The organism is Candidatus Pelagibacter communis (genome assembly GCF_001179985.1).
GTDB classification, from domain to species: domain Bacteria; phylum Pseudomonadota; class Alphaproteobacteria; order Pelagibacterales; family Pelagibacteraceae; genus Pelagibacter; species Pelagibacter ubique_J.
Genome location: NZ_CVSI01000028.1, coordinates 1 through 57,113, shown reverse-complemented (window position 1 = coordinate 57,113; position 57,113 = coordinate 1). Strand labels below are relative to the sequence as shown.

The following is a 57,113-nucleotide window of genomic DNA, read 5'->3' as shown; positions in this document are numbered from 1 at the left end:
TTCCATTTTTTGGTACACGGGGACAGATTCGAACTGTCGACCTTCGGTTCCACAAACCGCTGCTCTAACCAACTGAGCTACCCGTGCTCCTATCTTTGTTTTATACTAATTGTGGATATTTTTAAATTTATATAATGATTAAATAGCTAGCGTGCAGCCAGCATGAAAATGGTGTCTGTGAGATAATGCTAAATTTTTAATAATCTTAATCATTGAGATTTAATTAACAGTTTAATCAAAAAAATCAACATTTGATTGTATAGGAACAATATAAGCTTTTAAGCTTGCTTATCCCTATACAATTATTTTGATGAATTAGAATTAAGAGGTTTTTTGCAGTTTTACTGCGGCAGGACCTTTTTCTCCGTCTTCAACTTCAAATGTAAGCTCGTCACCTTCGTTTAAGAACCTTAAACCTGCTTCTCTTACAGCTGAAGCATGTACGAATACATCTTTTTCTTTATCTTCACGCTCAATGAAACCGTAACCCTTTTTTCCATTGAACCATTTTACTTTGCCTTTTAGACTCATTTTACTCTTTCGTTAGTTATTATACTTAAGCTTATTAAGCTTTAACGGGTTGTTATTAGATTTCTAAATTTAATGCAAGCAATTTAAATTGACTTAATGTCACTTTGGTGGTGGCCTTGGTAAGAATCGCACTTACGACACATACCTTTTCAGGGTACTGCTCTACTACTGAGCTACAAGGCCATTAAAATCTAAATATGATACGCCCTTTTGTTAAATCATAGGGGGTAACCTCTACTGTAACGTTATCTCCTTGCAAAACCCTAATTCTATTTTTTCTTAGCTTTCCTGCAGTATGTGCAGTTACAATATGATTGTTTTCCAGCTTTACTCTAAACATTGCATTAGGTAAAAGATCAATAACTTTTCCTTTAAATTCTAAAGAGTCTTGCTTTGACAAATTTTATTCTCCCATTCTCAATTTAACTGATCTAGCATGTCCATCTAAACCTTCATAAGTTGCAAGATTTATAACTTTTTCACCAATAGTTTCAATACCCTTTTTTGATATATTTATGTAAGAAATTCTTTTAAAAAAATCAAAAACAGAGAGTCCGCTGAAAAATTTTGCGGAGGAGTGAGTTGGTAAAGTGTGGTTACTGCCCGCACAATAATCAGTTACCGCCATTGCTGAATATTTTCCTGTGCAAATCGACCCCGCATTTTTTACATTTTTTAAAATAGATTGATATTTATCAACACTAAGCTCTAAATGTTCTGGTGCTATAATGTTTATAATATCAGAAATTTTTTTATCCGAATTTGCGAAAATAAATAAACCATTTTTTTTTAAGCTTCCTAATGCAATTTTTTTACGTGGTAAATTTTTTAACTGTATTTCTAATTCTTTTTGAACTTTGTCAATCAATTTTTTATTCTTTGAGATAAGTATACATTGAGCATTAATATCGTGTTCTGCTTGACCAATTAAATCTGCTGCAACCCACTTTGCATTTGAACTTTTGTCCGCAACGACTGTTATTTCTGATGGGCCGGCGATCATATCAATACCCACTTCACCAAAAACTATTTTTTTTGCTGCTGCAACGTAAATATTTCCAGGTCCGACTATTTTATCTACTCGTTTGATTGTTTTTGTTCCATAAGCTAGGGCAGCTATTGCTTGTGCACCACCCACCCTATAAATTTCTTTTACACCACATTTTTTAGCTGCGTATAAAACAGCAGCACTTTGATCTTTGTTTCTTACAGGATTTACAATAACAATTCTCTTGACACCTGCCAGCATGGCAGGAATTGCATTCATTAAAACAGTAGATGGAAAACTTGCATTTCCACCAGGTATATAAATCCCAACTGAATTCAATGGTTTGTACTTGTAATCAATTTTGTTATTTAATCTATCTGAAAATTTAATATCTTTTGACTTTTGGTTTTTATGAAATGATAAAATTCTTTGGAATGCAAAATCTATAGATTTTTTTACTTTAGAATTTAATTTTTTGATATTTTTAATTGTATTTTTATAGTTTGTTTTAAGCTTATCATTTTTATTAAATTTTTTTTCATACTTAAGTACTGCTTTATCCCCATTTTCTTTTACATCAAAAACAATTTTTTTTGCGACATTATAATCCTTGTAAGAAAAGACTGACCTTTTATTTACTTTTTTTATTAGATCTTTTTGAAAATTTTTACTATTGGCATCTAATCTATAAGTCATTTTTAATTTCCTTTAAGTCTTCAAGTGTAACTTCTATAATTTCTGAGGATAAAGTTATAAAGGCATTATTAGAAAATAACAAATTAAATTCGAAGCCATTTTTTGTTTTAATAGTATCAATAGCAAGAAGTGACAAATTTTTTTCTGATAAATATTGATTTATATTTTTTGACCTAGCTTTATCAATAAATTCAAATTTACATATGCTTAATACTTTATTTTTATTTTTGGCTTTAATTGAGTTTCTCTTTAAAGATAATAGAAAAATCTTATTTTTTTTTAGAAATTTAATATCTGAGATTTTTAAAATTGATTTGTGACAATATAAAGAAATCATATTTAACCCATTCAAATCTCTTGCTAAAATTTTAGCTAAATATTTTTTGGACATTATTTTTTTAATTTAATTTTAATACCTAATTTTTTGAGCTTGATTTGTAGGTTTTCATAGCCTCTTAAACCATGATAAATTCTAGATATTGTAGAAGATCCCTCAGCCGATATTGCTCCTAAGATTATTGAAAATGTAGTTCTTAAATCTGATGAAATACAATCTGCGGCATTTAATTTTTTTTGTCCAATAATAAATGCCTTATTTTTTTTTATTGATATTTTTGCACCCATTCTTTTTAATTCTGGTACTGCCATAAATCTATTGGAGAAAATTTTTTCTTCAATTACACTTTTTCCAGACACCTTTGTTAAAACTGCTAAAATGATTGGCATATTGTCGGTGGCAAATTGCGGCCAAGGACCAGTTTTAATTGATGTAGGTTTTGTTTTTTTTCCTGGTGAAACCATTATTGAATTCGCATTTGTTTCTATTTTGTATCCGATTTTTTTTAATATTCTTAATTCTGCATTTAAGTATTTGGGATCAATTTTTTTTACTTTGATTCTTCCATTTGTTATCGCAGCTACACATAAGTAACTAAAAGCTTCAATCCTATCACCAATAATAGTATGATCGCCATTTATAAATTCTTTAACACCTTGAATTTTTATAGATCTTTTTCCTATAAACTTTATTTGTGCCCCAGAATTATTTAAAAATTTAATCAAATCTTTTACTTCAGGTTCTATTGAAATATTTTTGATTATGTGTTCTCCTTTTATAAGCACTGATGCCATAATCAAATTTGAACTTCCCGTAACAGTAACTTTTGGAAATTTAAAAACATTCCCTTTTAAACCATTTTTTGAGTAAATATTAACATAACCTCTTTTAAGAGTATTATCTGCACCAAGACTTTTAAATCCTGAAAGATGCCAAGAAGTGTCTCTAATACCTAAAGCACAACCTCCGCCTAAAGCGACTCTAATTTTACTTTTTGGATATCTGGCTAATAAAGGTCCCATTGTTAAAACGCCCGCTCTCATAGTAGAAACCAAATTGTATGGAACAATCAATTTATGTTTTTTGTTATTTGTTATTTTAATAATTTTTTTTTCTTTTATTAGCTCAACTTTTGAACCTAAAGATATAAGTAAATCTTTCATGGTCAAAACATCCTTCACAAAAGGTACATTTCTCAAAATAACCTTTTTCTTAAACAAAATTGAAGCTGCCATTAGAGGCAAACAAGAATTTTTAGCACCACTTACATTAACTTCACCCTTAACACCTTTATTAGGGCCATTTATTAAAAATCTTTTCATTTATTTTGATTTTGCTAAAGTAATTCCAACTTGGCCTTGATACTTACCTTTTCTATCTGAGTAAGAAACCTCCGGTTGATCTCCTTTAAAAAATAGTATTTGCGCAGCGCCACTATCGGCATAAAGTTTAATAGAATTACTTGTGTGATTAGAAAACTCTAAAACTAAATTTCCATGCCATCCTGCTTCTAAAACTGTTGGAGGAGTGCCTAGTCCGCATCTTGCATAAGTAGATTTAGCTGTAACAAGTCCTGTGACATTTCTTGGCATTTTAAAATATTCTAAACTACTTGCTAGTGCAAACGAATTTGGAGGTATTAATATGAACTCTTTACCTTTAACTGTCACAAAATTATCCTCGCTGAAATTTTTTGGGTCGGCTGTAGCACCTTTTATATTTGTAAATATTTTAAATTCTGAGCCACATCTTAAATCATAACCAAAAGAGTTGAGTCCATGACTTATACCTTTTGATATACTTTCTGAGACGAAAGGTGTTATCATTTCTTCTTCTTCTGATAACTTTTTTATTTGTTTATCATTTAGTATCATTTTTTTTTTTTGGTTTTTTAAAAATTTTTCTTTTTCTTAAGTTTTGACGTAAAGCCCTTTCAAGATCAAGCTTTGAGGGCTTTCTTTTATTATTCATTCTTGTTATTTTTTTTCAGGATTTGTTAAGTGTTCTAATGTGACTACTTGATCGATTGGGAACGTTTCTTCCTCTTTTTTATTTAAGCCAGCCTTAAGCTGTTTTTTTGCTCTTTTCTCGGCAAGCTTTTTCTCTCTCTTAGCTTGCTTTTCCATAGCCTTTGCCCCTCGTGTGGATTTATAATCGTAATGAATTCCCATAAAATTTTTTTAAAAATAATACTTATATTAAAAAAAAAAAATAAGGCAATAATTTGAAAAAATTAATTTTATACAGTAAATTTATTGATTGTTAGAAGCCCCTTTAACTCAGGTAGTAGAGTATTTCCATGGTAAGGAAAAAGTCGTCCGTGCAAGTCGGGCAAGGGGCACCGAATATTTTACTTATATAATTTCTTTTTTAAAAAAACACTAATTATTACTATGAGCAAGAAGGCTATAAGAGGTAAATATATATCTTTAGATAAAATTATTTCAAAAAATGAAGGTGGAGTAGTATTTGCATCAATAATCTTTTCAAGACCACTTCCAATTGAAACCATAATAAACAATTGTGGAATCATCCCAATTAAAGTTCCTAAAAAATAATTTTTTAATTTAACATTAAATATAACAGGAAGTGTATTAGCTATAAAAAAAGGTACTCCACCTACAAATCTATAAATTAAAAAATACAAAAATTCATTTTTATTAAATAATTCTTTTAAAAAAATCATTCGATTACCAAGTTTTTGGTGAACTAAATCTTTGAAGAAGAAAATAGTAATTATATAAAGTAATAAAGAGCCAATTGACAGAGATATCGCAATTAAGATTGTCCCAATCCATTTTCCAAATATAAAACCTGATGCTAAAGCGACTGGTGATCCAAAACCTAGTAACAAAACCCAGATAACTACAAAGAGAAAAAAAATTACTATTAATGTAAAATAATTCTTACTTTTTAGATTAGAAAAATAGTCTACATTGTTTTTTATAAAATCGTAACTTGAGAGCTCTTGCAAAGAAAATTTACTGAAAAAATAATATAAGAATGTGGATATCAAAATTACATACGAAATACCTAAATAAATTTTTAATTTTTTTGTATTTTCCATATGTTGAAGTATTATAAAAATTTTCTGTACTTATACATATATATTTTCTATAACTACCGAAAATTTTAATATTACCTATGAAAAGAACATATCAACCAAGCAGACTTGTTAGAAAAAGACGTCACGGTTTCAGATCTAAAATGAAAACAAAAGGTGGGAGAAAACTGCTATCACGGAGAAGAAAAAAAGGTAGAAGAAAACTGACCGTATAATGGGTATTAAAATTTTAAGTCTTTCAAAAAATGAAGATTTCCAAAAAATTTTATCTGGCAAGAAAATAAATAATTATTATTCTACAATTTTTTTTAAGAAGTTATTATATAAAAACAATAATACACTAAATATAAGTATTATTGCGAAAAGAAAACTTGGAAAAGCAGTCCAAAGAAATAAAATTAAAAGAAGATTGAAAAATATAATTAACTGTATTTTAAAATCTATCAAGATTAATTTAAAATATTCATACTTAATTATTGCTAAAAAAAATGTTTTAGATAGTAAGTACAGTGATATTAAAGAAACAATGCTTTTAGATTTTAAAAAAATTTTATGATAAAATTTATTAATATAATACTAATAAAAATTATTAAATTTTATCAATATCTAATTTCACCTTTGTTAGGGAGTAACTGTAGATATTTTCCATCTTGTTCGGATTACTTTATTGATTGTTTAAAAACTTATGGACCTTTTAAAGGATCTTTTAAAGGCATTCTAAGATTAATAACTTGTCATCCAATTAAATTTTTAGGTGGAGGGGAAGGTTACAGACCTTTAAAAAATAAAAAATAATTATGGACACAAAAAATATTATAGCCGCTATATCTCTCAGTCTTGCTATCATAGTAATATGGAGCTTGTTTTTTCAACCTTCACCGGAAGAAATAAAAAAGAGAAAAGAAAAAGAAAAAATTGTTAACAGTAGTGATGCTCCAAGTATAGATACTAACGAAAAAATTACCAATCTTTCTAGAAAAGAAGCTTTAAAGTTAGATGGCAGATTTTATTTTGAAAATGAAAGTATTAAGGGCTCAATTTCATTAAATGGTGCAACTATAGATGATTTAATTTTTAAAAAATATAAAACTCAACTCGATTCTGATCAATCTGTAACTTTATTAAATCCCAAAGCAACATCAAATGGTTATTATATTGAGTCTGGCTGGGTATCTAACAATAAAAATATAGATATTCCTAATAACAAATCAATTTGGAAAATTGAAGGTAATTCAAAACTAACCCCAAATAATGATGTAACTCTTATTTGGAAAAATAGTCAGGGATTAACTTTTGAGAAGATTATAAAAATTGACAATCAATATTTATTCACCATAGAGCAAAAAATAAAAAATGATTCAGACAAAATTTACAGTTTTTATCCATACGCACAGATTATTAGAACTAAAATTCCAGAGATTATAGACTTCTTTATTTTACATGAGGGGCCTCTTGGAGTTTTAGATGATCAACTAATTGAAAAAGATTACAAAGACATCTTAGAAAAAAAATATTCAAAAAATGCTGATAGTGGTTTTTTAGGTATAACTGATAAATATTGGTTAACAAGTATAATTCCACAAAAAAACAAAAAGTTTAGAGCAGATTTTGAATATAATGAAAAATTCAAAGTAAACTACATAGAAACAGACTCCTATGACTCTAAACCAAATGCCCAAATTAGTAATATTGTTAATGTGGTTGTTGCAGCAAAAGAAGTAAATGTTATCGATGGTTATAATGAAAGTTTAGGTCTTAAAAAGTTTGATCTTGTTATTGATTGGGGTTGGTTTTATTGGATAGTAAAACCTCTATTTTTTTTAAATGATTATTTCTTTAAACTCGCAGGTAATTATGGAATTGCAATAATACTAATAACTGTCTGTTTAAGATTAGCATTTTTTCCATTAAATAATTATGCTTTTAAATCAATGAGCCGTATGAAGTTAGTTCAACCCGAGATGGCTCGACTTAAAGAAATTCACAAAGATGATAAAATGAAATTACAACAGGCAATGATGCAACTATATAAGAAAGAAGGTATCAACCCAGTATCAGGCTGTTTGCCAATTTTAATTTCTATACCTTTTTTCTTTGCAATTTATAAAATGTTATTTGTAACAATTGAAATGAGACATCAGCCATTTTTTGGATGGATAAAAGATTTGTCTGAAAAGGACCCAACCTCAATTTTTAATTTATTTGGTTTAATTCCATGGGATCCACCATCTTTCATGATTATTGGGGCCCTTCCAGTGATGATGGGATTTACAATGTGGCTACAGCAGAAACTAAATCCAGCCCCTCAGGATGAAATTCAAAAAAAAATTTTTATGTTCTTTCCATTATTTTTAACAATAATTTTAGCTCCTTTTCCATCAGGACTTGTGCTGTATTGGACCGCAAACAATATTCTTACTATGGCCCAACAGTATGTAATTATGAAAAGAACTACTGTTAAAACCGCTTCTTAAATGGAACTAGAAAAAATTTTACCTAATGATGGTCCTCCTATCGAGGAAGTTCAAAAATACGTTAACAAATATAAAAATGAATTAATAGTAATAAAATATGGCGGTAACGTATTCATTGACAGAGAAATTTTCAATAATTTTATATCTGATTTAAATATATTAAACGAGTTAGGGCTTTCTGTTATTGTAGTACATGGTGGAGGCCCTAGGATAAAAAGAGAATTAGATAAATCAAACATCAAATCAAAATTTATAAGAGGTTTAAGGGTAACTGACAAAAAAATCATAAATATAGTAGAAAATGTTCTTATAGATTTTAACAATGATATCGTTAAATCATTAGAAGAAAAAGGGACAAAAGGTGTTCCAATTAATACAAAAAGTAACAATGTTATTCATGTTGATCCAGAGTCAAGTGAATTGGGTTTTGTAGGTGTGCCTAAAAAAATTGAGGTTGATGTTATTAATAAAATATTAAATGAAAACCTTATTCCTATCATTTCTCCTTTAGGATTAGGAAAAGATCTACAAACTTATAATATAAACGGAGACACTGCTGCAGGTGCAATAGCTAAATCGCTCAAATCAAGAAGATTGCTTTTAATGACTAATGTAGAAGGAGTTTTAGACAAAAATAAAAAGCTAATACAAGAAGTTTCCTCTTCCAAAATTTTAGAGATGATAAAAGATGAAACAATAACTGAGGGAATGATACCAAAGATTAATACATGTTTAGACGCTATTAACAATGGAGTAACCGCTGTTGCAATAATTGATGGAAGAAAAAAACATTCAATATTATTTGAAATTTTTTCAGATAAAGGATCAGGAACTTTAATCAGAAAATGAAAGATTTAAAAAAAATGAAATATCTATTATTAGATCTTGATGGAGTATGTTACGGGAAACATAACAATTATTCATTAGAAAAAGTATTTGGCCAAGTATCCAATCGTATGACGCAATTTATTTCTGAAAGACTTAAAATAAATCGAGATGAAGCTAAAAAATTACAAACTGATTATTTTTATAAGTATAACACAAGTTTAAATGGGCTGATGATACATCATGACATACCACCTCAAGAATTTTTGAAATATGTACATACAATCGATCTCTCTTTTATGAAAGAAGATAAAATTATGAGAGATGAATTGATTAATTTAGATATGGAGAAGTTTATTTTCACTAACGGTAGTGCTGAACACGCTGAAAACATATTATCACACCTTGGAGTTTATGATCTTTTTGGAAGAGATAAAGTGTTCGATATTCAAGATGCTGGATATGTCCCAAAACCTGAGGCAAAGACTTTTGATCTAATGCTTAATAAATTTAAGATAGATCCAAAAGAAACGATCTATATTGAAGATATTGCAAAAAATTTAGGTATTGGTCATGAAAGAGGATGCTATACAGTTTGGCTAATTAATGATGATCATTTTGGCAAGATAGACTCTAATAAAGATTATATTTCTCAAAAAATAGAAAATCTATCTTTATTTCTAAAAGAAATAAGGCTATTAAAAAACAAGTAAATTATGTCTTTAGAAAAAATTATTAATGATGCCTGGGAAATTAAGGATCAAATTAGTCCTAGCTCAGATCAAAAGATTAAAGGTGCAATTAATCAAATAATTGCGGACTTGGATAGCGGAAAAGTTAGAGCCGCTGAAAAAATAAATGGTCAATGGATTGCTCACCAACACATTAAGAAAGCAATAATGCTTAGTTTTAGAATATATCCAATGGAAAATTTAAATGGTCCTTATAGTAGTTGGTATGATAAAGCTCATTTGTTAAAAGGTAAAACTGCTGGTTGGTCAAAAGAGGATCATGAAAAAGCTGGCTTTAGAATGGTTCCTAATTCTCCAGTTAGAAAAGGATCTTTCGTCGGTAAAAATGCTGTGTTGATGCCCTGCTATGTAAACATAGGCGCATACATTGATGAGGGCACGATGATAGACACCTTCGCGAGAGCTGGCAGTTGTTGTCAAATTGGAAAAAATTGTCATATATCAGCAGGGTCTGGAGTTGGTGGAGTTTTGGAACCGGCTCAAGCATTGCCTACAATTATTGAAGATAACGTTTTTTTAGGTGCAATGTCTGAAGTAGTTGAAGGAGTGATCGTTGGTGAAGGATCGGTTTTGAGCATGGGAATGTACATTGGTCAATCAACTAAAATTGTAGATCGGAAGTCAGGAAAAATATCTTATGGTAAAATACCTCCTTACTCAGTTGTTGTACCAGGAACCTTACCAGATAAAAATAATTCATCAGCTGCATCGCTATACTGCGCAGTAATAATTAAACAAGTTGATGAAAAAACAAGATCTAAAACTTCGGTAAACGATCTTTTAAGAGAATAAAAATGCAAAAAATAAATGAGCTTGAGTTAGCTAAAGAGCTAATTAGATTTCCATCTATTACACCTATAGACGCAGGGGTGATGAGTTTTATTGAAAAAAAATTAACAAAATTAGGTTTCAAAACTAAGATAATTACCTTTAAAGATAAAACACATAAACCCGTAAAAAATTTGTATGCAAGATTAGGAAATAAAGGTCCAAATTTTTGTTATGCTGGACATTTGGATGTTGTACCTCCAGGTAATTTAAATGACTGGACTGTAAACCCATTTAAACCAAAAGTTAAAAATGGTCATCTAATTGGAAGGGGCGCTAACGATATGAAAAGTTCAATTGCAGCTTTTGTATCTGCTGTAAGTATTTTTTTGACAAAAAATAAAAATTTAAAAGGTTCAATAAGCTTTTTGATTACAGGGGATGAAGAAGGCGATGCGGTTAATGGAACAAAAAAGCTAGTAGATTATTTAAAAAAGAAAAAAGAAAAAATAAATTTTTGTTTAGTTGGGGAACCAACCAATCCTAATAAATTGGGTGAAATGGTTAAAATTGGTAGAAGGGGGAGTTTAACTGGAAAGTTAGTTATTAATGGTGTTCAAGGGCATGTTGCATATCCACACCGAGCCAATAATCCATCTACAACTATAGTAGAAATTTTAAAGAAATTAAAAGATATAAAATTTGATAGTGGTACAAAGAATTTTCAGCCAACTAATCTAGAAGTTACAAGTATAAATATAAATAACAATATAGATAATATTATTCCAGGTTCTGCGGGGGCCACTTTTAATATACGATTTAACAATAAACATACATCAAAATCTTTAAAGAAAAAATTAAATACTATTTTTTCAGAGATATGTGGAAAGAAAAAATCTAGATATGAAATTGAATATAAAGTATCTGGAGAGGCGTTTTTATGTGAACCGAGTAGTTTTGTTTATAAAATTCAGAATATTATTAAAAAGACTACAAAAATTAAACCGAAACTATCAACATCGGGTGGTACATCTGATGCAAGATTTATAAGAAAAATATCACCTTGCCTTGAGTTTGGTTTAGTTGGCAAAACTATGCATAAGATAGATGAGGCAGTATCCTTAAAAGATTTAAAAAATTTAACTAAAATTTATGCAGAAATATTAGAAGAATACTTTAAGTGAGTACTGCAATAATAACATCCGATACATCAGAGGATCACATTACTGGTGATGGTCATCCAGAACAACCAAAAAGAGTTTTTGCAGTTGTAAAAAGATTAAAAAAGAGGAAAAATCTATTATGGGTTAAGTCAGAAAAGTTTGACCTAAAAATATTAAAAAAAGTTCATGGGTCTGATTATGTTGATAGCATAAAAAATTCATTTCCGTCTAGCGGTTTAAGATTTTTAGATGGAGACACAATTATATCTCCCGGAAGTAAGAAGGCAACATACGACGCGGTAGGTTCTATAATTAAAGCAATAGATGGTGTGGAGAGAAAAAAATTTAATAATGTATTTTGTGCTGTAAGGCCTCCTGGGCATCATTCTGAAAAAAATAAAGCTATGGGTTTTTGTATTTTTAATAATGCAGCAATAGGGGCCCAATATTTAATTGAAAAATATAATTACAATAAAGTATGTATCATAGATTTTGATGTTCATCATGGTAATGGCACCCAAGACATTTTTTACGATAATAAAAAAGTTTTATATATATCAACTCATCAGTATCCTTTTTATCCTGGAACCGGATCTGAGAATGAGAAGGGCAAGTTTAATAACATATTCAATATACCTTTGCCAGCTGGCACATCTTCTGAAAATTACTTTGATGCATATAATCATGTGTTAAAAAAGTTAGATGAATTTAAACCTGAGTTTTTAATTTTTTCGGCAGGTTTCGATGCACACCAGGATGACCCTCTTGCACAATTTAAACTAAAATCGAAAGATTTTTATGAAATTACAAGAAGAACACTTCTTGCAACAAATAAATATAATAATAGAAAAGTAGTTTCGATCTTAGAAGGTGGTTATGATTTAAATGCTCTAGCAGAAAGTGCTGACGAGCATGTTAAAGCATTACAGCAAAATAAATAAGAAATTACATATTGAAAATTTTAAAATAGTTACCATATAACTTTAAGTGTTGCCTAATGGGACACTAAATAACCTTGCTAACAAAGGAGGAAAAATGACAAGTAAGGATCTATCAATCTTTAATTCATTAAGACCATTTTCTGTTGGTTTTGATGATATGTTTGAACAATTTGAAAACATGTTAGGAAATGGAAGTTTGACAACTCAGTCAAATTATCCACCGTATAACATTAGAAAAACTGGTAAAGACAGATACTCAATTGAGGTAGCTCTTGCGGGATTTAACAAAAAAGATGTCGAAGTAGAATATGAAGACAATCTTTTAACTGTAAGAACTAAGCAAGTTGAAAAATCTGATAACACTGTCGAAAATGGAGAGATTATACACAAAGGAATATCTCAAAGACAATTTACTAGATCATTTAAAATTGCTGAAGACGTAAAAGTTGGTGAAGCTAATTTGAAAGACGGGCTTTTAACTATTGAATGTGAAAGAATAGTTCCAGACTTTAAGAAAAAGAAGTTAATTCAAATTAAATAACCTAAACCTTGCTTGTGGGGTAAAGCCCCACAAGTTAAAAACATCCTTTTGAAGAATAACCTACAACAAAATCACTTTCATCAATTTCAAAACTTCTTTGACATTTAATCCCGTATTTTTTTGAAATATATATAATTTTTCCTGAACCAGGTGGTTCTCCATCATTTGGCATTGTTAAATCTGGGTATCCAAATTCTGCAATCAACAAATTTTTTTTTTTGTTTAGAAATTTCATTAAATACTTATCTTCTTTTTGAATAACTTCATCAGCTTTATTCTGTACCGTTTTACAGGACGATAAAGAAACAAATGACAAAATCAAAAATATATTAATTATTTTTTTCATTAGGTCGAATATTAGCATAGGAGAAATTATTAAAAATAAACTTATAGTTGAATATTGTGAATAAAGAATATTTTATTAAGGAATTATTTTATTAATCTGATAATTTTTTAATGGGAGGATTTATGCTAGACAAATATTTCGAATATAAAAAACATAAAACAGATTTTAGAACTGAGGTTATTGCGGGTGTTACTACATTTCTAACAATGGCCTATATAATGTTCCTAAACCCTTTTATTTTATCGGGGGAATTCGCTGGACCTGAAAAAGGTTTTTTCGATTTTGGTGCAGTATTTACTGCCACAATTTTAGCAACCGCTCTTGCTTGTTTCATAATGGCTTTTTACGGAAAAACTTGGCCAATAGGACTTGCCCCAGGTATGGGAATAAATGCTTTTGTGGCTTTTGGTGTAGTTGCGGGTATGGGTTACACTCCACAAGCTGCTTTAGGTGCAGTTTTAGTAGCTGGAATATTATTTTTAATTATTTCTCTTACACCTTTAAGAGCATGGTTAATAAACTCAATTCCAAAAAGTTTAAAATTAGGAATTGGAGCAGGTATAGGATTGTTTTTAGCCATAATAGGTTTGGAAATTATGGGAGTTGTTGGAGATCATCCGGTTACTTTAGTAACGCTCGGTGATTTAAAAAATCCTTTAGTGCTATTAGGGTGCTTAGCTTTTGTTGCAATGGTCGTTCTTGAAAAACTTAAAATTAAAGGAAATATTATAATTGGAATCATTGCTTTTAGTATAATTGCATGGGTAACAGGTCTAGCAAAATTTAATGGGGTAGTAAGCTCGCCTCCGCCAATGACATATTTATTTGATTTTGATTTAAAAGCGGCATTATCAGCAAGTATGTCAACTGTGGTCTTTACATTATTATTTATCGATTTTTTTGATACAGCAGGGACATTAACTTCTGTGGCTAATGTGGCTGGAAAAGTAGATAGTAAAGGTAGAGTTACGGATATAAATAAAGCCATGATGTCTGACAGTGTTGCTACAGTTGCAGGCGCTATGATGGGTACTACAACTGTAACAAGTTATGTAGAATCAGGCGCTGGTGTCAAAGCAGGTGGACGAACAGGTATGACCTCTTTAGTAATTGGAATTCTGTTCTTATCATGCTTATTCTTTTCTCCTCTTGCAACAAGTTTGCCAAAGGAAATTGATGGAGCTGCACTTTTGTATGTTGCTGTTCTTTTTGTAAGAAACATTACTGATATAGAATGGAACGATATAGCAGAGTCTGCACCCTCAATCGTGGCTATGATTACAATGCCACTCACTTATAGTATAAGTAACGGGATTGCTCTAGCATTTATATCTTATGCTTTAATAAAAATTTTTACTGGAAAAATATCTAAGACTTCTCCTGCAATTTGGTTAATAGCTATTTTAAGTGTAGTAAGTTTTTTAGTTGCTTAAAATTATAAAAGATGGGCTGGTAAATAAACCAGCCCACTTACTTTAATTCTTTTTTTAAATCCTCTATTGAAACTAATTCCCTTAACTCATAAGGAAAAACAATCCATGGATTATAATTTAAATTATGTACTATATAATCTGACTTAAAATTAGATTTTTCTTTTTTATAAAGCACAGCCGATTTAAAATTAATTTTTTTATCTTTGAAATCTTCGTAACTTTTTAACCAACTTAGAGTTTTTTCGAGGGTAACACCTGTGTCTATTAAATCATCTGTTATTAGTATATTTTCTCCATAATCTCTTGAAGTAGTTGAAAGATCTCTTGCAAAAGTTAATTCATTTTGTTTGTTAGCAATTTGATTATCTTTTTCAGCTGAATAGCTTTCAACACCTAAATATCCACACTTTACATTAAAAATTCTACTTAAAATATCTCCTACCCTCAAACCACCTCTGGCTATACAGATTATAAAAGAAGGTTTAAAACCACTTTCACTTATTTGAATTGCTAATCGATCTATTGATCTATTATATTCATTCCAGTCAATTATTAGTTTTTGTGTCATCTAAAAATATTAAATTTTTAGATTTATATATCAAGATATATAAGTTAGAAATCATTTTATGCGAATCTTTGACTGTTTCATGTTTTATGACGAAAATGTTGTATTAGATATTAGGTTAAATTCTCTAAGAAATTTTGTTGATTATTTCGTAATTGTTGAAAGTAAGTTCTATCATAATGGAAAAAAAAGGGATCTAAAATTTGACATTAATAGATACTCAGAATTCAAAAATAAAATAATCTATATTGTTCAAGACGAAGAACTGCAAAACTTAGAAAAAATTAATGAAAATGACGATGAGGGAATGATTTCATCTAAGCTTATATCTAATGCTCATAAGAGAGAGAATTTTCAAAGAAATCTAATTATCAATGGTTTAAACAAAGCTAATGAAGATGATTTAATAATTATTTCAGATGTTGATGAAATACCAAATTTAAAAGATCTAAATATTGCAATAGTAAAAAATAAAATAGTTATTTTTGAACAAAATATTTTTTACTATAAATTGAATAGATATCTCGAGGGCTTTGTATGGTATGGAAGTAAGGCTTGTAAAAAAAAAAATTTAAAGTCGCCCCAGTGGCTTAGAAATATCAAAAATAAAAAATTTAATTTTTGGCGGCTTGATACTCTTTTTTCTGGAAAAAAATATATTAATAAAGTTTATATAAAAGATGGAGGCTGGCATTTTTCAAATTTAAAGAAACCAATTGACATAGAGGTCAAATTAAAATCTTATTTGCACCACCGAGACTTTGAAGTCGAAAATATTGATTTAAAAGAAATATCGAGATTGATGAAAAATAATGAGACTATTTATGACATGTTTGCAGATAAAAAAGAGAAAAAATTTTCTGAAAAAAAGAAAAAGTTAGCTCTTTATCCAAAAAAAAATCTTCCATCTTATATTCTTGAAAATGAAAATAAATTTAAAGATTGGTTAGACTAAATTAATATTGTATTGGTTCATCATCTATTGATCTCCATAAATACCATGTAGCTACAGTACAATAAGGAGTAAATTTTTTATTCAGCTTTTTTATAAAATTTTCTGGAGGATGATATTTTTTTTTATAGTTGTTTGAAATAGCTCTCAATAAACCAATATCTTGAGTTGGCCAGATGTTTGACCTATTTAAATTAAAGATTAGTATCATTTCTGCAGACCATCTCCCAATTTGACGTAAATCTGAGAGGTATTCGATTGCTTCCTCATCACTCATATATTTAATTTTTCTTGTATTGAAAGTTTTATTGTTAATTTTCTTTGCGAGTTCTTGAATGCCTTTTATCTTTTGTCTACTTAAACCACACTTTTTAAGTTTCAATTTATTTAATTCAGCTACCTTACTAGGCTTTATTTTACCTTTGCATGCTTTTGAAAATTTTTTAAAAACTGAGTTAGCAGCTGCAACACTTATTTGTTGACCAATAATACTTTTACATAAAGAATAAAACAAATCTTTACGGGTTGTTAAAGTTTTATCTTGATATTTTTGGATTAAGCCCTTCATAATCTTATCTTTTTTAGACAAAACTTTTATCGCTTTATTCCAATAATGCGGTTTTTTAGTCATGTCTTTGTATTGTTGGTGCTTTTTTAATTATTATTTCACGTCTAAAAATTATAATTGAAGACAAGATTACTAATAATCCGCCGATTAATGATTTTAAAGATGGAACTTCACCCCATATTAAATAACCAAAAAAAATAGCAAATACTAATCCTAAATATTTTAATGGAGTAACTAAAGATACCTCAGAAAATTTATAAGATTGGCTTAGCCAGAGGTTTGCGACACCACCAAACAAACCAACTAGAGATAAAACAAAAAAATCAAAAAAGGATGGTAATTTCCAACCATAAGGTAAAGTACATAATCCAGCAATTGTGATGGCAATTGAAAAATTTAATGAAATTAACCAAACTGGTTCAGTTGAAGAAAGCTGTCTTATTGCAATTGCAACATATGAAAGACCAATACAAAAAATTATTGGGAAGATATAATAAATATTTAAACTTTCAAAGCCTGGCTCTGTAATAATTAAAATTCCTACAAATCCAATTATTACAGCGAGCCACCTATAAATACCAACCCTCTCACTTAAAAAAAATATTGAAAAAATAGTTGTAAATATAGGTGCAGCAAATGATATGCTAACTACTGTAGCTAAAGGTAAGTTTCTTAGTGCAATAAATATTGCCACCATTGCTATAAGACCTACAAAGCATCTTAAAAAATGTAAAAATGCTCTTTTTGTTTGATAAAAATTATTTATTCTATTTTTAGGTATTACAAAAAAATAAAATACTATACCAAAAAAACCCCTAAAAAAAACAACTTGACCAAGTGGATAATCTGCAGTCCATTTTATTATTAAATCCATTAGTGAGAAAGCGCACACTGATAGAAACATGTACAAAAAACCTAATTGATTTTTACTGAGCATATGATTAACTCAATATACTTTTAGATACTTTAATTTAATAATCAATGGAAATAGCAATCTTAGGTTTGGGATGTTTTTGGGGACCAGAAAGAAAATTTGGTTATATAGACGGTGTAACTAATACTGAAGTTGGATACTGTGGCGGAAAAAATAAAGATACAAATTATCAAGAAGTTTGTACTGGTACTACTGGACATGCTGAAGTAGTAAAAATTGAGTTTGATGAAAATATCATTTCATATGAAAAAATAATAAATCTATTTTTTGACTTTCATGATCCAACCACTCTTGACCGACAAGGTCCAGATATAGGAACTCAGTATAGAAGTGAAATTTTCTATTTAAACGAAATACAAAAAAAAGTAGCTGGAAAAGTTTTAAATGAGAGAAATTTAGATTTCAAAGGTAAGATTGTTACAAAAATAACTGAGGTTTTGAATTATTGTAAAGCTGAGGATTATCATCAAAAATATCTTATGAAAAATTTATGAGTCTAATTTCAACTGACTTTGCAGAAAAAAATTTAAAAGAATTTAAAATAATTGATGCCTCATGGCATTTACCAACTGAAAATAGGGATCCTTATTTAGAATATAAAGAGCGTCATATTCCAAACTCCGTTTTTTTTGACCTAGACAATACATCTGAAAAAAATACTGATCTTCCTCACATGTTACCCTCTGAGGGTCAATGGAGCAAAAGTATTTCTAAGTTGGGCATTTCGAATAATGACAAAATTCTTATATACGATAACTCAAGATTATATTCAGCTTGTAGATGTTGGTTTTCTTTATTGTATTTTGGCCATGATATTGAAAAATTATATATTTTAAACGGAGGATTGAAAAAATGGAAACAAGAGAATAAAGCTTTGACCAATGAGAAAACCAATATTGTAACTTCAAATTATAAAGCAATTAAAAAAGAAAATTATGTTTTTAATATGAACCAAATAAATGAAAATATTGATTCAAATAATTTTGTAGTAGTTGATGCGAGAAGTCTTAAGAGATTTAATGGGGAAATAGATGAACCTAGAAAAGGATTAAGAAGAGGGAGTATCAAAAATTCTTTATGTTTGCCTTTTGGAGAATGTATAAATCAAAGTACAAACGAATTTAAAACTAAAGACGAACTTAAATTAATTTTTAAAAAAATAATAAAAACGAAGAACAATAATAAATTTGTTTTTTCTTGTGGATCAGGAGTCACTGCTTCAGTATTAGCATATGCTTATAAGTTGATAAATAATGACTACCAGCCAATTATTTATGATGGATCTTGGAGTGAATATGGTAAGTATTCACCATGATTAAATCGAAAAAAATTCAATTTTTTTTAATAATTTTATTAATTATTATAATTTCAGTAATAATAGGTAGGCATTTTGTTACTAAACACTTTGTAAAGAAATTTTCCAAGATGCCACCACCAGGTGTGATAGTTAACGCTGTAAGCAAGTCCACATTTTATGAAAGTATAGAAACTTTTGGAACCGCATTATCTCTTAAAAATAAAAATTATAGAATAAAAAAAAGTGAAATATTAAACGAAAATATAATTATAGGTAAGGTTGTTGAAGAAGGAGAGGTTATTTTTGAAACCTCAGATAAAAAAATTGTTGCTCCTTTTAAAGGTATTTTGGGAAAAAGAGAGATAGCACAAGGAGTTTTGGGAACTGAGTCTTTTATATTAACTTTGGATGATACAACATCAATATTACTAAATATTAAAGTTCCTGAAATATATTTAAACATATTAAAACCTGGGCTTTCAGCTGAAGTTAAATCAGACTCGTATGAAAAAAAATTTTATGGTACTATAGAGTCTGTAAGTTCTAGAGTAGACCCCAGTACAAGATCTGTACTTGCAAGCATAATTGTTGAAAATAAAGACTTAAAGTTAATTCCAGGTATGCTTTTAGATATAAAAATAATTTACGATAAGAAAGAACAATTAGGAATTCCTGAAAATTCACTTTTAATTCAAGGTGAAACTGCTTTTGTCTACAAAGTTCTTGAAGATAATATGGTTATTAAAACCAAAGTGAAAATTGGAAAGAGAAACTTCGGTAAAGTTTCGATAATTGATGGATTGTCTTTAGGAGACAAAATAGTTACCGAAGGAATATCAAAGGTAAGAGACAAAATTAAAATAAAAATTTTAAATTAAAATGTTTCTAACTGATTTATCTATTAAAAGACCTGTCATTGCTTCAGTGATGAGTTTAGTATTAGTAATATTTGGTAGTCTAGTTTTTTTTGAGATCCCTACAAATGAAATTCCAGATATTGATAGACCAGTAGTATCGATACAAACAGATTATAAAGGTGCGTCTGCAAATGTTGTTGATAAACAAATTACTCAAAAAATTGAGGACTTTGTTGGAGGTACTGCCGGGTTAGTTTCTATAGAGTCAATGAGTGAAGATGAAAGGTCAAGAATTGATCTAACATTCAAAGATAATCTTGATATTGATGATGTGGCAAATGACGTAAGAAGTTCGATTGCAAGAGTATTAGATAATTTACCTACTGAGTCAGATGCGCCTGAAATATTCAAACAATCAGCTGGTTTTAGAACAACCATGTGGTTAAGTTTTAGTTCTGACTTTATGTCTGATCTTGAATTGACAGATTATGCGGATAGGTATTTGACAGACTATTTTTCAACAGTTGAAGGTGTTGGAAGAGTACGGTTAGGTGGAGAGAGGGAACTTTCTCTTAGAGTCTGGTTAGATCCACTGTCGTTAGCAGCTAGAGATCTTACAACTCAAGATATAGAAAATGTCCTTAGGCAGGAAAATGTAGAATTTCCTGCTGGAAAAATAGAATCAAAAGATATTGATTTAACAATTAAACTGGAGAATGCATATGAATCACTTGAATCTTTTAAAAAATTGCCATTAAAAAAATCGATAGACGGATCTATTACCAAACTTGAAGATGTTGCTAGAATCGAATTCGGTCCAGTGTCAACAAGAACATTATTTAAAGGAAATGGAAGACAAGTAGTGGGTATAGGTATTTATCAAAACTCAGATGCAAACACAATTTCAGTAGCAAACAGAATTAAGAAAAAAATAAAACAAATTGAACCCAGTCTACCAGATGGAACAAAATTAGAAGTTTCTTTTGATAGGAGTAATTATATTTCAAGTGCAATTAAAGAGGTTTATAAAACACTTTTTGTAGCCTTAATACTTGTATCATTTATAATTTACTCTTTTTTAGGTAATTTTAGGTCATTAATAGTACCCCTTGTTGCTTTGCCCGTTTCACTAATTTCTACATTTCTAGCGATATATTTTTTCGATTTTTCAATAAATCTTTTCACGTTAATGGCACTAGTACTTGCTATTGGAGTTGTAGTAGATGACGCCATAGTAATGTTAGAGAATATTGTAAGAAGAATTGAACTTGGAGAGTCACCGTTAGTTGCAGCTTACAAAGGTTCAAAACAAGTTTCATTTGCAATTATTGCAACAACATTAGTTCTTGTAGCTGTTTTTATTCCTCTAATTTTTGTTAAGGGATTATCAAGTGTTCTTTATATGGAAACTGCTGTTACCTTAAGCTTTGCAGTGATAATTTCTAGTTTTGTAGCTTTATCCTTAAGCCCAATGTTAGCAAGTAAGGTCCTAGGACAAAATGATAAAAAAAATAAATTAACTCACAGTTTCGAAAAAAAATTCAAAGACTTTAAAATATTTTATAAGAACTCACTTTCATATTGGATCGATAAGAAAAAAACAGTTATATTTTTTTTGTTTTTTGTCTTAATATTAACAATAGCAGCATTTCTCTATGCCCCCAAACAACTAATACCAAAAGAAGATAGAGGAGCTTTTTTTGTAATTGTAAAAGCACCACAAAGTTCTGGCTTTGATTTTACATCAAACAAAGCTCAAGAAATTGAAGGATTTCTCCTCCCTAAAATTGGCAAAGGTGAGTACAGAAGAGTAATATTAAGAGTACCTGGGTTTGGAAAAAGTAGTAAACAAGTAAACTCTGCATTCATAATCGCTTTACTAGAGAGTTGGGAAAAAAGAGATAGAAGTGGTCAAAAAATCATGATGGAGTCTTTTAAAGAAATTTCTAAAGTGCCTGGAGTTTTAGCTTTTCCAATAATGCCACAAGGGATTAGAACTGGTGGTGTAGAAAAACCTATTCAATTTGTAATACAAGGAAATACTTATGAAGAATTAATAAGATGGAAAGAAATAATAAAATTGGAGGCAAGAAAAAATAAAAATCTTACTAATATCGAGGATGATTTTGAATTAAATAAACCAATTTTAAATGTTAAGATTGATCAAAAAAAAACTTCTGACTTAGGTATCTCGACTGTAGAGATAGGAAAAACTATTGAAACAATTTTTGGCTCAAAAAATGTTACTAACTTTACTAAAGACGGAAAAGAATATTCTATAATATTACAGGGTGATATATCTAATAGAAATCAGCCATCAAGCTTAAATAAAGTTTATGTGAGATCAAAAAATACTAATAAGCTTATTTCTCTTTCTAACTTAGTTACAATTGACGAGGAAGGAACTGCTCCATTTTTATCAAGATATAATAGACAAAAAGCTGTGACAATATCTGCGAATATTATTGGTGATTACACATTAGTGTCAGCACTTAATTTTTTGGAAGATGTTGTAAAGGAGAATACCCCAGAGGCCAGAGTTGAATTCAAGGGTGAAAGTGAGCAAATAAAGGAGGTTAGTTATCAAATATATTTAATATTTGTTTTAGCACTAATAACTGCTTATTTAGTGATGGCTGCCCAGTTTGAAAGTTTCAAACATCCGTTAACCATCATGTTAACAGTTCCACTAGCTATTTTAGGTGGTTTGGTCGGTTTGTTATTAGTAGGAAGTTCAATAAATGTTTATAGTCAAATAGCATTAATTATTCTTATAGGTCTAGCCACAAAAAATGGGATATTGATTGTTGAATTTGCAAATCAATTAAGAGCCGAAGGAAAGAATATTAAAACAGCTGTTATGGAGTCAGCTAGCATTAGATTAAGGCCAATATTAATGACATCTTCCTCTACTATATTTGGAGTTTTACCATTAATAATTAGCAGTGGTCCTGGCGAGGCAAGTAGATTAACTGTTGGTATAACGATATTTGCAGGTATGTTTTTTTCAACATTTTTTACCTTGTATGTGATACCAATAATTTATTTGATAATTGGAAAAAATACTAAAAGTATTAATTATATTGAGGACAAATTGAATAAAGAGTTAAGTTAATAAATTATAAATTTCTTTCGACTTAATTTTTTTTTACACTTCGTTAATTGTTTTTTATATATTTCAGAATAACCTTTTACTTTTTTAGCTAAATTAATAACCTTTTTATTTCTTTTATAGTGTTTATAGTTGCCCCACCCTTCGTGGTAAGCAATGTATTGTCTAAAAGGATCTTCTTTCGAAATTTTTAATATTTTCGAGGATTTGCTTGTATACCATCCAATAAAATCTACACTATCTTTAAACCTGTTTCTAATTGCTAGCGGATTGTTTGTTTCTTTTTTGTATTGTTTCCAGGTACCCTTGACTGCTTGAGAATACCCAAAAGAGGATGAAGGTCTTTTATAAGGAATTATTTTAAAAATCTTATTTCTCTCGGGTTTAGCAAGCCAATCGAAATCGGACTCCATTTTAATTATTGCTAATTGTAAATAAATTGGTGTGCCCCATTTTTGCTCCGTTTTTTTTGAATGCTTGTACCATAAATATCTTTCAGAAAATATTGAACAGCCATCGGATGTATTTTTTGGTATCGATGAGCAACTTATTAAAAAAAAGAAAAGAATTATCGAAGTTTTTTTAATATGAATCACTTCAGAATTATAATTTATTTATTTTTTTTTCTCCATTCCCATGGTTTATCAAATTGACCTTTCCATAAACCTAATTTTTCTCTTTTAGCTTGTATTTCAGAACTAATGTATTTTTTCGAATACTTAGTGTAATTTAATGCTAACCCATTTTTAACCATCCAATTGTTTAAATCTATTTTTTTTTTATAACAAATTGCAATTAATCTTTTATAGCGATCATGCTTTTCACCTTTGCACTTTATTTTATTTTTTGAAATAATTTTATCTAATCTTTCTTTTGCTACTAAACCGCATTTGTATTTTTTATTTAAAGTAATAAAATTAAATTGTATCCAAGGTTTTTTACAGAATTGGTCAATTTCAGGTGCATCTATTCCTAATAATCGGATTCTTTTTTTATTTATAATTATTGTGTCACCATCAATAACTTTTGCAAATCCCTCCACCTCTAATGAATAAACAGGTTTTGAGAATAAAAAAAAAAAAATAAGCAAACTATAGAAAATCTTTTTTTGCAGTTTGAAGTAGTTCATCTAATTTTTCTCTAACATCATTTTCTGAAATATTTTTGTCTTTTAAATCTTGGTATAATTTTTTAATTATATCTTCATCGCCAGGTTCGCTAAAATCAGATTTTATTACTTCTAATATATATTGTTCTTTTTCTTGATCTTTTTTACCCAAAATTCCTGCAGCCCATTCACCTAAATATTTGTTTCTTTTTGAATTTACTTTAAATTTAAGCTCTTCATCATGAGCAAACTTATTTTCAAAATTTTTTTTTCTATCTTCGAACGAACTCATAAAATTTCATTAATATATAAGAAATTATAACACCTGTTATGTTACCAATCAAATCCTCAAATTGAAAACTTCTATTTGGAATTACAATGTGTGCTAGTTCTAGGGTTATTGAAATAAAAAATAAATATAAAAAAATGTAGTTAAGTTTTTTTGAGTCATTTGAATAACTTAAAACAGCAATAAACGATAAACTTAAAAAAGTATAAAAGTGGTTAGATGATAAAGATAAGAAATCTTCTGTTAACTGAGGTTGTGATTTTAAATTTCCATGTACTATCCACCCAAGAATACTCCCTGGATATAAATATAGAATTATTATAGTAAAATTAGAAATTTTGAAAAATAAGTCTAAATATTTTCTAATTTTTCTCATTATAAACATTTATTTAATTGTAATTTTAAGTTATCAAATATGTATAAATGGTGCACCTTGTATTAATAAGACATGGACAGAGCGAATGGAATAGTCAAAATAAGTTCACTGGATGGGTTGATATAGATTTATCTGATAAAGGTAAAGATGAGGCAAAAACTGCTGGTGAATTAATTATTAAAGAAAATCTTAAATTCGATTACTATTTTTCCTCATTTCAAAAAAGAGCTATCAATACTTTAAAGTTAATCCAAGAAACTATAGGAATTAAAAATCTAGAGTTTGAAGAGGCTTGGCAACTGAATGAAAGACATTATGGAGCTTTAACTGGCTTAAATAAAGAGGAAATGAAAAAAAAATTTGGAGAAAAAAAAATACATGAGTTTAGAAGATCATGGAGTTTAAAGCCTGAAAATTTAGATAAAAATAATTTATATCATCCGTTAAATATAGAAAAATACAAAAACATTCCAAAAAAAAATATTCCTGACTCCGAATCTTTAGAAGACACATATAATCGAGTTATCCCATATTTTGAAAGTAAAATATTAAATCTATTAAAATTGAAAAAAAAAATATTAGTTACTGCACATGGAAATTCTATTAGAGCTTTATGTAAATATTTGTTTAAAATAAGTAATGAAAATATCTCAAATTTAGAAATACCTACTGGTAATCCCTTGGTTATAAATTTTGATAAAAATTTAAAGGTTATTAATGCAAGGTATCTTGATAAATCAAGAGCTAAAAAATTATTATTTACTAATTAACTTTTTATAAATTTTAATATCAGTTATGTGTTTAAATTTAATTTTACTTTCATAGCCATATAAATTTTTATCCATTAACAATTTGTTCCAAACTAATGAAATCGGGAAAATTTTTTTTTTTATATTACTAAACAGATCTCTGTTGATTATTTGACAGCCTGTGAATATGTATTCTTTTCTTGAATTATACGTAAGAATATTTTTTTTCATTGAAAAATCACCACTTAGTCTTTTATCAAAACTTCTTTTTTTTTTAACTACAAGTAGTATGTTTGAGGCCTTTTTAGAAAAATATAAATTTTTCATTTTAATTATTTCCATTAAATGCTTTTTGGTCCAAATTGTGTCTGGGTTTAAAACTAAGTAATTTTTATCTTTTGAAGATTTTACAATATTTAAAATGCCCCCTCCTGTGTTCAAAATTTTTCTTTTTTCCTCAAACACTTTAATTTTTTTGGATAATTTCTTTTCTAAAATAAATTTTTTTATTTGTTGACTTAAATGATGAGAATTTAAAAAAATTTTGTTTATGTTTAATTTAAATAATAGCTCTATTGTGTTTTCTAGAAGAGACTTGTTATCTAGTTTTAAGAGGGGTTTTGGCACCTTATTTGTAAGTGGCTTTAGTCTTTTACCAAAACCTGCACACATAATTATAGCTGTGTTTAATTTTTTCATCTTTTCTACTTTTCGTTATTTAAGCAAGAAACTAACTCATCAAAAATGATATTGCCACTTGTTCTAAGTTTAATTAATTTCCATGTATAGGGTATTAATTTCAGATAATTGTTTTTCTTATCTCTTTTTGCAAGTCTTGTGAAAATTCCTAAAATTTTTAGGTTTCTCAAAACAGAAAGTATTAAAAAGTCATTTTGAAAAGATTTTCTATCTATTTTTTTACTTTTTTGTAAAAAATATGAATAAATTTTTTTTTTTAATAGATTTGATGATTTATACCTTACGTCATCTATTAATGATGCCAAATCGTATGCTGGGTTACCAATAACAGCGTCCTGGCTATCTATCAAATATATTTTTTTATTTTTATACATCATATTAGAAACATGAAAGTCTCTATGAACAAAAGTGTTATTTGGTAATTTTATTTTTTTTATTAAGATATTTATAATTTTCCTAATTTTTTTTTTTTTATAAGGTTTAGCCAATTTTCTATTATAGTAAGGTGTATACCATTTGTTAAATAAATCCGCCTCCTTATATAACTCTTTGTGATTATACTTTTTCATACAATATTGCTTTCCATTTAAGTTAATGGTTTTTATATTTTTTATTTTTTTAAACTTAATGAGTATATCAATTATTTTTTTGTAGATTTTATATCTATTATTTTTTTTTAGAATATTTTTTACACTTTTTTTTCCTAGATCAGTAATCTGTATAGAACTTTCATCATAATTATTTTTAATAAGTTTTGGGGCGAGTATTTTATGATTGTTCAAGATTTTATTAATGCAGTCATATACTAAAAGATTCTTATATTTATTTTTTTTTGAATAAACTAATATAGAGTTTCTTGACCTATAGAATTCTCTATCTGATGCATCACCTTTAATTTTTTTAAAATTCATAATTTTTACAATTTCCAAAAAGTTTAATTTTAATATTTCTTTTTTCAAAGTTTTTTAAATATTTAAATTTCAACTCAATACGGTTTTTTGGTTTAGATTTTATTTTTTCTGGCCATTCTATTAAAGAAATTACTTCATTATCCTCAAATACACCAATATTGTTCAATTCTTTGTGATTTTTTACTCTATAAAAATCATAGTGCTGAATTAATTTTTGATTAGCCAGATATTCATACATAACAGTAAATGTAGGACTTGGCACTTCAGTAATTTTTGAATTTGTTTTTTTTTGTAAATGATTTATAAAAAATCTAATAAATGTGGTTTTACCAACTCCAAGTTGACCATATAATAAAATTGTCTCTCCCAACTTTATTTTGTTTGCAATCTTGCAAGCTAAATTTTTTAAAACTTTTAGATTTGAAACTTTTATCGAGCTACCGTTAGTAGCGATAGGCATCTGGTTTATAAGGCCCTTCTTGTTTTACGCTAATATAATCTGCCTGTTCTTTAGACAACTTAGTCAACTTGGCCCCAACTTTTTCTAAATGAAGCATGGCAACTTTTTCGTCTAGATGTTTTGGTAAAACATAAACTTTTCTTTCATATTTATCAGAATTATTCCATAATTCTATCTGAGCTGTAACTTGATTTGTAAATGATGCACTCATAACAAAACTTGGGTGTCCAGTTGCGCATCCTAAATTTACTAATCTTCCCTCTGCGAGTAAAATTATTCTTTTTTTGCTAGGAAGTTCTATTTCATGTACCTGAGGTTTTATTTCATCCCACTTGTAATTTCTAAGGGCCTCAACCTGAATTTCGTTATCAAAGTGACCAATATTACAAAGTATTGCTCTATCTTTCATGTCTCTCATGTGATCCGCTGTTATAATATCTTTATTCCCGGTGGCAGTCACAACTATGTCAGCATGCTTAATCATGTCATCCATTAAAACTACTTCATAACCTTCCATAGCTGCTTGTAATGCACAAATTGGATCTGTTTCGGTTATCATTACTCTTGCACCAGCTTGTCTTAATGATGCGGCACTACCTTTTCCTACATCACCAAAACCAGCTACTATGGCTACTTTTCCTGACATCATTACATCTGTCGCTCTTTTGATACCATCTACCAAGCTTTCCCTACAACCATATAAATTATCAAATTTTGATTTTGTAACTGAGTCATTAACGTTAATTGCCGGAACCAAAAGAGTTCCTTCGCTTTCCATTTTTTTTAAAGCTAAAACACCCGTTGTTGTCTCTTCTGACAATCCTTTAATATCTTTCATAAGATATTTATAATCCTTATGCATTAAAGCTGTTAGGTCTCCCCCATCATCTAAGATCATGTTAGGTTTCCAATCTTTTTTTCCTTCAATAGTTTGTCTTACACACCACCAATATTCATCCTCAGTTTCACCTTTCCATGCAAAAACTGGCGTTCCAGATTTTGCGATAGCTGCGGCAGCGTGATCTTGGGTTGAAAATATATTACAAGATGACCATCTACACTCAGCACCAAGGTCAACTAAAGTTTCAATTAAGACTGCAGTTTGAATTGTCATATGCAAACATCCTAAAATCCTTGCACCCTTTAATGGACTCTTGCCCTTATATTCTTTTCGTAACGCCATTAGACCTGGCATTTCAGTTTCTGCTAGAGAAATTTCTTTCCTTCCAAAATCAGCTAAATTGATATCTTTTACTTTATAATCAGTCATTTTTTTTCTGCTTGTACATTAATTAAAAATTAATTCAACTAGTCAATTTATGGTAGGGAAATAAATATCAACCCTTGCTCCATTTTTAGCTTTATTATTTGATGCAATAACACTCCCACCATGTAAATCAACTAAATTTTTTACTATATTCAAACCTAGACCAGAATGTTCTCCAAATTTTTCAGGTCTATTGCTGTAAAATCTTTTAAAAATTTTTTCAGTATTTTTTTCCTTAAAACCTCTTCCTTCATCAATTACTGAAAGTTGGATTTTATTATTTTTATCTTTTTTAAGTTCAACATTAATTTTCTTATTATCTTCGCTAAAAGAAATAGAATTTTCAAGAAGATTTGCTAAAACTTGTTCAATTCTATTTTCGATACCTTTAATAAAGTATCTTCTACCATTTTTTTGAATTTTAAAATTAATCTTAATTCCTCTTTTTGAAAAGTATATTCCATTAAAATCATCAACAACTGAATTGATAACTTCTTCTAAATCAATATTCTTCATTTGCTCTTGAGTTATAGCGACTTCATCTTTTAGCATTTGCGAATAGTCTGTAATTAGTCTTTCAATTCTTTCAACGTCATGTGATAAGATTTTTACTAATTTTTCTTTCTCACTGTTACTACTTGTTTCACTTAAAATTTCTGAAGCGCTTTTTAATGATGCAAGTGGATTTCTAATCTCGTGCACTAAATCGGTAGAAAAGTTTTCTGCTGTATTTACTCTTTTTTGTAATTCATTTGTCATATCACTTAATGAGTGGGATAACATTCCTAATTCATCGTTTCTTTTAACTAAATTTGTTAAATCGACTCTTTTTTTACTTCTCTCTTTAATGCTTTGAGTAAAATTAACCAAATTTTTGATTGGCTTTAAAAAATACCTATTTAAAACCAAGGAAAAAATAAAAATTACAATTCCTACAAATATAGCAGTACGTATTATAAAAGTTTTTCTTTCATTAATCGCAGTTTTAATCTCATTTGCATTTTCTGAAATTAATAAATAACCAGACGGTGTATCATTTATTATTAAGTTTTTTACAGTAGATAATTTGAATTGCTGGTAGCTTTCAGTTGTAAAAGTAAATGGTTTGCCAAAATTAGTTGAAGAGGCATAATTCGATATTTTTTCTTTTAGCTCTGTTTCTTTTTTTTGGTTTATTTTATCTTCTTGTGTAATTATTTCATTATTATTTTTAGAAATATCAAATTCAACAATATCAATTCTCTGACTAAATGACCTGGGATCTAAGTCTAAAGTGTTAGTATCGGCTATTATAGCATAATCTTCATCTAAAAATACTACTCTATCAACACTCTGAAATAGAAATCTTTTAGAAAATAAAAAATTTTTTATATCCTCTTTGTTAAAATTAACATTCAATCTATTTAGGTTTTGTATAGTATTGTTTAAGATTTGAATGTGTATTGAAGTTTTTTTTTTAATTAAATTTGGTTGAATGTAACTTAAATAGATTATTGTCAGTGAACCTATAAACAAAAAGATAATTAGATTAATAAATAGGAATTTCTTTAAAATTGATAAATTTTTAATAATTGAGGAAAACATTAGCTAACATTCCATCTGTAACCACTGCCATATCTAGTTTCGATAGCTGAGAAATTTTCATCGACTTTTTTAAATTTTTTCCTAATTCTTTTCACATGGCTATCAATCGTTCTATCTTCTATATCTGTATCCTCTCTATAAGCAATATCCATCAATTGCGCTCTTTCTTTTATTATTCCTGGTCTTTTTGCTAATTCTTGAACTATTAAAAATTCAGTAGTTGTTAATTTATCTGGTAGTTGTTTGCCGCCCCATTCGCATTCTAATTGGGATGGATCAAGTTTAAGTTTTCCGTGATTAATAATATTTTTTGTGTCCTCAATATTAACATTCTTTTTTCTTAACTGAACACGAATTCTTTCAATTAAAACTTTTATAGAAAAACCTCCAGATTTTTTCACAAAATCATCTGCACCAAGTTTTAGTCCTAATAGCTCATCTACTTCCTCATCTTTGGAAGTTAAAAAAATAACTGGTAGAGAAGTTTTTTTTCTTAATTTTTTAAGTAATTCTTCTCCATCCATTTTTGGCATTTTAATATCAATTATAGCTAGATCTGGAGGTGTTCTGGATAGACCAATCAGTGCACTTTCTCCGTCCAAATATGTTTGAACTTTAAATCCTTCTTTTTCTAAAGCTATACTGATGCTGGTTAGAATATTTCTATCATCATCTACTAATGCAATTGTTTGAGTCATGCAGTAATTAAAAATACTAAATTGTTATAATTTGGGCAATAGTTTATCTTATTGTAACAAGCCCCAATTTTCACCAATATTAACATCTACAAGTATTGGAATTGAAAATGAATGCAAATCACTTTTTTGAACACTTTTCATTCCATTCTCTACTAATTTTTTTATATTTTCTATATTGTCTTTTTTAACCTCAAAAATTAACTCATCATGAATTTGTAAAAGTAACTTACAGTCTTTTATTTTTTTAACTTTAATTTTTTCGTAAATATTGATCATTGCCATTCTCATTAGCTCAGATGCTGATCCTTGGATTGGTGCATTTATAGCGGCTCTTTCTTGAAAATTTCTAACATTAAAATTTTTATCGTTAATTCCTGTTATATTGGTTCTTCTTCCAAAGATATTATTAACATATCCACTTTTTCTACAAAAATTTATAGTGGTTGACATATAATCTTTAATCTCAGGAAATTTTTTAAAGTAAGATTTAAGAAATTCATCAGCTTCACTTGTTGTCACAGAGATTTGTTTTGCAAGACCATACTGAGAAATACCATAAATTATTCCAAAATTTATTGCTTTCGCTTTACGCCTCAGCTCAGATGTGACATCTTTTATTTTTACATTAAAAACCTGGCTTGCTGTTAATGAATGTATGTCCTCTTTATTATTAAAAGCTTTTTTAAGTTCTTTAACATCTGCAAGATCAGCCAATATTCTCATCTCGATTTGATTATAGTCTGCAGATAAAAGGTTGCATCCTTTATTTGAAATAAATGCTTTTCTAATTTCTTTTCCATCATTAGATTTAATCGGAATATTTTGTAAATTGGGATCACTTGATGCTAATCTACCTGTCGTTGTAGCGGCTAATAAAAAACTAGTATGCACTCTACTTGTGTTAGGATTAAGGAATTCTGGTAAAGAGTCTGAATAAGTATTTTTTAATTTTGTAAGCTGTCTCCACTCTAAAACAAGTTGTGGTAACTCATGGCCTTTGTAAGCGAGATCTTCTAATACGCTAGCACCAGTAGCAAAACTACCTTTCTTCGTTTTTTTTAGAGCAGATATTTTCAAATCATTATATAATATTTCTCCAAGTTGCTTGGTTGATCCAATTTTAAATTCTTTTTTTGATATTTTAAAAATTTTTTTTTCTAAATTGGAGATTTTTTTTTGAAAATTTTCAGATAATTTATTTAAAAATTTTTTGTCGAGTTTGATTCCATTCATTTCCATATGTGCTAAAATTTTAATTAATGGTTTTTCAAAAGTCTCGTAGATATTCATTAATTTTTCATTTTTGAGATTAATTAAAAATTTCTTATAAAGTCTGAAAGTAATATCTGCATCTTCAGCAGCGTAGTCCTTTGCAACTTCAATTTTAACTTCACTAAAATTTATTTGTTTTTTTCCACTTCCTACAAGATCTTTGTATGAAATTGTTTTATGACCTAAATGAATTTCTGATAAAGTATCCATATTGTGCCTATTTTTTCCAGCATCTAACACATAAGACATCAACATTGTGTCTTCTAATGGTTCTAAATCAATACCTCTATGATAAAATATGATATAATCAAATTTGATATTTTGACCAATCTTTTTAATACTTTTGTCTTCTAGGATATTCTGCAATTTTTTTAATACATTTTTTTCCATTAAATTCTTAAAATTTTTATGGTTTAAAGGTATGTAATAAGCCTCACCAATTTTTGGTGAAATAGATATACCAATTAGTTCTGCTTGGTGTGGATCAAGAGAGCTTGTCTCTGTATCAATAGATATTTCACTTTCTCGTTCAATTTTAGATATTAATTCACTGAGTTCATTTTCATTTTTTACTAATATATACTTTTTTTTATCAATTTTACTTTCTGGCTTAGATTGGGAAAATTCTTTTCTATTTTCTTTAAAATCAACTTCGCCATAAGTCGATATTGCTGAACTCAACAACCTATTAAATTCCATATCCCTTAAAAAATTATACAATTTTTTTTTATCAATCTGTTTTAGAACAAAATCACTGTACGGAACTTTGACAGGTACATCTTTTTTTAAAGTAACTAGCTTTTTACTAATCATTGCTTTTTGTTTATTTTCTATAAGTGTTTCTCTTCTTTTGTTTTGCTTAATGTTTTTAGAATTTGTCAGAAGATTTTCTAAGGTTCCATACTCATTTATTAATTCTGCAGCAGTTTTAATTCCTATACCAGGTACACCAGGTACATTATCACTGCTATCTCCTGCTAAAGATTGAACATCTATTATTTTTTCTGCTTTTACACCAAATTTTTTTTGAATATCTTCTTCGTTAATGAACTTATTTTTCATTGGGTCATAAATTCTTATATTTTTTTTATATAGCTGCATTAAATCTTTATCAGAAGATACAATTGTAACATCTCCCCCCTTTTTTATTATTTGTTCACTGTAAGTTGCTATTAAGTCATCTGCTTCATAATTAATGAGTTCTATAGATGGTAAATTAAAAGCCTCTACAGATTTTCTAATGTAGTCAAATTGTGGAATCAAATCATCGGGTGCATCTGATCTATTTGCTTTATACTCAGAATAAATCTCATTTCTAAAATTTTTTCTAGCAGAATCAAATATGACAGCAAAATGAGTAGGTTTAGACTCATTATCAGAGGATTTTGCATCTTCTAATAATTTGAATAGCATGTTGCAAAATCCAGCTACAGCTCCTGTTGGTAGCCCATCAGATTTTCTAGATAAAGGTGGTAATGCATAGTAAGCTCTGAAAATATATCCAGATCCATCGATTAAGTAGTAATTATCTTTTTTGGATGCTTTGCTCATTAATAAATTTTATTTTAATTTATCTTAATGTTATAAGTCTATAAATCTAAATGAATAATAAAATTGTACTTTCTGTCAAAAATCTAAACAAAACCTACAACAAAAAAATTCATGCTCTTAGAAATTTAAACTTAGAGGTGAAAGAAGGAGAAATTTTCGGCTTATTGGGTCCAAATGGTGCGGGGAAAAGTACTCTTATAAATATCCTTGCAGGACTAACTACTAAAACTTCTGGAGATGTAGATGTTTGGGGATTCAACATGGACAAAAACCCTAGACAAGTTAGAGCTTCACTAGGGATAGTCCCTCAAGAGATAAATGTTGATCCTTTTTTTACACCAAGAAAATTATTGGAACTTCAGGCTGGTCTTTATGGTGTAAAAAAAAAAGATAGAATTACTGATACTATATTAGATCTAGTCTCTCTTAATGAAAAAGCTAATAGCTACACAAGAAATTTATCAGGTGGTATGCAGAGGAGACTTTTAATTGCAAAAGCATTAGTACATAAACCACCAATTGTAATTTTAGATGAACCTACTGCTGGAGTTGATGTAGAGTTACGAAAGAAATTATTAGATAACGTAAAATCTTTAAAAGACATAGGTGTAACAATTATACTTACCACTCATTATTTATCTGAAGCAGAAGAAATGTGTGACCGAATTGGTATTATTAATCGTGGAAATTTGATTGCACTGGAAACTACTGAAAATATGTTAAATAAAATACAAACAAAAATAGTCAAATTCTCATTAAATAAACAAGTAGAATTAATTGATACCTTAAAAAAAAAATTAAAGATAATAAAAAATAATGAAAAAGAGCTAGTCGTATCCTACGAAAAGAATATTATTAATATACAAGAAATAATTGATGTTATCAAAAGCCAAAAGATTGATATTTTCGATGTACAATCAAGGGATCCAGACCTTGAAGATGTATTTATAAAATTGATAAAAAACTAGATAAATCTTTAACAAAAATATATAATAATTGAATGGATAGCGTTCGGTCAAATCAGAATCAAAAAATTTTAAAAAATTTTTTTATAATAATCTTGGGAAGTTTAATTTTAACAATATCTGCAAAAATAAAAATTCCTTTTTATCCTGTACCAATGACAATGCAAACATTTGTAGTTTTGTTTTTAGGCATAGCATTTGGTTACAAAATTGGTTTATCAATAATAACTGTTTATTTATTTGAAGGAATTTTAGGATTACCAGTTTTCTCTAATTCTCCCGAAAAAGGAGTTGGTTTAGTTTACTTTACAGGACCAACTATGGGTTATCTAATTGGATTTTTGAGTGCAGTTTTTTTGACAGGTTATTTTAACTTTGGAAAAAATATAATACAAAATTTTTTTAAAATTCTTATATCAGTTTCAACTATTTATATTTTGGGATTAATATGGTTAGGAAGTCTAATTGGATGGGATAAACCCATTTTTGAGCTTGGTGCAAAGCCTTTTTTATTAGCAGAGTTATTCAAGATTCTGATTTTAACTTTTCTTGCTTCAAAACTTGTAGAGTTTAGAAAATCTATCTAGGGGATCTTTTAGATAAAATTCTTTGAAGAGTCCTTCGATGCATCTTTAATCTTCTAGCTGTCTCAGAAACATTTCTATTGCAAAGTTCGAATACTCTGTGAATATGTTCCCATTTTACTCGATCAGCTGACATTGGATTTTCAGGTGGATCTGCTTTTTTATTTGGATTAGCTAAAAGAGCCTTTTCAACATCATCTGCATCAGCTGGTTTTGCCAAATAATCTATTGCACCTTGTTTGATTGCTGCAACAGCTGTTGGGATGTTTCCATACCCTGTTAACATTACTACTCTGCTGTTTGAATTTGAATTTTGTATCTCTTTTACAACCTCAAGACCGTTACCATCACCTAGTCTTAAGTCTACTACAGCAAAAGCTGGATTATTATTTTTTACAGCGTCTAGACCTTTTTTTACACCTTCAGCTTGTGAAACCTTAAAGCCCTTCTTTTCCATAGCTCTTGCAAGCCTTTCTCTAAAGGGATTATCGTCATCTACAATTAGAAGAGTTTTATCTTCAAATTCGTTAATATTTTTTAGCTTTTCTGTCTCCATTTAGAAATACATATGGTCATAAATCCTAAAATTTCAATAGTCTAAAAAAACCAAAAAAACTTCATAATTTTCTTTACAGAGCCCACTATATAAGTAAAAAACGACTTACGAAAATTGCATATAAGTTATGCAGTTTTTTTTTGTTAAATTTTTTTTAAGGAGCTAAAAATGAAAAAATTTAAATCGGTTTATGAACTAATAACTGAGTTAAAACCATCTGATCCAGTGTACTGCATCAGAAAAAAATCAATAAAAAAAGCTTCAAAATACTTTATAAAAAATTTCCCAGGTAAAATTTTGTATGCAGTTAAAACCAATCCGAACAAAGAAGTTGTTAAAACATTAATTGAAAGCGGTATAAAAAACTTTGATGTAGCATCTATTAAAGAAATACAAGACATAAAAGAAATAGATAGTTCTTTAGATTGCTCATATATGCATACGGTGAAAAGTAGAGAAGATATAAGAGATGCATATTTCAAATTTGGGGTAAAAGCATTCTCGCTGGACACAAAGGACGAACTAATCAAAATTCTAGAGACTACTAATCACGCAAATGATTTAGAATTATTTGTAAGAATTGCAGTTTCAAATGAGCACGCAGAAATTGATTTGTCAAAAAAATTTGGTGTTAATAATAATGAGGCCTCAGGCCTAATCAGACTTACAAACCAGTATACAAAAAAATTAGGTCTAAGCTTTCATGTTGGTTCTCAATGTATGCACCCAATTTCTTATACAAAAGGAATAACTGAAATAGGAAATTTAATTAAGAAAACAAAAATTATACCAAAAGTAATAAATATAGGTGGGGGATTTCCAACTATTTATCCCGACTTAATTCCTCAATCTTTGAGTAGCTACTTTCTGGAAATAAAAAAATCATTAAATACTCTCAAAATAGATAAATTGCCAGAAATTATATGCGAGCCTGGTAGAGCACTGGTAGCAGAGTCGGGTTCAACAATTGTAAGAGTAAATTTAAGAAAAAAACAAAAGCTTTATATTAATGATGGCACTTATGGAACTTTATTTGATGGAGGTGTTCCAAATATAGTTTATCCATCAAGACTTATTACAAATGGTAGAATGATATCAAAAAAAATGACAGCATTTGATTTTTATGGTCCAACGTGTGATAGCATGGATTATATGAAAGGTCCTTTTATACTTCCGAACAATATAAAGGAAAATGATTACATAGAACTAGGACAACTTGGTGCTTATGGTCTTACATTTAGAACACAGTTTAACGGGTTTTATTCCGACAAAATTTATGAAGTTGATGATGAACCTGTAATGACTATGTATGATAAAGATAAAAGCAAAAGTTATTTGGTTGCTTAAAATCCTGTGAAAAAAACCCTAGGTCATAACAGTAAAAAAGATTTTTTAAGTAAACCAGTTGAACATATTGATATAACAAAATTTGATGCAAGACCTATAATTTCCTCAATGGAAAAAATGTCTTTTGTGTCTCGAGAGACAGCTAATGCTGCAAAAATCTATAATGAAATGATAAGTGAAAAAGATTGTACTATTTTTTTGACATTGGCAGGTTCAACATCTGCGGCTGGATGTATGCATATTTATAGAGATTTAGTCAAATATAATATGGTCGATGCAATAGTTGCAACTGGAGCATCAATTATTGACATGGATTTCTTTGAATCCTTAGGTTTTAAACATTATCAAGGCTCTCAGTTTCAAGATGATACTGAATTAAGAAAAAATTATATCGATAGAATTTATGACACTTATATTGATGAAAAGGAACTACAACATTGTGATAAAGTAATTGCAGAAATTGCTGACTCACTAGAACCACGACCCTACACATCAAGGGAATTTATCTATGAGCTTGGCAAATATTTAAAAAAAAATGCAAAGAAAAAAGGCTCTTTAATTGAAATGTCATATGATTACAACGTGCCCATATTCTGTCCTGCATTCACAGACTCCAGTGCCGGATTTGGGTTAGTAATGCATCAAGAAAAAAATCCAAAAAAGCATATGACTATAGACTCAATTAGAGAATTTAGAGAACTAACTGAGATAAAGATAAAATCAAAAGGATCTGGTTTATTGATGATTGGTGGGGGAGTTCCAAAAAATTTTATCCAGGATACGGTTATTTGTGCAGAACTATTGGGGAAAGATGTGGACATGCATAAGTATGCAATTCAAATTACAGTTGCGGACTCTAGAGATGGAGCATGTAGTAGTTCAACATTAAAAGAGGCTAGTTCTTGGGGCAAAGTTGATACCTCCAAAGAACAAATGGTTTTTGCTGAAGCAACCAGTGTTATACCTTTAATTGCAAGCGATGCATATCATAAAGGTGAGTGGAAAAAGAGAGATAGAAAGAATTTCTCTAAAATTTTTGAATAAGTGAAATATCTCTCAAATAAAAATGGATTTTTAGGTATTGATAATAAATTCGATATTAAACAAAAATCTATTATTATACCATTTGGTTTAGAAAAAACAGTTAGTTATGGTGGAGGTACAAAAAATGGACCCAAGGAAATTATAAAAGCTTCACACCAAGTTGAACTTTACGATGAAGAGTTTAATTGTGAACCTTTCAAACTTATAGGCGTAAAAACTATCGAACCATTTAAAATAAATAAAAATATTAATAAAGCCTTAAAACAAGTTTCATTTTTAAATCAAAAATCAATTGAAAAAAATTTATTTCCACTCACTTTAGGAGGTGAACATTCAATAACAGCGGGCTGTATTGAACCTTTTGTTAAAAATTATAAAAATGTAACAATTTTACAATTTGATGCTCATGCAGATCTTAGAAATAGCTATAATAATCAAAAATACTCACATGCCTCAGCCATGAGAAGGTGCTTGGACTTTAAAAATGTAAATTTAGTTTCAATCGGCATAAGAAATGTCTCAAAAGAAGAAGTACTTTTTTTAAAAAAAAATACTAGCAGAATCAAAGTATTTTGGGCTAAAGATCAAAAAAAATGGAATTTAAAAAATTTTAAAAAATTAATTAAAAATAAAAATGTATATTTAACTTTTGACGTAGATAGTTTAGACTCTAGTATTATGCCAGCAACTGGAACTCCTGAGCCAGGAGGCTTGTTTTGGTATGAAACATTAGGTTTAATCAAAACTATTTTTAAAAATGCTAATATAATAGGAGCGGATATAAATGAATTAGCACCAATTAAAGGATTTAATTCGTATAATTTTTTAGTGGCAAAACTTGCTTATAAAATACTAACGTATAAATTTTTATTAAAATAATTTAGACTGGTTTAAGAGTACTAAGTAATAATCTAAATGGTATAAGCATTGTTAATGCTATGAATATTTTTACACCTAAGTCGCCAAGTGATAATGTTATCCAAGGTAAACTGGTTCCATAAAATGAAATAGAAAAGAATAAAAAAGTATCAACAGTTGATCCTATTAATGATGAAAATAAAGGAGCAACAAACCACGTTTTTCTCCTTAGTCTGTCAAAAACTTGAACATCTAATAATTGCGCTACTATAAATGCTGTTCCGGACCCAATTGCTATTCTAACTGAAATTAAATCTGAATAATTTGTAGAAAATAAAAATGTAAATATCACCCCAATTGCGAATCCAAAATAAACAATCTTTCTAGCCATTGTTTTGCCAAAAGACCTATTAGCTAAATCTGTAATTAGAAAAGCGATTGGATAACTAAAAGCTCCATAGGTTAAAATATTTTCCAATCCATAATATCTAACAGGAAACTGGACCAGAAAGTTTGAAATTAGAACCACAAACCCCATTACAAGGGATAAGGTTAAAAACAACTTGTTCATTATGCTGATTTTTGGATTATGCTTTTTTTAATTTTTTTTAATCTTATAGATAAATTTTCTGATTTAACAGTCTTCATAAATTGATCGAAGCTTCCTTTTTTATCTATAGATCTCATTGCTGCGTTAGAGACTGTTATCTTCAATTTTTTGTTTAATAATTTACTTTTAAAACTAACTTTTTTTATACATGGTAAGAACCTTCTTTTAGTTTTATTATTTGCATGACTTACTTTATGTCCCTTTAAAGGTCTCTTTCCAGTTAGTTCGCACTTTTTTGACATGATGAATTTATATAAATGTACTTTTAAACGCAGTCAAGTTTATAATTTACCAATAATATCAGAGTAATTTTTTATTTTTTTTTCCTTTAATATTTTTTTAAGTTCTTCGTTAATTTTTATTGCAATTTTAGGTCCTCTAAAAACCATACCTGTATAAAGTTGAACAAAATTAGCCCCACTTAAAAATTTTTTGTATGCCGTTTCTCCAGAGTCCACACCTCCCACACCTATTATTTTTGTTTGTCCATTTAGGTTTTTAAAAAAATTATTTATTAATTTATTTGATATATCATTCAAAGGTTTGCCCGATAAACCACCTTTCTGAAATTTTTGATGGTCTTTAAGGTTATCTCTATTTTGATCGGTAGTATTTGAAACAATTAGTGCATTGACTTTAAATTCTATCAATATTTTTGATATATCTTTAACAGTAGCATTATCAAGATCTGGTGAAACCTTCAAAGCAATTGGAATGCCGCTATTTAATTTTTTTTTTTCAGCAAAAATTTTGTCTAATAAATTTCCTAATTCATCTAATTTATGAAAATCTCTTAAGTTTTCCGTATTAGGTGATGAAATATTGATTGTTATATAATCTGCTAAATTATAAAATTTATTAAATCCAATTAGATAATCTCCTACTTTATCTTTACTATCCCAATTTGGCCCTATGTTTACACCAAGTATACCGATTGGTTTATTTTTTTTTATTCTATCGCTTACAACATCGCTGCCTGAATTATTAAAACCAAGACGATTTATTAAAGCTTTATCGTTCTCTAACCTAAAAACTCTTGGTTTTTTATTTCCGTATTGTTTTAAAGGTGTGACTGTTCCCACCTCAACAAAACCAAAACCTAGATTAAATAATGAATTATAAACCTCAGCATCTTTGTCAAAACCAGCGGCAATCCCGATTGGATTTTTTATCTCTCTTCCAAATAATTCAGATTTTAAATGTGTATCTTCTGAAATTTTTTGTTTTAAAAACAAATTTGTTTTAAGAGCCTTAATAGCTAAAGTATGTGCCAATTCAGGATCTAACTTAAATATCAGTGGTCTAATTTTATCGAACATTAGTTTATTTTTTCTTTGATGAGTGAAATCATTTCCTTTCTTCCAAAAAAACTTATGAAAAATCCTAACCTTGGACCATTTTCTACCCCGAAGACTACCTCATAAATTAATTTAAACCATTCTCTAAGATTTTCTTTATAACCATTATTTTTTCCTACTGTGTAAATTTCTGTTTGAATATCCTCAGGCTTCATATTGTCAGAACATTTTTCTAAGTTTGAAATTAAATCTAACAGAGCTTTTTTTTCAGAACTATTTGGTTTTTTATATTTTTTATTTTGTTTAACGACATCGTTAAAATATTTAATTGAATATTTTATTAAATTATTAAATATAGGAAAGTTGTCTTTAGTGATATCTTTTTTATAATTTTTCACAAATTTCCAAAGCACTTCTTCAGATGTAGCATTGCTAGTTTCAACTAAATTTAAAAGCATAGAAAAACTCATAATACTATCCTCAAACGGAATTTTACCATTATGGACGTGCCATAAAGGATTAAGCAACAACTCTCGTGCGTCCTGTTTCTTACTTTTTTCGATTAGATCTAAATACTCATCCACAGCCTTTGGAACAATTTCTTTATACAACTTTTTTGCCCTTTTTGGATTTTGATACATAAACAAGGATAAGCTTTCTGGTGAGGCATAATTTAGCCATTCCTCAATTGTTACACCGTTTCCTTTTGACTTTGAAATTTTTTCACCTTTATCATCAAGAAATAGTTCATAGGCAAAACCCGAAGGACTATTTTTTCCTAAGAGTTTAATTATTTTAGTAGATACAATTGCACTCTCAATTAAGTCTTTTCCATACATTTCAAAATCAATATCAAGAGTATACCATCTCATTGCCCAATCTACTTTCCATTGAAGTTTGCAATTACCATTCAAAATACTTGTTTCCAATTTTTTTCCATTATTATCAAAAATTAAAGATGAATTTTTTTTATTTATTTCGATAATGGGTATTTCTAACACGTGACCTGTTTCTTTGCATATAGGAAGAAATGGGGAATATGTTTTTTGTCTTTCTTTACCTAATGTAGGAATAATTACGTTCATTATCCCTTCGTAATTATCTAATATTTTTTTTAATGTAGCATTAAAAAATCCAGATTTATATAAACTAGTTGAGCTCATAAATTTATATTTGAAATTAAATTTATCTAAAAATTTTTTTAACATTTCATTATTGTGTTCTCCAAAACTATTAAATTTTCCAAACGGATCTGGAATATCTGTAAGTGGCATATGTATGTTTTTTTTTAGAATATCCTTGTTAGGAACATTATCTGGTACTTTTCTTAATCCATCCAAATCGTCTGAAAACGTAATTATTTCTTTTGGTAGATCTGTTAAATAATTTAAAGCATTAACTACCATGCTTGTCCTTGCAACCTCTCCAAATGTTCCAATATGAGGCAATCCTGAAGGACCATATCCAGTCTGAAGTATAATCTTTCCTTTTTTGTCTATAAATTTTTTTCTTTCTTTAAGAATCTTTTTTGCCTCAACAAATGGCCAGGAATTTGATTTTTCTATATCTTCTTTTTTAATATTTATCATCAATTTAAAATAACCTGTATTTTAAGAACATATTTTATTCATATAATGTTGAAATTTATTTTCCATAAAATAATGTTCGGTAAAAATGTCCAATTATAAAACAGTATTTTTTACATTAGGGATTTTATTAATAATTTTAGGAGTTGCCATGTTAGTTCCGGTGGTAATCCAGCTTATTTATGATGAATTTGACTCAACTTTCATTATTTCCGGAATTATAACAATTACTTTCGGAATTTTGTTTTTTTTATCCAATATAGATCATTTAAAGTTAATAAATACACATCAAGCCTTTTTGTTGACTGCCTTATCATGGTTGAGTATTGCAACATTTGGATCTTTACCATTTTTTTTCTCAGAATTAAATTTAAGTGTCACAGACTCTTTTTTTGAGAGCATGTCAGGGATAACAACTACGGGAGCAACAATATTAAGTAATATTGAAAGTTCACCAAGAGGTATACTTGTTTGGAGGTCAATGCTTCAATGGCTCGGGGGTATTGGGGTGATTTTGATGGCTATTACTCTTATGCCAATAATGAATATTGGTGGAATGCAATTATTAAAAATTTCTTCTTATGATACCTCTGAAAAAATATTACCAAAATCAAAAGAAATCTCTCTAAAACTTATTTTTGTATATACATCTTTAACTTTTTTGTGCGCGTTTTTTTATAAAATTTTTGGTATGAATACATTCGATAGTTTAACACACTCTATGACAACTATCGCAACTGGAGGCTTTTCGAATTATGATCAGTCTATAGGTTACTTTAATAATGCTTATATAGAGATTATTTCTATTTTGTTTATTTTGTCTGGCAGTATTCCTTTCATATTATACATAAAGTTCATTTCTGATGATAAAAAAATTATATTTAAAGATGAACAAGTTAAACTTTTTTTTAAATTAACTTTAGTCTCAATATTTGTATTATTTATTTATCTTGCAATAGTTAATAAAGATGTTTTTGAAATTCACTTAAGATCAGTAATTTTTAATGTAATTTCAATTTTAACAGGCACAGGATATGTAACTAAAGAGTTTGATCAATGGGGAAATTTTCCATTAATTTTTTTTCTAATACTTATGTTTGTTGGTGGTTGTGCCGGTTCAACCACATGTGGGATAAAAATTTTTAGAGTTCATATTTTGTATTACTTTATAAGAAATCAATTGCTTAAAATCATATATCCAAGAGCAATAATAAATTTGAAATACAATAATAGTAAGGTTGAAGACAAGTTAATAGCTTCAATTATTTCATTTATATATCTTTATATTTTGATATTTTTTGTACTGGCTTCAATGCTAACTTTAACAGGTTTAGACTTTATAACCTCAATTTCTGGCGCTGCATCTTCTTTATCCAATGTTGGACCTGGTTTAGGAGGTGAAATTGGACCAAATAGTAATTATTCTGGGCTTCCTGATCAGTCTAAGTGGCTACTATCAGCAGGTATGATTTTAGGAAGACTTGAAATATTTGCTATACTAATAATTTTTTTACCATCTTTTTGGAGAAAATAATTGAAAAAAAAATTTACATTTTTTTTTACTGAAAAACCACTTAAAATGATAATGTTAGGTTTTTCGTCGGGATTGCCTATACTTTTGGTATTTTCTACATTATCGGTATGGCTGACTAAAGCCGGTATTGAAAGAAGTACTGTAACACTTTTCAGCTGGGCTGGATTTGCATATGCTTTTAAATTTTTATGGTCTCCTTTAGTTGATAAAGTTAATATTCCTTTTTTTTCTAGCATGGGACACAGAAGAAGTTGGCTGCTTTTAACCCAGCTGTTAATTATTTTTTCATTAATTCTCACATCAATAAATGATCCTCAAAATAATATTTATATTACAGCTGTATGTATAACACTTGTTGCATTTTTTAGTGCAACCCAAGATATAATAATAGATGCTTATAGAATTGAATCAGTAGACCAAAAACTGCAGGGATCACTGTCTTCTACTTATATAGCTGGTTACAGGATTGGTATGCTTGTTGGTGGAGCTGGTAGTTTATGGCTAGCCTCATTTTGGGGGGCTGAGGTTTATGAACATAATGTTTGGAAAAAAGTATATCTAACTATGTCATTATTAATGTTAATCGGTATTTTTGCAAATCTTGTATCACATGAACCAAACCAAAAAAGAATATTTTCAAATAAAACAAATTTACATTTTAAATTTTTTTTAAATATTTTAATTTCAGTAATAATATTCATATTTATTTATTCAAATATAGATAATCCTTTTACCAACAAAAATTTATTAAGTTTTTTGTTCACAATATTAAAATTAATCATTTGTTTTTTATGTAGCAGTATTTATATTTTAATATTAATTAAATTGAAGTTACAAGATAGATTAATAATTAAAGAGAGCTATCTTAATCCAATAAAAAATTTTATAGATAGGTATGGAAAGTTAGCTCTACTTATTTTACTTTTGATATCACTTTATAGAATGGCAGATGTTGTTATGGGGGTGATGGCAAATATTTTTTATTTAGAAAAAGGATATAGCATAAGTGACATTGCAACATATTCAAAATTTTTTGGAGTTTTTGCTACAATTATGGGGGGATTATTTGGTGGATATTTTGCTATGAAATTTGGAACAATGATCACTTTATTTATTGGTGCACTTATAGCATCGTTAAGCAATTTACTTTTTGCTTGGTTGGCAACCACAGAAGCTAATATTAAATACTTAATATCTGTAATTACTGCTGATAATATTTCTAGCGGTTTTGCAGGGGCTGCGTTTGTAATATACTTGTCTGGGTTAACATCTATAAGATTTACTGCTACTCAATATGCACTTTTCAGCTCGTTGATGTTATTTTTTCCTAAACTTTTAGCTGGTTACTCTGGAGGTTGGGTTGATGTAGTGGGTTATCAAACCTACTTTGTAACTACTGCTTTAATAGGAATACCAGTTTTAATTTTAATAATATATATTTCGAAAGTAGCGCCAATCAGATGATAAATAATTATCCTATAGTAAATATTTACGAAAAAAACTCCTTGAATTCAAAATTATCATCTCAACTAATATATGGTGAAAAGTTTAAAATATTGAAAAAAAAAAAAGACTGGTTAAAAATTAGGACTTCATATGATAAGTATACAGGTTTCATAAAAAAAAGAAAATTTTTGGAACGTGTTAAAATTACACACAAAGTCTCATCTTTAAGCGCCAAACTGTACTCTAAGCCATACGAGAAATTTTTAATTGTTACTAAACTACCATTTTGCTCAAAAATTTCAGTGACTAAAATAAAAGGAAAATTTTGTAAATTTGATAATTTTTGGATTAAAAAAAAAGACGTTGTGCCAATAAATTATAATCAGCAAATTTTTAAAGATATTAAAATGTTTAAAAATATTCCATACAAATGGGGTGGTAAAACCTTTAGAGGAATAGATTGCTCAGCATTGGTTCAGATTTTCTTTAAATTTAATAATTTATATTGCCCAAGAGACACAAAAGACCAAATAAAATATTTTAAGAAAGAAAAAAAAATTAAAAAAAATTCTATCGTTTTTTGGAAAGGGCATGTTGCAATTTGTTTATCGAAGAATCAATTAATTCATGCTTATGGTCCAAAAAAAAAAGTCCTGTTTATGAATATAAAAAAAACATTCAAATTAATTGAGAAAACAGCTAAATTAAAAGTTATAGCAATTAGATAAATGAACATATTACACTTAAAAGAAAAATTTGAAAACTTAAAAAAAAAATTTTTGGAGAATAAAAATGAAGAGGTTATAAAAGAATGTAAAAGTATACTAAAAGAAAATAAAATAGATGTTTTTTATAATTTATTATGTTTAGCTTATAACAACAAAGGTAAGACTTATAAGGCTATTGATGTAATGAATGAAGCATTAAAGCATAATCCTAAAAATGTAGATTTTTATAACAACATTGGAATGAGTTATAAAAATGTATATAAGTATAAAAAAGCTGAGGATTTTTACATCAAAGGCTTAGAACTTGATCAAAACAACCTTAAAATATTGAACAATCTAGGGAATTTAAAGAAGAGTTTATACAAAACTGATGAAGCTGCAAAAATTTTTGAAAAAATTTTATCTATTCAGCCTAATGCAATTACAGTTATTTATAATTTAGCACTTTTATATAGCCAAATGGGAAAATTTGAAGAGTCAAAAGAATTGTTAAAAAAAATGTTAACTATAAAATCAGAGTTAACAATGGCGGATAGGATGATCTCACAAACCACAAAATATAATGAAAATCACCCACATTTTTTAGATATGAAAAACAAATTATCCATGATGAAACTTAGTGATAATTCGTTATTACATTTACATTATGCCTTAGGAAAAGCTTACAATGACCAAAAAGATTATGAAAAATCATTTGAAAATTATAAAAAAGCCAATCATCTCTCAAAAAAATTAAGTAACTATAATTTTGAAAGTGATAAAAAAAAATTTGCCTTTATTAAAGATAAATTTTCTTCACTAGATAATTTAAAATTAAAAACAAATAGTAGAAGTTTTTTATTTATAATTGGTTTACCAAGATCTGGGACTTCTTTAACAGAGCAAATTCTTTCATCACATCAAAATGTATTTGGAGGAGGAGAATTACCTTATATGGAAAAAATATTTAAGAATTATATTGAAACAAAAAAAAATTTGGATGAAAATGATTTACTAAAATGCAAAAAAGATTATATTGAATTCACATCGAGCCTTGACGATTCTAATAAATTTTTTACAGACAAGGCGCCACTAAACTTTTTTTATTTAGGATTTATAATAAAATTTTTACCTAATTCTAGATTCATTAATTTGATTAGAAATCCAATTGACAATTGCTGGTCTATGTATAAAAATTGTTTCCCTACTAAGATTAATTTTGCTGATGATTTAGTAGATTTGGTCAACTATCATAAACAATATCAAAGTTTAATGAATTTTTGGAAAAAATTTTTCCCAAACCATATTTATGATCTTCAATATGAAAATTTAGTCAAGAATACTAAAACAGAAGTAAAAAACTTATTAAGATTTTGCTCGTTAGATTGGGATGAAAATTGTTTAAATCATCACAAAAATAAAAGAGCAATCAAAACTATAAGTTTTAACCAGGCCAGGGAGCCAATTTACAAATCATCTGTAAAATCATTTAGTGGATATGAAAATTATCTTGAACCTCTCAAAGAATTAATTTAAAAAATTTAATCAAATTGTCGTGTGGGATAACTAAAATTTAAAGTTATGAATATTGGGTAATGGGCGAATTAGATTTAAAAAAAAGATTTGAAGAATTAAAGAAAAAATTTTTAGAAAAAAAATATGATCGAGTTATAGAGGAGTGTAATTCAATTTTAAAAAATAATGATATAGATGTTTTTTATAATTTATTATGTTTAGCTTATAACAACAAAGGTAAGACTTATAAGGCTATTGATGTAATGAATGAAGCATTAAAGCATAATCCTAAAAATGTAGATTTTTTAAATAATTTAGGAATGTTTTATTCAAATATTTATGAATACAAAAAAGCCGAAAAAAAATACAAAAAAGGACTGGAAATTGATAAAAATAATTTAAGTTTATTAAATAATTTAGCTAATTTAAAAAAAGATTTGGATCAAACTGAAGAGTCAGTGAATATCTACGAAAAGATTTTATCTATAAAGCCAGATGCATTGGTAGTAATGTATAATTTAGCGGGACTATATAATAGTTTAGGAAGATTTGAAAAATCTAAAGAATTATATTTTCAAATCTTAAAACAAAAAAAAGATTTTACTGAGGCAGATAGACTAATTTCTCAAATGGAAAAATACAATTCTAAGCATAAACACTTTTTAAATATAAAGGAAAAGTTATCAAATATGAAGCTCAACGATAATTCGCTGTTACATTTACATTTTGCATTAGGAAAAGCATATGGAGATCAAAAAAACTATATTGAATCATTCAATAATTATAAAAAAGCTAATGATATATCTAAAAAAATTAGTAATTATAATTTTAAGAAAAGTAAAAAAAGGTTTGAAGCAATTAAAGAAAAATTTAAATCTTTAAATGATTGTAAATTAAATAAGACATATAGAAAAATTATTTTTATAGTAGGAATGCCAAGGTCAGGTACCTCCTTGACGGAGCAAATTTTGGCATCTCATAAAAACGTTATCGGTGGTGGTGAACTACCTTATATACAAAAAATATATAACGATTTTTTTAAATCAAATCAAGATATAGAGGAAGATGACTTACTAAAATGTAATAAAGAATACTTAAATTTCTTAAGTAATATTGACGACTCAAACAAAGTTTTCACAGATAAGGCTCCATTAAACTTTTTTTATATAGGATTTATTATGAAATTTTTACCAAACTCAAAATTTATAAATATAATTAGAAATCCTATTGATAATTGTTGGTCAATTTATAAAAATTATTTTCCGACCAAAATAGATTTTGGTAATGATTTGAGTGATTTATCTAAATATTACAGATCATATCAAGATTTGATGTTCTTTTGGAAAAGACTTTTTCCAAATGAAATTTATGATTTAAGATATGAAAATTTAATTAACAATACGAAACAAGAAGTAGAAAAATTACTCAAATTTTGTTCTTTAGAGTGGGATGAAAATTGTCTTGCACACCATAAAAATAAAAGAGTTATAAAAACAATAAGTTTTAACCAAGCAAGAAGACCAATTTATAATACTTCATTAAAATCATACGCTGGGTACGAAAAATATCTTACAGATCTCATGGATCTTTCTTAAAGGGTATCCCTTCCAAAATTAGGTTTTGATACATCTTGTTTTAAATTAATTATTTGTTTCCGAACTTTTTTTGAATTCTTCAATATTTTTAAAACATTTATATTATTTTGATTTTTAATAAGTTTTTTAAAATTTTTTAAATTTCTTATAAAGATATTGATTGAATCGATAATATTATCTTTGTTTTCAAAGAAAATATCACGCCACATTATTTCATTAGATGCTGCTGTTCTAGAAAAATCTCTTAGACCGCCTGCACTGTATTTTATAATACTTTTTTTATTTTTCTTTTGAAAATCAATAGCAGTTTTCACAAGATTGTATGCAATTAAATGTGGTAAATGGCTAGTTATAGAAAAAATTTTATCATGATCAATAGAATTCATAAATATTATCTTTGATCCTAGTTTCTTCCAAAATTTTTCTATTTTTTTTTGATTTTTTTTTGATTTATCGTTACCTTTCAAAATAATACACCACTTGTCTTTAAATAAATTTTTATCACCAAACTCTGGTCCACTTACTTCTGAACCTGCGATTGGGTGACTTGGGATAAATATTTTTTTTAATTTTTTATTTTTATTAATTAAATTTTCAACATTACGTTTAGTTGAACCTGTGTCTGTTATTAGATTTTTTGACGAAATATATCTTAGCAATTTTTTAATTAAATTATTATATTGGCTCATGTGTGTTGAGAGCACAATCAAGTCCATATTGGAAACTTTGTAATCTATCTTATTAAGAAATTTAATTTTCTTATCAATTTTTTTTATCAAAGAGATATTTTTTTTTGATTTTTCAAATACATAAATATTTTTTGAAATTTTTTTATTTAATGAACCTCTTAAGATAGATGAGCCTATCAGGCCACAACCAACGATTAATATATTACTAAACATTTTAGAATATTGACTTTAGCGTTTTTAGAAAAAACTTGTTTTCTTTGGAATTTCCTATTGTCACTCTTAATTTATTTTTCATACCATATACTTCAAGGCTTCTAACAATAATACCTTTTTCTTCAAGTTTTTTTTTGAATTTTAAGGCCGAAATTTTACACTTATCAAAATTTAATAATAAAAAGTTCGCAGAAACTTTATTTGTATTTATATTATTTTTTTCTAAGTTGCGTTTAAGTTTTTCTGCCCATTTTTTATTATGTTTAATTGATTTTGATATGAATATTTTATCTTTAAGTGACTCTATAGCCGATAACTCTCCTATTTTTGTAATATTAAATGGTGGTTTAATGTTCATCAACGCTTTTATTATTTCTTTTGACCCATACCCCCACCCAACTCTTAAGGAGGCCAGTCCATAAATTTTAGAAAATGTCCTTAAAATAAAAACATTATTTTTGTTTTTAAATAAGTTTAGTCCAGACTTATAATCTTTATTTAACATATATTCTTCATAAGCATCATCAACAACTAGCAGAATATTTGACCTGAGCCTTTTCCTTAAATTTTTTAATTCTAATGCAGGCAAGTAAGTTGCTGTTGGATTATTAGGATTTGCTAAAAAAACAATTTTAGTTTTTCGAGTTACTTTTTTTAATATATTGTCTACTGATATTTTAAAATTTTCTTCATCGGCATAGACAACTTTAGCACCAATAATACCCGAATAAATTCTATACATTAAAAAACTATATTTTGGCACAATTACTTCATCTGATTTTGTTAAAAATAATTGACAAATCATTTGAATTATTTCATCTGAACCTGAGCCACAAATTATCTGGTCGAAATTACATCTGAATTTTTTTGAAATTTCCTTACGTAAACTTTTAGATTTTGAGTCAGGATATTTAGATAACAAATCAATTTTCGATAATTTTTTTTTTACTCTCGGTGAGAAACCTAATGCAGATTCATTTGCTGATAATTTAATTATCTTTTTTTTGTTTAAAAGCACTGACTTACCAGGTTTGTAACTTTTTACTCTGATTTTCCGAAATATAACTTTTTGCATAATGATATATATAAATAATAATAAAATAATTGAAATAAAATTAAACAACGATCAGTTGTAATTGACATAATTGATAACTTGCTATAGAAGATCTTTGCGCTGATTTAACTGAATTGCGAGCGCTTTAAAAAAACCGCTAAATAAGTTTTTTTCCTCACAATTCAATCAGATATTATGAACGGATTTGATGACATAAAAAAAATAATTATTAAAAAACCACTAAAGTTGGATTGTGGGGTTACTATTACAGATTATCCTCTTGCTTATGAAACTTATGGAAAGCTCAATCAAGATAAAGATAATGCTATAATGGTGTTTCACGCACTCACTGGAGATCAGTTTGCATCAGGTAAAAATCCAATAACTAATAAAGACGGATGGTGGTCATATGTGATTGGTCCAAATAAAGCACTTGATACAAATAAATATTTTATAATATGTGCAAATGTTATTGGTGGTTGTATGGGATCATTTGGTCCTAGCTCCATTGATAAAAAGAGTGGAAAAAAAATTGGTATTAATTTTCCAGTTATAACAATAAACGATATGGTTAATGCACAATTTAATTTACTTGATCATTTTAATATAGATAAATTATTTTGTGTCACTGGTGGATCTATGGGAGGAATGCAAGTTTTACAATTCATTGCTAACTACCCAGATAAGTCAAAAATAGCTATTCCTATAGCATGCTCTGCTAGTCACTCAGCTCAAAATATTGCTTTTAATGAGTTAGGAAGGCAAGCAATAATGGCAGATGAAAACTGGAAAAATGGTAATTATGAGTTAGAAAATAAATCTCCTGCTAAAGGATTGTCTGTTGCAAGAATGGCGGCCCACATAACATATTTATCAAAAAAAGGTCTTCAGGAAAAATTTGGCAGAAAACTTCAAGAGCGAGACAAAATTAAATTTGGTTTTGATGCCGACTTTCAAATTGAGAGTTATCTTAGATACCAGGGATCAATATTTGTTGATCGTTTCGATGCAAATAGCTATCTTTATATAACAAGAGCAATGGATTATTTTGATCTTAGCAAAAATTCTAACGGCGATCTTTCAAAAGTATTTAAAAATACAAAAACCAAATTTTTTATCATTTCATTTACTTCTGACTGGTTGTATCCAACAGCTGAAAATAGAGAGATAGTAATTGCCCTAAATGCGATAAATGCAGATGTAGGATTTTTAGAGGTAAAATCTGATAAAGGTCACGACTCTTTTTTATTAGATGTTCCTGATTTTGTAAATGCATTAAAGAATTTTGTTGATAACTCATATAAAAAATAATTATGAAAGAAGAATTTAAAATTATTGCAAAGTCTATTCAAAGTGAAAAATCAATTTTAGATGTTGGTTGCGGAGATGGCGAACTAATGAAATTTATTTATGAAAATATATCTAAAAAAGTTAGAGGTCTAGAAATATCTAAAGATAACGTTCAAAAATGTATTCAGAAGGGTCTCACTGTAATTGAGGGTAATGCTGAGATAGATTTAAAACAATTTCCTAGTAATAGTTTTGATTACGTTATTTTAAGCCAAACCTTGCAAGCTTTTTTAAATCCCGAAAAAGTAATAAGTGATTTATTAAGAATAGGAAAGACATCAATTGTAACAATACCAAATTTTGGTTTTTGGAAAGTGAGATTTAACTTGTTATTTAAAGGTACAATGCCTGTTACTAAGACGCTACCAAATGAGTGGTATAATACACCCAATCTACACATGTGCTCAATTAAGGACTTCGTAAACTTTTGTAATGATAGAAAAATAAATTTATTTAAATCTTTAGCTCTTACAAATAATAAAGTATCTTCGATCAATAAGTTTAATTTAAATTTTAAAAATTTAACTTCTGAACTTGGTATTTTTTTAATAGAAAAATGATAAAAGTTGAAATTGTAAAATGTTTAAAAGATAATTTTTCATATATAGTGCATAATAATAATGAGGCACTAGTTATAGACCCAAGCGAATCTGGTCCACTTATTAAATCATTAGAAAAATTAAATCTAAAATTAAAATATATCTTAAACACACACCATCACTTTGATCATATAGACGGAAATTTAACATTAAAAGAAAAGTATAACTGTAAAATAATTGGTTTTATAGATGATAAAAAAAGAATACCAGGCATAGATATTTGTCTCAAAAATGAGGAGATATTTAAAGAAGGTGATTTTCAACTTAAAACTTATCATACTCCAGGTCATACCTCGGGTCATATTTGCTATCATTTTTTCAATGACAAAATATTATTTACAGGAGATACTTTATTTTCATTAAGCTGTGGAAGGTTATTTGAAGGAACTTATGAAGATATGTTCAGATCATTATCATTAATTAAAACTTTTGATAAAGAAACTTTAATATATTGTGGGCATGAATATACGTTAAACAATGCAAAATTCTGTATTGAGCATGATCCAAATAATGAAAATCTTAAAAAAAAAATAGACTTAATTAATAAAAATTTAAAGGCAGGTATACCAACAATTCCATCTATTTTAAAAGAAGAACTAGAATGCAACATATTTTTAAAAGCAGAAAATATTGAAACCTTCTCAAAACTCAGGGATTTAAAGGATAATTTTTAGCTTATTAATCTTGACTATAAAAAAGCTAATTATATATTGCATTTAATTTTTAAGGAAAAACATGTCTTTTGCGATAATACAAACTGGTGGAAAACAATATAAAGTTAAAGCTGGAGAAATAATAAAAATAGAAAAATTTGGAGATCAAAAACCAAATTCTATAATTGAATTCAAAGAAATACTTGCCTATGGAAATGATAAAAATGTTGAGGTGGGTTTACCTACTGTTCAAGGTGCAAAAGTAGAAGCCGAATTTTTAAAAAATGCTAAAAATAGGACAGTTCTAATATTTAAAAAAAGAAGAAGAAAAAATTCTAGAAGAAAAAATGGTCACAGACAGCAATACTCATTAATTAGAGTTAATAAGATAATGTCAAAAGATGGTAAAGTATTGTCTGAGGCTGAAAAAATTAGTAAAGTAAAAAAAGAAAAAAAGACTGAAATTAAAAAAGATAAGTAAAACAAATTATAAAGATAAATTATGGCAACAAAAAAAGCAGGTGGATCCTCTCGAAACGGAAGAGATAGCGCTGGTAGAAGATTGGGTGTAAAAAAATACGGTGGCCAATTCGTTGTACCTGGTAATATAATAGTTAGGCAAAGAGGAACTAAAATTTTTCCAGGCCAAAACGTTGGCATGGGCAAAGATCACTCTATTTTCTCTGTTGTTAAGGGTAAGGTTGTCTTTAAAAAAAGTAAGTCAGATAGAACTTACGTTTCAGTAAAGCCCAATTAAATTCATACAACATAAACAAAAGTTGTATTATGAAATTCCTAGATCAAGTAAAGATATTTGTTAAAGCTGGTAACGGTGGCTCAGGATCACCAAGCTTTAGACGTGAAAAATTTATTGAGTTCGGAGGTCCAGATGGAGGTGACGGGGGCAAGGGTGGCTCTGTGATATTAAAATCAGAGAGAAATTTAAATACATTAATCGATTATAGATATCAACAACATTTCAAAGCCAAAAGGGGTGGTGATGGTAAGGGAAAAAATCAAACAGGGAGAGGTGGAAAAGATTTATTCTTATCTGTTCCAATTGGGACTCAAATTTTTGAAGAAGATAACAAAACTTTACTTTTTGATTTCAAAAAAGAAAAAGATGAATTTACTGTTGCTGTAGGAGGTCGAGGTGGTTTTGGAAATACCAGATTTAAGTCATCTACAAATAGAGCTCCGAGAAAATTTACAAAAGGTACAAAAGGCGAGGAATTTTGGATTTGGTTACAACTTAAAACGATTGCTGATATTGGAATAATAGGTTTACCAAATGCAGGTAAATCAAGTTTACTTGCTTCAATAACCTCTGCAAATCCCAAAATTGCTAATTATAAGTTTACAACTATAAATCCTAATCTAGGTGTTGCAATGTATGATAATAAAGAGATTACATTAGCAGATATACCAGGATTAATTGAAGGAGCACACACTGGCGTCGGTTTAGGTATAAAGTTTTTAAAACATGTAGAAAGATGTAAAACACTATTACACTTAATTGATGTTTCTGAGGAAGATTTGGCTAATTGTTATAAACAAATTAGAAAAGAATTAGGCGAGTATAGTAAGGAATTATTAAAAAAAAAGGAAATTATAGTGTTAAATAAAGTCGATTTATTATCACAAAAAGATCTCAAAAATAAAAAGATGAAATTTGAGGAAAAATTAAATAAAAAAGTTATTCAATTATCTACTTTTGACAAAAAATTAATATCAAATTTAAAAATAAAGTTGCTTAAAAATGTATCTTGAAAATTCCAAAACTATTATTGTTAAAATAGGATCATCATTAATTATTGATGACAAAAAAATTATCAGAAAAAAATGGTTATTGGAGTTTGCAAAAGATATTAGAGCTTTAAGAAAAAAAAATAAGAATATTATTATAGTAAGTTCAGGCGCAATTGCTCTTGGTTGTAAGAAATTAAATATAACAAAGAAAAAACTTAAAATAGATCAAAGTCAAGCCGTAGCATCTGTAGGACAAATCGAGTTAATGAATTTATTTAAGGAAATTTTCGCTATTCAAAAAATTAATATTTCCCAAATATTGCTTACACTAGAAGATACTGAAATAAGAAGGAGAGCTATAAATGCTAAAAGGACAATTGAAAATTTATTTAATCTTAATTTTATACCGATAGTTAATGAAAACGATACTATTGCTACTTCCGAAATAAAATATGGAGATAATGATAGACTAGCCTCAAGAGTTGCTCAAATTTCTGATGCAGATTGTCTTGTGTTATTATCAGATGTGGATGGACTTTATACAAAAAATCCAAAAATTCATAAAGATGCTAAATTGATAAATAAGATTGAAAAAATAGACCAAAATATAATTAAATTAGCTTCTGGAAAAACTAGTGAGTATGGATCAGGTGGTATGAGAACTAAAATTGATGCAGCTAAAATATGTGCGCTTTCAGGATGTAAAATGGCAATAGCAAACGGATTAAAAGAAAGACCTTTGAGTAATATTTTAGATAAAAAAATATGTACTTGGTTTATTCCTGAAATTTCTAAATTAGATGCTAGAAAAAAGTGGATTGCCAGCACGTTACATGCAAAAGGATATTTGAAGATTGATGAAGGTGCTGAAAATGCATTACGAAAAGGTAAGAGTTTGCTGGCCGCAGGTGTAAAGAGCGTTGAAGGTTCATTCAAAAAAGGTGATCAAATAAAAATAATTAGTAAAAATGATAAAGAGCTGGCAATAGGCCTGAGTTCATTTTCATCTGAGGAAATTAATAAAATAAAAGGTCATCAGTCAAATAAAATTGA

65 protein-coding genes and 2 tRNA genes (1 of these 67 running past the window's edge) are annotated in these 57,113 nt (G+C 28.1%); 34 read left to right on the top strand and 33 right to left on the bottom strand.

The window, feature by feature from the left end; genetic code table 11:
- The 11 genes from hisS to AMN80_RS01440 all read right to left on the bottom strand — a co-directional run.
- Nucleotides 1-6, bottom strand: partial view of a histidine--tRNA ligase gene (hisS, locus tag AMN80_RS01495; RefSeq protein WP_075520248.1) — the 5' end (the start) only. The gene continues 1,329 nt to the left of window position 1, outside the view; 6 of the gene's 1,335 nt are visible here — the first part of the coding sequence; the start codon lies at nt 4-6; its stop codon lies beyond the left edge, outside the window.
- A gap of 4 nt (nt 7-10) precedes the next feature.
- Nucleotides 11-87, bottom strand: a tRNA-His gene (locus AMN80_RS01490).
- A 234-nt stretch (nt 88-321) separates the two neighbouring features.
- Nucleotides 322-531, bottom strand: coding sequence for a cold-shock protein (locus AMN80_RS01485; RefSeq protein WP_075520247.1), 210 nt, complete (start codon nt 529-531; stop codon nt 322-324).
- Between the two features lie 108 nt (nt 532-639).
- Nucleotides 640-714 (bottom strand) — tRNA-Phe (locus AMN80_RS01480).
- Between the two features lies 1 nt (nt 715).
- On the bottom strand, nt 716-931 hold the full coding sequence (gene infA / locus AMN80_RS01475; protein ID WP_075520246.1) for a translation initiation factor IF-1: 216 nt from the start codon (nt 929-931) through the stop codon (nt 716-718).
- A 3-nt stretch (nt 932-934) separates the two neighbouring features.
- Nucleotides 935-2,215, bottom strand: a complete 1,281-nt coding sequence (gene hisD / locus AMN80_RS01470) for a histidinol dehydrogenase (protein WP_075520245.1) — start codon at nt 2,213-2,215, stop codon at nt 935-937.
- On the bottom strand, nt 2,205-2,606 hold the full coding sequence (locus AMN80_RS01465; protein ID WP_075520244.1) for a DUF2948 family protein: 402 nt from the start codon (nt 2,604-2,606) through the stop codon (nt 2,205-2,207). Before AMN80_RS01465 ends, hisD begins: the two co-directional genes overlap by 11 nt.
- Nucleotides 2,606-3,874 carry a UDP-N-acetylglucosamine 1-carboxyvinyltransferase gene (gene murA / locus AMN80_RS01460; protein ID WP_075520243.1) on the bottom strand — a complete coding sequence of 423 codons (1,269 nt, stop codon included), beginning with the start codon at nt 3,872-3,874 and terminating at the stop codon, nt 2,606-2,608. Before murA ends, AMN80_RS01465 begins: the two co-directional genes overlap by 1 nt.
- Nucleotides 3,875-4,426 carry a dCTP deaminase gene (gene dcd / locus AMN80_RS01455; protein WP_075520242.1) on the bottom strand — a complete coding sequence of 184 codons (552 nt, stop codon included), beginning with the start codon at nt 4,424-4,426 and terminating at the stop codon, nt 3,875-3,877.
- 102 nt (nt 4,427-4,528) lie between these two features.
- Nucleotides 4,529-4,678, bottom strand: coding sequence for a hypothetical protein (locus tag AMN80_RS01450; RefSeq protein ID WP_256997973.1), 150 nt, complete (start codon nt 4,676-4,678; stop codon nt 4,529-4,531).
- A gap of 224 nt (nt 4,679-4,902) precedes the next feature.
- Nucleotides 4,903-5,619, bottom strand: coding sequence for a TVP38/TMEM64 family protein (locus tag AMN80_RS01440; protein WP_075520240.1), 717 nt, complete (start codon nt 5,617-5,619; stop codon nt 4,903-4,905).
- Nucleotides 5,620-5,696: 77 nt separating this feature from the next.
- Between AMN80_RS01440 and rpmH the strand changes: the two genes are divergently transcribed.
- The 10 genes from rpmH to AMN80_RS01390 are packed head-to-tail and all read left to right on the top strand — an operon-like array spanning nt 5,697 to nt 13,080.
- Nucleotides 5,697-5,831, top strand: coding sequence for a 50S ribosomal protein L34 (gene rpmH / locus AMN80_RS01435; RefSeq protein WP_075520239.1), 135 nt, complete (start codon nt 5,697-5,699; stop codon nt 5,829-5,831).
- Nucleotides 5,831-6,172 (top strand): ribonuclease P protein component, encoded by a 342-nt coding sequence (gene rnpA / locus AMN80_RS01430; protein WP_075520238.1) that lies wholly within the window; start codon nt 5,831-5,833, stop codon nt 6,170-6,172. Before rpmH ends, rnpA begins: the two co-directional genes overlap by 1 nt.
- Nucleotides 6,169-6,411 (top strand): membrane protein insertion efficiency factor YidD, encoded by a 243-nt coding sequence (gene yidD / locus AMN80_RS01425; protein ID WP_075520237.1) that lies wholly within the window; start codon nt 6,169-6,171, stop codon nt 6,409-6,411. The genes rnpA and yidD overlap by 4 nt, the downstream gene beginning before the upstream one ends.
- Before the next feature lie 2 nt (nt 6,412-6,413).
- On the top strand, nt 6,414-8,090 hold the full coding sequence (gene yidC / locus AMN80_RS01420; protein WP_075520236.1) for a membrane protein insertase YidC: 1,677 nt from the start codon (nt 6,414-6,416) through the stop codon (nt 8,088-8,090).
- Complete coding sequence (gene argB, locus AMN80_RS01415; protein WP_075520235.1) at nt 8,091-8,939, top strand: acetylglutamate kinase; 849 nt, start codon at nt 8,091-8,093, stop codon at nt 8,937-8,939. It abuts the gene before it with no gap.
- The gene (locus AMN80_RS01410; RefSeq protein ID WP_075520234.1) at nt 8,936-9,628 is read left to right on the top strand and encodes a pyrimidine 5'-nucleotidase; all 693 of its coding nucleotides are present in this window, start codon (nt 8,936-8,938) and stop codon (nt 9,626-9,628) included. The genes argB and AMN80_RS01410 overlap by 4 nt, the downstream gene beginning before the upstream one ends.
- Before the next feature lie 3 nt (nt 9,629-9,631).
- Nucleotides 9,632-10,459, top strand: a complete 828-nt coding sequence (dapD, locus tag AMN80_RS01405) for a 2,3,4,5-tetrahydropyridine-2,6-dicarboxylate N-succinyltransferase (protein WP_075520233.1) — start codon at nt 9,632-9,634, stop codon at nt 10,457-10,459.
- A gap of 2 nt (nt 10,460-10,461) precedes the next feature.
- Nucleotides 10,462-11,619, top strand: a complete 1,158-nt coding sequence (dapE, locus tag AMN80_RS01400; RefSeq protein ID WP_075520232.1) for a succinyl-diaminopimelate desuccinylase — start codon at nt 10,462-10,464, stop codon at nt 11,617-11,619.
- A complete protein-coding gene (locus AMN80_RS01395; protein WP_075520231.1) occupies nt 11,616-12,539 on the top strand; it encodes a histone deacetylase family protein in 924 nt (307 codons plus the stop codon). The genes dapE and AMN80_RS01395 overlap by 4 nt, the downstream gene beginning before the upstream one ends.
- Before the next feature lie 46 nt (nt 12,540-12,585).
- Nucleotides 12,586-13,080, top strand: coding sequence for an Hsp20 family protein (locus AMN80_RS01390; protein WP_256997972.1), 495 nt, complete (start codon nt 12,586-12,588; stop codon nt 13,078-13,080).
- A gap of 34 nt (nt 13,081-13,114) precedes the next feature.
- On the opposite strand, the gene AMN80_RS01385 is transcribed toward AMN80_RS01390, so the two are convergent.
- Nucleotides 13,115-13,426 carry a hypothetical protein gene (locus AMN80_RS01385; protein ID WP_075520230.1) on the bottom strand — a complete coding sequence of 104 codons (312 nt, stop codon included), beginning with the start codon at nt 13,424-13,426 and terminating at the stop codon, nt 13,115-13,117.
- Nucleotides 13,427-13,548: 122 nt separating this feature from the next.
- Between AMN80_RS01385 and AMN80_RS01380 the strand changes: the two genes are divergently transcribed.
- Entirely contained in the window at nt 13,549-14,859 is a 1,311-nt protein-coding gene (locus AMN80_RS01380; RefSeq protein WP_075520295.1) for an NCS2 family permease, read from the top strand.
- A 37-nt stretch (nt 14,860-14,896) separates the two neighbouring features.
- Here the strand turns inward: AMN80_RS01380 and AMN80_RS01375 are convergent, their stop codons facing one another.
- Complete coding sequence (locus tag AMN80_RS01375; protein ID WP_075520229.1) at nt 14,897-15,427, bottom strand: phosphoribosyltransferase; 531 nt, start codon at nt 15,425-15,427, stop codon at nt 14,897-14,899.
- Between the two features lie 58 nt (nt 15,428-15,485).
- Between AMN80_RS01375 and AMN80_RS01370 the strand changes: the two genes are divergently transcribed.
- Nucleotides 15,486-16,379 (top strand): glycosyltransferase family 17 protein, encoded by an 894-nt coding sequence (locus tag AMN80_RS01370; protein WP_075520228.1) that lies wholly within the window; start codon nt 15,486-15,488, stop codon nt 16,377-16,379.
- A gap of 1 nt (nt 16,380) precedes the next feature.
- Here the strand turns inward: AMN80_RS01370 and AMN80_RS01365 are convergent, their stop codons facing one another.
- Together AMN80_RS01365 and AMN80_RS01360 are read right to left on the bottom strand one after the other, a co-directional pair.
- Entirely contained in the window at nt 16,381-17,007 is a 627-nt protein-coding gene (locus tag AMN80_RS01365; protein ID WP_075520227.1) for a DNA-3-methyladenine glycosylase family protein, read from the bottom strand.
- Nucleotides 17,000-17,881, bottom strand: coding sequence for a DMT family transporter (locus AMN80_RS01360; protein WP_075520226.1), 882 nt, complete (start codon nt 17,879-17,881; stop codon nt 17,000-17,002). The genes AMN80_RS01365 and AMN80_RS01360 overlap by 8 nt, the downstream gene beginning before the upstream one ends.
- 44 nt (nt 17,882-17,925) lie before the next feature.
- Between AMN80_RS01360 and msrA the strand changes: the two genes are divergently transcribed.
- The 4 genes from msrA to AMN80_RS01340 are packed head-to-tail and all read left to right on the top strand — an operon-like array spanning nt 17,926 to nt 23,147.
- Nucleotides 17,926-18,372, top strand: coding sequence for a peptide-methionine (S)-S-oxide reductase MsrA (msrA, locus tag AMN80_RS01355; protein WP_075520225.1), 447 nt, complete (start codon nt 17,926-17,928; stop codon nt 18,370-18,372).
- Entirely contained in the window at nt 18,369-19,193 is an 825-nt protein-coding gene (locus tag AMN80_RS01350; protein WP_075520224.1) for a sulfurtransferase, read from the top strand. Before msrA ends, AMN80_RS01350 begins: the two co-directional genes overlap by 4 nt.
- Entirely contained in the window at nt 19,190-20,053 is an 864-nt protein-coding gene (locus AMN80_RS01345; RefSeq protein ID WP_075520223.1) for an efflux RND transporter periplasmic adaptor subunit, read from the top strand. The genes AMN80_RS01350 and AMN80_RS01345 overlap by 4 nt, the downstream gene beginning before the upstream one ends.
- 1 nt (nt 20,054) lies before the next feature.
- The gene (locus AMN80_RS01340) at nt 20,055-23,147 is read left to right on the top strand and encodes an efflux RND transporter permease subunit (RefSeq protein WP_075520222.1); all 3,093 of its coding nucleotides are present in this window, start codon (nt 20,055-20,057) and stop codon (nt 23,145-23,147) included.
- On the opposite strand, the gene AMN80_RS01335 is transcribed toward AMN80_RS01340, so the two are convergent.
- Genes AMN80_RS01335 through AMN80_RS01320 form a run of 4 tightly spaced genes read right to left on the bottom strand, consistent with a single transcriptional unit; the run spans nt 23,144 to nt 24,917 of the window.
- Nucleotides 23,144-23,740 (bottom strand): transglycosylase SLT domain-containing protein, encoded by a 597-nt coding sequence (locus tag AMN80_RS01335; protein WP_075520221.1) that lies wholly within the window; start codon nt 23,738-23,740, stop codon nt 23,144-23,146. The two genes, AMN80_RS01340 and AMN80_RS01335, sit on opposite strands and share 4 nt — an antisense overlap.
- Before the next feature lie 14 nt (nt 23,741-23,754).
- Nucleotides 23,755-24,186, bottom strand: coding sequence for a thermonuclease family protein (locus AMN80_RS01330; protein ID WP_179850266.1), 432 nt, complete (start codon nt 24,184-24,186; stop codon nt 23,755-23,757).
- Nucleotides 24,187-24,235: 49 nt separating this feature from the next.
- Entirely contained in the window at nt 24,236-24,544 is a 309-nt protein-coding gene (locus tag AMN80_RS01325; protein ID WP_075520220.1) for a DUF1476 domain-containing protein, read from the bottom strand.
- Complete coding sequence (locus tag AMN80_RS01320; RefSeq protein WP_075520219.1) at nt 24,525-24,917, bottom strand: VanZ family protein; 393 nt, start codon at nt 24,915-24,917, stop codon at nt 24,525-24,527. Before AMN80_RS01320 ends, AMN80_RS01325 begins: the two co-directional genes overlap by 20 nt.
- Nucleotides 24,918-24,964: 47 nt before the next feature.
- On the opposite strand from AMN80_RS01320, the gene AMN80_RS01315 reads away from it, so the two are divergent.
- Nucleotides 24,965-25,687 (top strand): 2,3-bisphosphoglycerate-dependent phosphoglycerate mutase, encoded by a 723-nt coding sequence (locus tag AMN80_RS01315; protein WP_075520218.1) that lies wholly within the window; start codon nt 24,965-24,967, stop codon nt 25,685-25,687.
- On the opposite strand, the gene AMN80_RS01310 is transcribed toward AMN80_RS01315, so the two are convergent.
- The 7 genes from AMN80_RS01310 to polA are packed head-to-tail and all read right to left on the bottom strand — an operon-like array spanning nt 25,673 to nt 34,108.
- On the bottom strand, nt 25,673-26,365 hold the full coding sequence (locus tag AMN80_RS01310; RefSeq protein ID WP_075520217.1) for a sugar phosphate nucleotidyltransferase: 693 nt from the start codon (nt 26,363-26,365) through the stop codon (nt 25,673-25,675). The genes AMN80_RS01315 and AMN80_RS01310 overlap by 15 nt on opposite strands.
- A 5-nt stretch (nt 26,366-26,370) precedes the next feature.
- On the bottom strand, nt 26,371-27,276 hold the full coding sequence (locus AMN80_RS01305) for a phosphotransferase (protein WP_102133615.1): 906 nt from the start codon (nt 27,274-27,276) through the stop codon (nt 26,371-26,373).
- Nucleotides 27,266-27,736 (bottom strand): tRNA (adenosine(37)-N6)-threonylcarbamoyltransferase complex ATPase subunit type 1 TsaE, encoded by a 471-nt coding sequence (tsaE, locus tag AMN80_RS01300; protein WP_082256532.1) that lies wholly within the window; start codon nt 27,734-27,736, stop codon nt 27,266-27,268. The genes AMN80_RS01305 and tsaE overlap by 11 nt, the downstream gene beginning before the upstream one ends.
- On the bottom strand, nt 27,720-29,006 hold the full coding sequence (ahcY, locus tag AMN80_RS01295; RefSeq protein WP_075520216.1) for an adenosylhomocysteinase: 1,287 nt from the start codon (nt 29,004-29,006) through the stop codon (nt 27,720-27,722). The genes tsaE and ahcY overlap by 17 nt, the downstream gene beginning before the upstream one ends.
- A gap of 42 nt (nt 29,007-29,048) precedes the next feature.
- A complete protein-coding gene (locus tag AMN80_RS01290) occupies nt 29,049-30,587 on the bottom strand; it encodes a HAMP domain-containing sensor histidine kinase (RefSeq protein ID WP_075520215.1) in 1,539 nt (512 codons plus the stop codon).
- Nucleotides 30,587-31,285, bottom strand: a complete 699-nt coding sequence (locus AMN80_RS01285) for a response regulator transcription factor (RefSeq protein ID WP_075520214.1) — start codon at nt 31,283-31,285, stop codon at nt 30,587-30,589. Before AMN80_RS01285 ends, AMN80_RS01290 begins: the two co-directional genes overlap by 1 nt.
- Before the next feature lie 48 nt (nt 31,286-31,333).
- Complete coding sequence (polA, locus tag AMN80_RS01280; protein WP_075520213.1) at nt 31,334-34,108, bottom strand: DNA polymerase I; 2,775 nt, start codon at nt 34,106-34,108, stop codon at nt 31,334-31,336.
- 50 nt (nt 34,109-34,158) lie between these two features.
- Here polA and AMN80_RS01275 point away from each other — a divergent pair, with 50 nt between their 5' ends.
- Both AMN80_RS01275 and AMN80_RS01270 read left to right on the top strand, forming a co-directional pair.
- Nucleotides 34,159-35,076 carry an ABC transporter ATP-binding protein gene (locus AMN80_RS01275; RefSeq protein ID WP_075520212.1) on the top strand — a complete coding sequence of 306 codons (918 nt, stop codon included), beginning with the start codon at nt 34,159-34,161 and terminating at the stop codon, nt 35,074-35,076.
- A gap of 32 nt (nt 35,077-35,108) precedes the next feature.
- Complete coding sequence (locus AMN80_RS01270) at nt 35,109-35,660, top strand: biotin transporter BioY (RefSeq protein WP_075520211.1); 552 nt, start codon at nt 35,109-35,111, stop codon at nt 35,658-35,660.
- Here AMN80_RS01270 and AMN80_RS01265 read toward each other — a convergent pair.
- Entirely contained in the window at nt 35,653-36,213 is a 561-nt protein-coding gene (locus tag AMN80_RS01265; protein WP_075520210.1) for an ActR/PrrA/RegA family redox response regulator transcription factor, read from the bottom strand. The two genes, AMN80_RS01270 and AMN80_RS01265, sit on opposite strands and share 8 nt — an antisense overlap.
- A 168-nt stretch (nt 36,214-36,381) precedes the next feature.
- On the opposite strand from AMN80_RS01265, the gene AMN80_RS01260 reads away from it, so the two are divergent.
- Genes AMN80_RS01260 through speB form a run of 3 tightly spaced genes read left to right on the top strand, consistent with a single transcriptional unit; the run spans nt 36,382 to nt 39,483 of the window.
- Entirely contained in the window at nt 36,382-37,560 is a 1,179-nt protein-coding gene (locus tag AMN80_RS01260) for a type III PLP-dependent enzyme (RefSeq protein WP_075520209.1), read from the top strand.
- A gap of 6 nt (nt 37,561-37,566) precedes the next feature.
- Complete coding sequence (locus AMN80_RS01255; RefSeq protein ID WP_075520208.1) at nt 37,567-38,604, top strand: 1,9-bis(guanidino)-5-aza-nonane synthase; 1,038 nt, start codon at nt 37,567-37,569, stop codon at nt 38,602-38,604.
- A complete protein-coding gene (speB, locus tag AMN80_RS01250) occupies nt 38,605-39,483 on the top strand; it encodes an agmatinase (protein WP_075520207.1) in 879 nt (292 codons plus the stop codon).
- 1 nt (nt 39,484) lies between these two features.
- On the opposite strand, the gene AMN80_RS01245 is transcribed toward speB, so the two are convergent.
- From AMN80_RS01245 to AMN80_RS01230, 4 genes are read right to left on the bottom strand one after another with little or no spacing between them, the layout of a single operon-like run.
- Nucleotides 39,485-40,033, bottom strand: a complete 549-nt coding sequence (locus AMN80_RS01245; RefSeq protein WP_082256531.1) for a queuosine precursor transporter — start codon at nt 40,031-40,033, stop codon at nt 39,485-39,487.
- On the bottom strand, nt 40,033-40,314 hold the full coding sequence (rpmB, locus tag AMN80_RS01240) for a 50S ribosomal protein L28 (protein ID WP_075520206.1): 282 nt from the start codon (nt 40,312-40,314) through the stop codon (nt 40,033-40,035). The genes AMN80_RS01245 and rpmB overlap by 1 nt, the downstream gene beginning before the upstream one ends.
- A gap of 39 nt (nt 40,315-40,353) precedes the next feature.
- A complete protein-coding gene (locus AMN80_RS01235) occupies nt 40,354-41,391 on the bottom strand; it encodes a quinone-dependent dihydroorotate dehydrogenase (protein ID WP_075520205.1) in 1,038 nt (345 codons plus the stop codon).
- Nucleotides 41,391-42,959: a lysine--tRNA ligase gene (locus tag AMN80_RS01230; protein WP_075520204.1), complete on the bottom strand. Its 1,569-nt coding sequence runs from the start codon at nt 42,957-42,959 to the stop codon at nt 41,391-41,393. Before AMN80_RS01230 ends, AMN80_RS01235 begins: the two co-directional genes overlap by 1 nt.
- An 85-nt stretch (nt 42,960-43,044) precedes the next feature.
- Between AMN80_RS01230 and AMN80_RS01225 the strand changes: the two genes are divergently transcribed.
- The 5 genes from AMN80_RS01225 to AMN80_RS01205 are packed head-to-tail and all read left to right on the top strand — an operon-like array spanning nt 43,045 to nt 49,753.
- Nucleotides 43,045-44,490 carry a TrkH family potassium uptake protein gene (locus AMN80_RS01225; protein WP_075520203.1) on the top strand — a complete coding sequence of 482 codons (1,446 nt, stop codon included), beginning with the start codon at nt 43,045-43,047 and terminating at the stop codon, nt 44,488-44,490.
- Nucleotides 44,491-45,954, top strand: coding sequence for an AmpG family muropeptide MFS transporter (locus tag AMN80_RS01220; RefSeq protein ID WP_256997971.1), 1,464 nt, complete (start codon nt 44,491-44,493; stop codon nt 45,952-45,954).
- Complete coding sequence (locus AMN80_RS01215) at nt 45,951-46,664, top strand: C40 family peptidase (RefSeq protein ID WP_075520202.1); 714 nt, start codon at nt 45,951-45,953, stop codon at nt 46,662-46,664. The genes AMN80_RS01220 and AMN80_RS01215 overlap by 4 nt, the downstream gene beginning before the upstream one ends.
- Nucleotides 46,665-48,179 carry a sulfotransferase family protein gene (locus tag AMN80_RS01210; protein ID WP_075520201.1) on the top strand — a complete coding sequence of 505 codons (1,515 nt, stop codon included), beginning with the start codon at nt 46,665-46,667 and terminating at the stop codon, nt 48,177-48,179. It begins immediately after the preceding gene.
- A gap of 59 nt (nt 48,180-48,238) precedes the next feature.
- The gene (locus AMN80_RS01205; protein ID WP_075520200.1) at nt 48,239-49,753 is read left to right on the top strand and encodes a tetratricopeptide repeat-containing sulfotransferase family protein; all 1,515 of its coding nucleotides are present in this window, start codon (nt 48,239-48,241) and stop codon (nt 49,751-49,753) included.
- Here the strand turns inward: AMN80_RS01205 and AMN80_RS01200 are convergent.
- Both AMN80_RS01200 and hisC read right to left on the bottom strand, forming a co-directional pair.
- Nucleotides 49,750-50,655 (bottom strand): prephenate dehydrogenase, encoded by a 906-nt coding sequence (locus tag AMN80_RS01200; protein ID WP_075520199.1) that lies wholly within the window; start codon nt 50,653-50,655, stop codon nt 49,750-49,752. The genes AMN80_RS01205 and AMN80_RS01200 overlap by 4 nt on opposite strands.
- 1 nt (nt 50,656) lies before the next feature.
- On the bottom strand, nt 50,657-51,730 hold the full coding sequence (gene hisC / locus AMN80_RS01195) for a histidinol-phosphate transaminase (protein ID WP_082256529.1): 1,074 nt from the start codon (nt 51,728-51,730) through the stop codon (nt 50,657-50,659).
- Between the two features lie 174 nt (nt 51,731-51,904).
- Between hisC and metX the strand changes: the two genes are divergently transcribed.
- From metX to proB, 7 genes are all read left to right on the top strand, one after another.
- Entirely contained in the window at nt 51,905-53,020 is a 1,116-nt protein-coding gene (gene metX / locus AMN80_RS01190) for a homoserine O-acetyltransferase MetX (RefSeq protein ID WP_075520198.1), read from the top strand.
- 2 nt (nt 53,021-53,022) lie between these two features.
- Nucleotides 53,023-53,619, top strand: a complete 597-nt coding sequence (gene metW / locus AMN80_RS01185; protein WP_075520197.1) for a methionine biosynthesis protein MetW — start codon at nt 53,023-53,025, stop codon at nt 53,617-53,619.
- Nucleotides 53,616-54,332: a hydroxyacylglutathione hydrolase gene (gloB, locus tag AMN80_RS01180; RefSeq protein ID WP_256997970.1), complete on the top strand. Its 717-nt coding sequence runs from the start codon at nt 53,616-53,618 to the stop codon at nt 54,330-54,332. Before metW ends, gloB begins: the two co-directional genes overlap by 4 nt.
- 61 nt (nt 54,333-54,393) lie before the next feature.
- Nucleotides 54,394-54,792 (top strand): 50S ribosomal protein L21, encoded by a 399-nt coding sequence (rplU, locus tag AMN80_RS01175; protein WP_075520196.1) that lies wholly within the window; start codon nt 54,394-54,396, stop codon nt 54,790-54,792.
- 21 nt (nt 54,793-54,813) lie between these two features.
- On the top strand, nt 54,814-55,068 hold the full coding sequence (gene rpmA / locus AMN80_RS01170; RefSeq protein ID WP_075520195.1) for a 50S ribosomal protein L27: 255 nt from the start codon (nt 54,814-54,816) through the stop codon (nt 55,066-55,068).
- 29 nt (nt 55,069-55,097) lie between these two features.
- Entirely contained in the window at nt 55,098-56,081 is a 984-nt protein-coding gene (cgtA, locus tag AMN80_RS01165; RefSeq protein ID WP_075520194.1) for an Obg family GTPase CgtA, read from the top strand.
- The coding region (gene proB / locus AMN80_RS01160) for a glutamate 5-kinase (protein ID WP_075520193.1) at nt 56,071-57,113 on the top strand (1,043 nt) is incomplete at its 3' end. The genes cgtA and proB, both read left to right, overlap by 11 nt.

Excerpts from the sequence above, each read along its gene's own strand:
- AMN80_RS01485 (WP_075520247.1), bottom strand. The coding sequence starts at position 531 with ATGAGTCTAAAAGGCAAAGTAAAATGGTTCAATGGAAAAAAGGGTTAC.
- hisD (WP_075520245.1), bottom strand. The coding sequence starts at position 2,215 with ATGACTTATAGATTAGATGCCAATAGTAAAAATTTTCAAAAAGATCTA.
- AMN80_RS01465 (WP_075520244.1), bottom strand. The coding sequence starts at position 2,606 with ATGTCCAAAAAATATTTAGCTAAAATTTTAGCAAGAGATTTGAATGGG.
- murA (WP_075520243.1), bottom strand. The coding sequence starts at position 3,874 with ATGAAAAGATTTTTAATAAATGGCCCTAATAAAGGTGTTAAGGGTGAA.
- dcd (WP_075520242.1), bottom strand. The coding sequence starts at position 4,426 with ATGATACTAAATGATAAACAAATAAAAAAGTTATCAGAAGAAGAAGAA.
- AMN80_RS01450 (WP_256997973.1), bottom strand. The coding sequence starts at position 4,678 with ATGGAAAAGCAAGCTAAGAGAGAGAAAAAGCTTGCCGAGAAAAGAGCA.
- AMN80_RS01440 (WP_075520240.1), bottom strand. The coding sequence starts at position 5,619 with ATGGAAAATACAAAAAAATTAAAAATTTATTTAGGTATTTCGTATGTA.
- rpmH (WP_075520239.1), top strand. The coding sequence starts at position 5,697 with ATGAAAAGAACATATCAACCAAGCAGACTTGTTAGAAAAAGACGTCAC.
- rnpA (WP_075520238.1), top strand. The coding sequence starts at position 5,831 with ATGGGTATTAAAATTTTAAGTCTTTCAAAAAATGAAGATTTCCAAAAA.
- yidD (WP_075520237.1), top strand. The coding sequence starts at position 6,169 with ATGATAAAATTTATTAATATAATACTAATAAAAATTATTAAATTTTAT.
- yidC (WP_075520236.1), top strand. The coding sequence starts at position 6,414 with ATGGACACAAAAAATATTATAGCCGCTATATCTCTCAGTCTTGCTATC.
- argB (WP_075520235.1), top strand. The coding sequence starts at position 8,091 with ATGGAACTAGAAAAAATTTTACCTAATGATGGTCCTCCTATCGAGGAA.
- AMN80_RS01410 (WP_075520234.1), top strand. The coding sequence starts at position 8,936 with ATGAAAGATTTAAAAAAAATGAAATATCTATTATTAGATCTTGATGGA.
- dapD (WP_075520233.1), top strand. The coding sequence starts at position 9,632 with ATGTCTTTAGAAAAAATTATTAATGATGCCTGGGAAATTAAGGATCAA.
- dapE (WP_075520232.1), top strand. The coding sequence starts at position 10,462 with ATGCAAAAAATAAATGAGCTTGAGTTAGCTAAAGAGCTAATTAGATTT.
- AMN80_RS01385 (WP_075520230.1), bottom strand. The coding sequence starts at position 13,426 with ATGAAAAAAATAATTAATATATTTTTGATTTTGTCATTTGTTTCTTTA.
- AMN80_RS01380 (WP_075520295.1), top strand. The coding sequence starts at position 13,549 with ATGCTAGACAAATATTTCGAATATAAAAAACATAAAACAGATTTTAGA.
- AMN80_RS01375 (WP_075520229.1), bottom strand. The coding sequence starts at position 15,427 with ATGACACAAAAACTAATAATTGACTGGAATGAATATAATAGATCAATA.
- AMN80_RS01370 (WP_075520228.1), top strand. The coding sequence starts at position 15,486 with ATGCGAATCTTTGACTGTTTCATGTTTTATGACGAAAATGTTGTATTA.
- AMN80_RS01365 (WP_075520227.1), bottom strand. The coding sequence starts at position 17,007 with ATGACTAAAAAACCGCATTATTGGAATAAAGCGATAAAAGTTTTGTCT.
- AMN80_RS01360 (WP_075520226.1), bottom strand. The coding sequence starts at position 17,881 with ATGCTCAGTAAAAATCAATTAGGTTTTTTGTACATGTTTCTATCAGTG.
- msrA (WP_075520225.1), top strand. The coding sequence starts at position 17,926 with ATGGAAATAGCAATCTTAGGTTTGGGATGTTTTTGGGGACCAGAAAGA.
- AMN80_RS01350 (WP_075520224.1), top strand. The coding sequence starts at position 18,369 with ATGAGTCTAATTTCAACTGACTTTGCAGAAAAAAATTTAAAAGAATTT.
- AMN80_RS01345 (WP_075520223.1), top strand. The coding sequence starts at position 19,190 with ATGATTAAATCGAAAAAAATTCAATTTTTTTTAATAATTTTATTAATT.
- AMN80_RS01340 (WP_075520222.1), top strand. The coding sequence starts at position 20,055 with ATGTTTCTAACTGATTTATCTATTAAAAGACCTGTCATTGCTTCAGTG.
- AMN80_RS01325 (WP_075520220.1), bottom strand. The coding sequence starts at position 24,544 with ATGAGTTCGTTCGAAGATAGAAAAAAAAATTTTGAAAATAAGTTTGCT.
- AMN80_RS01320 (WP_075520219.1), bottom strand. The coding sequence starts at position 24,917 with ATGAGAAAAATTAGAAAATATTTAGACTTATTTTTCAAAATTTCTAAT.
- AMN80_RS01315 (WP_075520218.1), top strand. The coding sequence starts at position 24,965 with ATGGTGCACCTTGTATTAATAAGACATGGACAGAGCGAATGGAATAGT.
- AMN80_RS01310 (WP_075520217.1), bottom strand. The coding sequence starts at position 26,365 with ATGAAAAAATTAAACACAGCTATAATTATGTGTGCAGGTTTTGGTAAA.
- AMN80_RS01305 (WP_102133615.1), bottom strand. The coding sequence starts at position 27,276 with ATGAATTTTAAAAAAATTAAAGGTGATGCATCAGATAGAGAATTCTAT.
- tsaE (WP_082256532.1), bottom strand. The coding sequence starts at position 27,736 with ATGCCTATCGCTACTAACGGTAGCTCGATAAAAGTTTCAAATCTAAAA.
- ahcY (WP_075520216.1), bottom strand. The coding sequence starts at position 29,006 with ATGACTGATTATAAAGTAAAAGATATCAATTTAGCTGATTTTGGAAGG.
- AMN80_RS01290 (WP_075520215.1), bottom strand. The coding sequence starts at position 30,587 with ATGTTTTCCTCAATTATTAAAAATTTATCAATTTTAAAGAAATTCCTA.
- AMN80_RS01285 (WP_075520214.1), bottom strand. The coding sequence starts at position 31,285 with ATGACTCAAACAATTGCATTAGTAGATGATGATAGAAATATTCTAACC.
- polA (WP_075520213.1), bottom strand. The coding sequence starts at position 34,108 with ATGAGCAAAGCATCCAAAAAAGATAATTACTACTTAATCGATGGATCT.
- AMN80_RS01275 (WP_075520212.1), top strand. The coding sequence starts at position 34,159 with ATGAATAATAAAATTGTACTTTCTGTCAAAAATCTAAACAAAACCTAC.
- AMN80_RS01270 (WP_075520211.1), top strand. The coding sequence starts at position 35,109 with ATGGATAGCGTTCGGTCAAATCAGAATCAAAAAATTTTAAAAAATTTT.
- AMN80_RS01265 (WP_075520210.1), bottom strand. The coding sequence starts at position 36,213 with ATGGAGACAGAAAAGCTAAAAAATATTAACGAATTTGAAGATAAAACT.
- AMN80_RS01260 (WP_075520209.1), top strand. The coding sequence starts at position 36,382 with ATGAAAAAATTTAAATCGGTTTATGAACTAATAACTGAGTTAAAACCA.
- AMN80_RS01245 (WP_082256531.1), bottom strand. The coding sequence starts at position 40,033 with ATGAACAAGTTGTTTTTAACCTTATCCCTTGTAATGGGGTTTGTGGTT.
- rpmB (WP_075520206.1), bottom strand. The coding sequence starts at position 40,314 with ATGTCAAAAAAGTGCGAACTAACTGGAAAGAGACCTTTAAAGGGACAT.
- AMN80_RS01235 (WP_075520205.1), bottom strand. The coding sequence starts at position 41,391 with ATGTTCGATAAAATTAGACCACTGATATTTAAGTTAGATCCTGAATTG.
- AMN80_RS01230 (WP_075520204.1), bottom strand. The coding sequence starts at position 42,959 with ATGATAAATATTAAAAAAGAAGATATAGAAAAATCAAATTCCTGGCCA.
- AMN80_RS01225 (WP_075520203.1), top strand. The coding sequence starts at position 43,045 with ATGTCCAATTATAAAACAGTATTTTTTACATTAGGGATTTTATTAATA.
- AMN80_RS01215 (WP_075520202.1), top strand. The coding sequence starts at position 45,951 with ATGATAAATAATTATCCTATAGTAAATATTTACGAAAAAAACTCCTTG.
- AMN80_RS01210 (WP_075520201.1), top strand. The coding sequence starts at position 46,665 with ATGAACATATTACACTTAAAAGAAAAATTTGAAAACTTAAAAAAAAAA.
- AMN80_RS01205 (WP_075520200.1), top strand. The coding sequence starts at position 48,239 with ATGGGCGAATTAGATTTAAAAAAAAGATTTGAAGAATTAAAGAAAAAA.
- AMN80_RS01200 (WP_075520199.1), bottom strand. The coding sequence starts at position 50,655 with ATGTTTAGTAATATATTAATCGTTGGTTGTGGCCTGATAGGCTCATCT.
- hisC (WP_082256529.1), bottom strand. The coding sequence starts at position 51,730 with ATGCAAAAAGTTATATTTCGGAAAATCAGAGTAAAAAGTTACAAACCT.
- metX (WP_075520198.1), top strand. The coding sequence starts at position 51,905 with ATGAACGGATTTGATGACATAAAAAAAATAATTATTAAAAAACCACTA.
- metW (WP_075520197.1), top strand. The coding sequence starts at position 53,023 with ATGAAAGAAGAATTTAAAATTATTGCAAAGTCTATTCAAAGTGAAAAA.
- gloB (WP_256997970.1), top strand. The coding sequence starts at position 53,616 with ATGATAAAAGTTGAAATTGTAAAATGTTTAAAAGATAATTTTTCATAT.
- rplU (WP_075520196.1), top strand. The coding sequence starts at position 54,394 with ATGTCTTTTGCGATAATACAAACTGGTGGAAAACAATATAAAGTTAAA.
- rpmA (WP_075520195.1), top strand. The coding sequence starts at position 54,814 with ATGGCAACAAAAAAAGCAGGTGGATCCTCTCGAAACGGAAGAGATAGC.
- cgtA (WP_075520194.1), top strand. The coding sequence starts at position 55,098 with ATGAAATTCCTAGATCAAGTAAAGATATTTGTTAAAGCTGGTAACGGT.